The sequence below is a fragment of the Amycolatopsis azurea DSM 43854 genome (genome assembly GCF_001995215.1).
GTDB classification, from domain to species: domain Bacteria; phylum Actinomycetota; class Actinomycetes; order Mycobacteriales; family Pseudonocardiaceae; genus Amycolatopsis; species Amycolatopsis azurea.
In genome coordinates, this window is record NZ_MUXN01000019.1 from 1 (window position 1) to 55,189 (window position 55,189).

The window sequence follows — 55,189 nt, forward strand, 5'->3', positions numbered from 1 at the left end:
TCCCCGACACCCCCTCCCGATACGCTGGTGCGGGGCGCGCCCCCCCTGGGACGGGTGGGGGGTGGGGTTAGCGCGCGGCGAGGGGAAAGTGCTGGTCAGAGCGGCGGGGTGCACGAGGCCAGGCGCCTGGTGAGGAAGCGGCGTCGCGGTTCCGAGCACGGCAGGGTGAGCGCCCGCCGGTAGTGGCCCGCGGCCCGCGCAGGGTCGCCGGCACGCAGCCAGAGCGCGCCGAGAACGGCGGGCAGCAGCGTGTAGTCCGGCAGGTCGGCCTCGACGGCTTCGAGTTCGGCGATCCCCGCGAAAGCACCGTCCACCATCGAAAGCGCGATCGCGCGGTTCAGCCGCGCCACCGGTGACGGGCGCAGCGCCAGCAGGTCGTCGTACAGGCCGACGATCCGCCGCCAGTCCGGCGGCGGGGCCGCGCTGTGGCACAACGCGATCGCCGCCTCGACGTGGAACGCCGACATCTCCGGCCCGGTGCACGCCCGCTCGAACAGCCGCGTCCCCTCCGCGATCATCGCGTGGTCCCAGCGGTCCCGGTCCTGTTCGTCGAGCAGCAGCAGATCACCGTCCCGGTCGACCCGCGCGGGCAGCCTGCTCGCCTGGAGCAGCATCAGCGCGACCAGCGCCCGCACCCTCGGCAGATCCGTCTTCGGCTCGGCCAGCAGCAGCCGGCCCAGCCGGATCGCCTCGCCGCACAGTTCGCCGCGCACCGCGACCTCGCCGGCCGTCGCGTCGTAGCCCTCGTTGAACAACAGGTAGAGCACGGCCAGCACACTGTCCACTCTGGACTCCAGTGCGTCCGGGCCGGGCAGTGTGAGCGGTCTCCCGGACTCCCGCAACCACTTCTTCGCTCGCACGAGCCGCTGCGCCACGGTCGCCGGTTTCGTCAGCAAGGCCGCCGCGATCTCGTTCACCCCGAGCCCGCCGACGGTCTTCAGCGTCAGCGCCACCTGCGACACCGTCGGCAGCGCGGGATGACAGCACAGCAACATCAGCACGAGTTCGTCGTCCGTGCGCCGATCGACCTCGAAACCGTCGAGTTCCCCGAGCCGCGGCAGCAGCGCGCGCAGCGTCTGTTCGCGCCGGACGACGTCAATCGCCCGGTTCCGGGCGGCCCGGAACAGCCAGCCCCGCGGATTGTCCGGCACCCCGCACTGCGGCCAGGTGCGCAAGGCCTGTTCCAGCGCGTCCGCGACGGCCTCTTCGGCCAGATCCAGCCGTTCGGGGCCGAGCACCCTGGCCAGCGTGGCGACGATCCGCCCGGCGCTGTGCCGGAACAGATGCTCCACCACGCCGGCCGGGCGGCTCACGACAGTCCGAAGCGGCTCAGGTGTTCCTCGCGTGGTGTGTCGAGGTCGAGCGCGATCTCGCTGACCACGAACATCCCGACGCCGTCCACCGCGATCGGATGCGTCTCGAACAGCTTCGCCGCTTCGTCGAGACCAGCGGCTTCGACCACGAGATACCCGGCGACGATCTCGCTGGCCTCGGTGTACGGGCCGTCGGTGATCGCCCCGGCGCGCACCACCCGCGATTCCGGGTCCAGCCCGGCGGCCGCGACCAGCTTTCCGGACGCCCGCAGTTCCTCCTGCCAGGCGAAGTACCGTTCGATGCCGTCACCGGCGGGCTCCGCCGACGAAGTGTCCCGCGGAAAGGTCATCAGACCGACGAACTTCGGCATCAGTCCTCGCAACCGCGATCGCCGACCTTGCGCACCTCGATCGGCCCGAACTCCAGATGCGGGTGCGTCGCGAAGATCTTCTCCGCCTGGTCGAGGTCCGCGGCTTCGATCACCTGGTAGCCGCCGACGATCTCGGTGGCCTCGGTGTGCGGTCCGTCGGTCGCGCCGATCTCGCCGCCGCCCGAGGCACGCAGCACCCGGCCGCTCCTCGACAGGCCGCCGCCACCGACGAACCTGCCCTCCTTCGTGCGCTCGTCCGCCCAGGCCACGTAGTTCTCGAGCACGCGTTGTGCTTCGTCGGGGCCGAGGTGGTCGTGCGAGTCCTTCGTCGCGCGGATGAAACCGATGTAGTGCGGCATGGCGTCCTCCCTGGGAATCGATGGTCCCTAGACGAACGAGCCCGCCGCAAATCGACACTCGTCAATAGCGGAAAAGCCGGTCGTGCAGTTCACGCTGCCGCGCGAACCAGGCACCCAGCCTGGTCCGGCGGCGACGGCGGTTCAGCACCTGCCGGATTTCGCGCACGCACTCCGCCCTCTCGTGGGGTGTGAAGGACTTCCCGGTCAGGAGGACGGCGTAGTGGCCTTCCGGGCAGCGTCCGGACACGGAGATCATTCCCGGGGTCAGGTTGTCGACGGAGTCGATCGCACCGACTCCGATCACGGACCGCCGGTCGCAGGTCGGGCAGTAGACGACGAACATGTCACAACTCCAGCCGCCAGGTCTCCCCGGTCAGCTCGTGCCCGAAACCGGGGATCGTCTGTTCACCGACCAGCCGGAAGCCGGCCTTCCGGTAGATCGCCCTCGCCGCGTCCAGCAGCGAGACCGTCCAGAGCTCCATCGCCGGGTAGCCGGACGCCCTGGCGAACTCGACGCACTCGGCGACCAGGCGTTTCCCGACTCCGTGTCCCCGCGCGGCCGGTTCGAGGAGCAGCATCCGCAGCTTCGCGGTGACGCCGTCTTCGGCGGGCATGCAGAAGACGCTGCCGACGCGCTCCCCGTCGAGTTCGGCGATCCAACCCGCTTGGCGGGGCTCGCCGCGGTTGTCGACGTATTCCGCGACGACCCGGGCGACGAGGGCTTCGAAGCGTTCGTCCCAGCCGTACTCGCGGGAGTACAGGACGCCGTGGCGGTGGACCACCCAGCCGAAGTCGCCCGGCCGGGGCGGCCGCAGGACCAGCGTGGGATCAGAAGCGCGCTCGCCGACCAGCGAGGTGATCGTGTCCATCGCTCCGAGCAGCCGCTTCTGCTCGTCGTCGCCGAACCGGCCGAGTAGCGAGCCGATCCGGTCCACCGATCGCTCGTCGAGGACGGCGAAGGCCTTACGGCCGTTCTCGGTCAGCCGGACGATCTGACGTCGAGCGTCCTCTTCGCTGCGTTCGCGCGTGAGAAGACCTCGGTCTTCGAGCCTCGCGAGCAGCCTGCTCGCGTAACCGGCGTCGAGGTCGAGACGTTTACGCAGGTCGGTGACCTGGGTCGGGTCCTGCTGCGCGAGTTCGAAGATGACCCGGGCTTCGCTCAAGGAGTACTCGGCGTCGGCCGGTCCTTCGTCGAGGATGCCGATCACGCCGGTGTACAGGCGGTTGAAGGCCCGGACGGTCGCCACCCGGTCCGCGGGACGATTCATTTGACCACCTCAACAGATTCGTTGACTGAGTCAAACATTACTCCGCGAAGCGGTGAAGGCAAGAAATTTCCGAAAGGGTCCGGACATATGGAAACCCCGTGATGCTGCCAGGTCGGGGGTCCGCCAGCATCACGGGGTCGTAGTGGGTATCGACGCCGCGTTCCGCGGCGTTACACCTCACGCACTATGTGTCGTAGGTCACTCGAATGGGCGACACCTACAACGGTTGTTGTCGGGTCAGCGCATGTGTGTGTGATGCGCCTGGGAGATAGCGATGAGCTCCTGACGAACGGTCGCGGTGGCCGCGGTGTCGATCGCCCGGTTCAGGGCCCGGCGAGTGCGAGCCTCGGCGCGACGGGCACGGAGCTTGGCGGCGATGTTGTTCATCGGTTTAAGTCATCCCCTTGAGGGTCTTGTGTCTCGGTGGCTGTGCTTCTAGTATGCACCCTTTTTCACAAGGAAGCCAACGATTATCCGGTGATGTGGCACACCTGCCGATGAATCATCGGCAACGAGAGTGGAAATCCGGAGAGATTTGGTGTCGCCGGTCACTTCTTGGTAACGCTAAGCGTCTCTAGCGCCGCTCCGATACGGCCCCGTACACCCGTATGGAGCAGCTCAAGGCCGTCGGCCGAACGCGTAGAGCACCTCTGGCTCGAGCGCCGAAGTTTCATCGGCGCGCAGAAGGGCCGCCAAAGCGCCGATATGGGTGTTTCGGAAGGTTTGAGACCGCTGGGGTGTGAGGGCGGCCACGGCATCGTGATGGGTCCCGTGGGCATGGGCTTCCCAGGCATGGTCGAGGTCGCGGGCGTCGTAGTCGCTGGCCCGCGTAGCCCTCTATACGGCTTTCTAGTTTCCTTGCTAGAGAAGGCCAGAGAGGCTTAGTCCCGGCCGAGCAAGTAGTGGCCGAAATGCGGGACGGTGAAGGCGATGTGGCCGCGCTCGGCGGAGTAGACCAGGCCCTTCTTCATCAGGCTGTCCCGCGCCGGCGACAGCGACGAAGGCTTCCGCCCCAGGTAGACGGCCACATCGGCGGTACCGGCGGCCTCGTCCCTGCCCTGGGTCAGCTCGGCCATCGCGATCAGGTACTCACGTTCGGCGGGCGTCGCGCGCTCGTAACGGGAGCCGAAGAAGCCGACCGCGAGTTCCGATTCGGCCTCCGGGGCGGCGACCTGGACGTCCTTCACGGTGATCGGGTCCGCGGGCGCGGCGTCCCAAGCCGCCTTGCCGTACGCCTGGATGAAGTACGGGTAGCCGCCGGACGCGTCGAACAGGGCGTCCAGCGCCTCCGGTTCGATGCCCGCGTCCTCGCGTTCGATGGGCGCCATCACCGCGAGGTCGGCGTCTTCGCGCTCGAGCCTGTCGATGCGCGCGTAGCGGAAGAGGCGCTCCGAGTACGACTTCGACGCCGAGAGGACGGCGGGCACGTGTGGCAGCCCAGCGCCGACCACGACCAGCGGCGCCCCGGACTGCGAGAGTTCGTGGCAGGCGGCGCAGAGCGCGGAAACGTCTTCGGGCAGCAGATCCTGGATCTCGTCGATCAGCAGCGCGACCCCGGTGCCGACGTCGGCGGCCAGCTCCGCGACCTCGGTGAACAGCTCGACCAGGTCGATCTCGATGTCGCCCGAATCGGCGCGGCCCTGGGCGGCGGGCACGTCGATGCCCGGCTGCCAGCGGTCACGGAGCTTCGCGTCCGGCTTGTTGGCGCGCAGCGCGAACGCCTTGAGCACGCCGAGCACCTGCTCGACGCGGTCCGGCGCACGATGACGCACGGCGAGGTCGCGGATCGCGCGGTGCAACGCGGCCGAAAGCGGCCGCCTTAGTTCGGTGTCCGGGCGGGCTTCGATCTTGCCCGCGCCCCAGCCGTGCTTGATGGCCTTCGAGCGCAGTTCGCCCAGGAGCACGGTCTTCCCCACGCCGCGCAGGCCGGTCAGCATCAGGCTGCGTTCCGGTCTTCCGCGGGCGACCCGTTCGAGTACGACCTCGAAGGCCTGGAGTTCGCGCACGCGACCTGCCAGTTCGGGCGGCCGTTGACCGGCGCCCGGGGCGAAGGGGTTGCGGATGGGATCCACTCTCACACGCTATCGGCGTTTCTAGCGTGGACCCGATATTCGGCGATATAAGCCTAGGGCGTGTCGCGCTGACGGAAAGACGGGTCTGCAGCCCCGCCCTCCGTTTACTCGCTCAGGTTGCGCTCGGCGTAGACCGCCATCGCGTCACGGATGTACTCCGCGGTGCCGGCGCCGTGCTTCTCGTCGTACTGCCCGTAGCGCGGGTCGTCGACATAGAGCTGCCCGAGACCGGCGAAGTAGCCCTTCGAGACGGCCCGCACGGCAGGCCGAAGCCACTCGTACAGTCGTCGCGTGATCGCCTGAGCCTCGTCACCGTCGGCGGGCAGCCCCTGGGCGCGTGCCTCGCCGAACGCGGCCGCGATGTCCTTCTGTTCCTGCTGGTGCGCCTTCTTGTCCTCGGCGCTCAGCGACTTCCACCACCGGTCACCCTGCTTGTACGCGTCGGCGCCCCAGCGTTCGGTGACCTCCTTCTCGTACTTCGTGTGGTCGAAGCCGTCGAACACTTCCGTTGCCATCAGCCGTTCACCTCTCTCCGTTTTCTCCAAGGTCGTCCTGACCGATTCGATCTGCCGTCCGAGCCGCTGTCGCTCCTGCTCCAGCCACTTCAGGTGCGTGCGCAGCGCCGCCGTCGTGTCCTGCTCCCCTTCGAGCACCTCGCCGATCGCGGGCAGGCTCAGCCCGAGTTCGCGAAGCAGCAGGATCCGTTGCAGCCGCACCAGCGCGTCCTGGTCGTAGTAGCGGTATCCGTTGTTCCCCACCCGGCTCGGTTCGAGCAGCCCGATGTCGCCGTAGTGGCGTAGCGTGCGGCTCGTGGTCCCGGCCGAGCGGGCGATGTCCTGGATCGACCACTCCGTCTCGTTCGGCATGTCCACGAAGGTAGAGGTTGACGTTGCGTCAAAGTCAATCGAAGTTCACCCGACCGTGGCATGGTTCACGAATGAAGACATTCGCGCTGGTCATGGCCGCTGCGCTGACCCTCGGCACGGCCGGGGCCGCCGACGCTCATCCGCGTCGCGCCTTCGACATCCAGGCCCACCGCGGCGGGCTCGGCCTCACGGTCGAGAGCACGCTCGCGTCGTTCGGCAAGGCGCTGGAGCTGGGGGTGACCACGCTCGAACTGGACCTGCAGATCACCAAGGACGGTCGCGAGGTGATCACCCACGACCGCAAGACGACGGCCGCGAAGTGCCGCGACACCGCGCCCGCGACGCCCGGCGACCCGGCGTACCCGTATGTCGGCAAGTACGTGAAGGACCTGACGTTCGCGCAGGTCCGCACGCTGGACTGCGGTTCGATCCGGCAGCCCGCGCACCCCGGCCAGACGCTCTCCCCCGGCGCCAAGATGCCGACGCTGGCCGAGCTGTTCCAGCTCGCGCGCGACCACCGCGCCTGGAGCGTCAAGTTCAACATCGAGACCAAGGTCGAGGCCGCCGCTCCGCAGGAGACCGCGCCGCGCGAGCAGTTCGTCCAGCGGGCGGTGCGCGAGATCCTGCGTGGCGGCTTCGCGCACAACGTCACGGTCCAGAGCTTCGACTGGGGCGCCCTGATGCTCCTGCGCGAGGTCGCGCCGTGGATTCCGACGGTCGCGCTCACACAGCCGGAGTTCCTGCAGGCCGGGCAGCCCGGCAAGTCGCCGTGGCTCGGCGGGCTCGACATCGACGACTTCGGCGGCAGCCCCGTCCGCGCGGTGAAGTCGTTCGGTGCGAGTGCTCTTTCGCCGGTGCACGGCAACCCCCAAGGTGGGAAGGTCGGCGACCCCGACTACCGGCCGTTCACGACGAAGGCGCTGGTCACCGAGGCGCATCGCGCGGGCATCAAGGTCGTGCCGTGGACGATCGACGACCCGGCCACCATGCACAAGCTCATCGACGACGGCGTCGACGGCATCATCACCGACTATCCGGACCGCTTGCGGGACGTCGCGGCCGACCGCGGCTTCAAGCTGCCGAGGGCGTATCCGGCCCGCTAGCGAAATCTAGCGCCATCTAGTGTCAGAGAAATATTTTCGGATACTCCGTTAGCGCGGTTCGGCGGCGTGGCGGGCGGGAAGACTGGGGATAGGTTTGTTTCCCGGGCCCGGATCCAGAAAGGTTACGACCGTGATTCTCCGTCGCGTCGCACGTCCGCTCCTCGCCGCGATCTTCATTTCCGGCGGGATCGGCGCGCTGAGGGACACCCAGGGGCACGCCAAGGCCGTGGAGCCGTTCCTCGCCGGGTCCTTCGACAAGCTGGAGGGCGTGGTGCCGGAATCGGTGCCGCGCGATCCCGCCACCCTCGTCCGGATCGACGCCGCGGTGAAGGTCGGCGCCGGCGTCGCGCTCGCCGCGGGCAAGGCGCCGCGGCTGGCCTCGCTGCTGCTGCTCGGCAGCCTCGTCCCGACGACGCTCGCCGCGCACCGGTTCTGGGAGGTCAAGGAACCGGCCGAACGTCAGCAGCAGCAGATCCAGTTCATCAAGAACGCCGGTCTCGCCGGCGGCCTGCTGCTGGCCGCCGCCGACACCGCAGGCAAGCCTTCGCTCGGCTGGCGTGCCCGGCGCGCCGCGTCGAAGACGGAGAAGCGCGCCGAGAAGCTGGCGAAGAAGGCCGAGAAGGCCATCAAGTAACGCCCGCGTTTAGTCCTCTGGATGCGTATGAGGCGCATCCAGAGGACCAAACGCGTGGGGTCATGCGGTGAAGGCCTCGATGTCCTCCGCCTCCACGACCGTGCGGACCTCGACCTCGATCTCGTCGAACAGCGCCGCGTAGGTCTCCGCGAAGGCGACGGCCTCCGCCAGGTCCTTCGCGTTGATCAGCGCGAACCCGCCGATGACCTCCTTGGTCTCGGTGAACGGGCCGTCGGTCGCGGTGATCTTGCCGCCGCGGCCCTTGCGGACCTTCGCGCCCCGCTCGGACGGGTGCACGCCCTCCGCCGTGATGAGGATGCCCTTCTTGAACGAGTCCTCGATGAAGGCGCCCATCTGCTCGATGAACTCCTTGCTGGGGTTCCAGGCTTCCGGGGCGCTCTCGTCCAGCCGGTGCATCATCAGAAACCGCATCGCTGCTCCTCAGTGTCTTGGCGGGGCTGTTTCTACCCCGCCTTCACCAGCGCGTCGAGCGGCTCGACGGCGGTTCGACATTTCGTTCAGAAAAATGTTTCAGCGACACAAAAGTTTTTCTAGCGGCTCGCGACCTTCTTGTACTGGGCCGTCGCCAGCGGCGCGAAGATCGCGATGATGGCGATGCAGCACAGGATCGCGTACAGCGAGGCGTGCTCGGCGGGCCAGCCCGTCGGGGCCGCGCCGAAGCGGTTCCCGAACAGGTCACGCGCCGAGTTGATCACCGCGGTGAACGGGTTCCAGTCGGCGATCGCCTTCAGCACCCCCGGCAGCTTGTCGGCCGGGACGAACGCCGTCGAGATGAAGCTCAGCGGGAACATCCACATCAGCCCGGCGCTCTGCGCCACCTCGACACTGCGCGCGACGAGCCCGATCCACGCGCCGACCCAGGACAGCGCCCAGGCGAACATCAGCATCACCAGGTAGCCGAGCACGGCGTCGAGGAAACTGCCGCGGATCCGCCAGCCGACGAGCAGCCCGCACAACGACATGACGATCAGTGCCACGACGCTGATCACGAGGTCGGACGTCGTCCGGCCGAAGATCACCGCGAGGCGGGAGATCGGCAGCGAGCGGAACCTGTCGATGATGCCCTTCTGCAGGTCGTTCGCGAACCCGATCACGGTGAACGCCGAGTTGAACGCGACCGTCTGCGCGAAGATCCCGGCGATCAGGAACTCGCGATACGCGAGCCCGCCCGCTTCGCCGCCGATCGCGTCGCCGAAGACGTACGCGAACAGCAGCACGAACATGATCGGCTGCAGCGTCGCCGCCATCAGCCAGTCCGGGTTGCGCTGGACGTTCTTCAGGTTCCGCCAGGTGATCACGCCACCGTCGGAAAAGGCCTTCGCGACCGCGCTCACTTTTTCTCCCCCTCGTCCGTGGCGTGCCCTGTCAGCGAAAGGAAGACGTCGTCGAGCGTCGGCCGGTGCAGCGCGACGTCCTGGACGGCGACGCCCTGCGCGTCCAGCCGTCGCAGCGCCTCGATGAGCGCCTTCGGCCCGCCCTCGACCAGGACGTCGACCTTGCGGGTGTGGTCGTCGACCGACGGTGTCCCCGAACCGACCTCGGCGAGCACCTGAGTGGTCGCGGCGAGGTCGTCGGCGGAGGCCACGACCAGCTCCAGCCGCTCGCCGCCGATCTCCTGCTTGAGCTCGTCGGCCGTGCCGCGCGCGATGACCTTCCCCTTGTCGATCACGACGATCGAGTCGGCGAGCTGATCGGCTTCCTCCAGGTACTGCGTGGTCAGCAGGACCGTGGTGCCGTCGGCGACGAGTTCCTTGATGACCTCCCAGGTGTCGATCCGGCCGCGCGGGTCGAGCCCGGTGGTCGGTTCGTCGAGGATCACCACCGTCGGCTCGGCGACCAGCGCCCCCGCGAGGTCGAGCCGGCGCCGCATACCGCCGGAATACGTCTTGGCGGGCCGGTCCGCCGCGTCCTCCAGCCGGAACCGCGCGAGCAGTTCACGCGCCCTGGACTTCGCCGCGGCCTTCTTACTCCCGTACAGCCTGCCGACCATGTACAGGTTCTCGAACCCGGTGAGGTTCTCGTCCACGGCGGCGTACTGCCCGGACAGCCCGATCGACCGCCGGACGGCGTCGGGCTGGGCCAGCACGTCGTGCCCGGCCACCTCCGCCTCGCCCGAGTCCGGGCGGAGCAGCGTGGTCAGGATGCGGACGGTCGTCGTCTTGCCGGCGCCGTTCGGCCCCAGCAGGCCCAGCACCTTGCCCGTCGGGATCTCCAGATCGACCCCGTCGAGCGCCTTGGTGGACCCGTAGGTTTTGACCAGCGCTTTCGCCTGAACTGCGAACATGCGGACAAAGTAGACCCCGGCACCGACAAAGGCACCGGGTTTTCCCCGAATCCGCTCAGAGCGGACGGACTACTTCTCGAGGATCGCGGTGACGCCCTGGCCACCGGCCGCGCAGATCGAGATGAGCCCGCGGCCGGATCCCTTCTCGTTCAACAGCTTCGCGAGGGTGGCGACGATACGGCCGCCGGTCGCGGCGAACGGGTGCCCGGCCGCCAGCGACGAACCGTTGACGTTCAGTTTCGCCCGATCGATGGAGCCGAGCGGCTCGTCGAGGCCCAGCTTCTCCTTGGCGAACGCCGGGTCCTCCCACGCCTTGAGGGTGGCGAGCACCTGGGAGGCGAAGGCCTCGTGGATCTCGTAGAAGTCGAAGTCCTGCAGGGTGATCCCGGCCCGCGTGAGCATCTGCGGGACGGCGTACGCGGGCGCCATCAGCAAGCCCTCGTCGCCGTGGACGTAGTCGACGGCCGCGGTCTGCGAGAACGTCAGGTACGCCAGCACCGGCAGCTTCCGCGCCTTCGCCCACTGCTCGGTCGCGAGCAGGACCGTCGACGCGCCGTCGGAAAGCGGCGTCGAGTTGCCCGCGGTCATCGTGCCTTCGGGGCCACCGAAGGCGGGCTTCAGCTTCGCGAGCTTCTCGACGCTGGAGTCCGGGCGCAGGTTCTGGTCGCGGGCCAGCTTGAGGAACGGCGTCACCAGGTCGTCGAAGAAGCCCTTGTCGTACGCGGCGCCGAGACGCTGGTGGCTGGTCGCGGCGAGTTCGTCCTGCGCCTCACGCGTGATCTCCCAGACCTTCGCGGTCAGCGCGGCGTGCTCGCCCATGGACAGGCCGGTGCGCGGCTCGGAGTTGCGCGGGATCTCCGGGACGATGTGGCCGGGGCGCAGCTTCGCGGCGAGCTTCAGCCGTTCGGGGAGCGTCTTCGCGGCGTTGAGCTGCACGAGGATCTGGCGCAGGTCGTCGTTGACCGCCAGCGGCGCGTCGGACGTCGTGTCGACGCCGCCCGCGATGGCCGAGTCGATCTGGCCGAGGGCGATCTTGTTGGCGACGTTGACGATCGCCTGGAGGCCGGTGCCGCAGGCCATCTGCACGTCCGACGCCGGGGTGGCGGGGTTCAGCCTGCTGCCGAGGACGCTTTCGCGGGCGAGGTTGAAGTCGCGGGCGTGCTTGAGCACGGCTCCGGCGGCGACCTCGCCGATCACCTCGTCCTGCAGGGAGAAGCGGCTGACCAGGCCGTCGAGGGCGGCGGTGAACATGTCCTGGTTCGACGCCTTCGAGTACGGACCGTTCGAACGGGCGAAGGGGATCCGGTTGCCGCCGATGATCGCGACCTTGCGCACGGGTGCCGTCCTTTTCGTGGCCATTTTTTCCACTCCTCCGTAGGCTCTCTCACACTGTAACCTACTAGCGAGTAGGTTAGAATGCGACGTGATGCTCACTGCACGGGAGGCACGAGATGGCTGACAGGTACCAGCAGTTCACGAAATCCCCCGTGGGGAAATTCGTGGTGCCGAAGCTCGGCCTGCCGAACCCCGCGACGCTCCGCCGGTACAAGCCCGGCCAGCCCGCTCTGGAGGGTCCCGCACTTCTCGGTGCCGCGCCGGGCGGCCGCCTCGAAAAGGTGATCGAGGCGCAGTTGCATCGCGCGGGGATCGAGGTCGTCTCGACCGCGTCCGACAAGCACGCCGCGCTCGTCTTCGACGCGACAGGTGTGAAGGACCCGAAGCAACTTCGCGAGGTCTACGACTTCTTCCACCCGGTGATCCGGAGCGTCGGGCCGTCGGGCCGCGTCGTCGTCCTCGGGACGCCGCCTGAGCTGGCCGAAGGACACGAGCGGATCGCGCAGCGCGCGCTCGAAGGCTTCGTCCGCTCCGTCGGCAAGGAGCTGAAGCGCGGCGCGACCGCTCAGCTCGTGTACGTCGCCGAAGGCGCCGAAGAGGCCACTGAGTCCACGCTCCGTTTCCTGCTGTCGTCGAAGTCCGCCTTCGTCGACGCCCAGGTCATCCGCGTCGGCACCGAGACCAAGACCGCCTCCGCCCCGGCCGACTGGGCCAAGCCCCTGGACGGCAAGGTCGCCCTGGTCACCGGTGCCTCCCGCGGTATCGGCGCCGCCATCGCCGAGGTACTGGGCCGCGACGGCGCGCACGTCGTCGCCCTCGACATCCCCGCGCAGGGCGCGGACCTGTCGAAGGTGGCGAACAAGGTCGGCGGTTCGGCGCTGCAACTGGACATCACCGCCGCCGACGCGCCGGAGAAGCTCGCCGAGTACCTGACCACGCGTCACGGCGGCGTCGACATCGTCGTGCACAACGCGGGCATCACGCGGGACAAGACGCTGGGCAACATGACCGAAGGCGGCTGGGACTCGGTCATCTCCGTCAACCTCGCGTCGCAGCTCGCGGTGAACGAGAAGCTGCTGTCCGGCAAGGTGCTGCACGACAACGGCCGGATCATCGGCGTCTCCTCGATCGCCGGGATCGCGGGCAACGTCGGCCAGACCAACTACGCCACCAGCAAGGCGGGCGTCATCGGCATGGTGAACGTCGGCGCGCCGGTGCTCGCCGGATACGGCGGCACGATCAACGCCGTCGCGCCCGGGTTCATCGAGACCAAGATGACCGCCGCGGTGCCGCTGTTCATCCGCGAGGCCGGGCGGCGGCTGTCCAGCCTCGGCCAGGGCGGGCTCCCGGTCGACGTCGCCGAGACGATCGCCTGGTACGCGAACCCGGCTTCGGCCGCGGTCAACGGCAACGTGGTCCGCGTCTGCGGCCAGGCACTGCTGGGGGCGTGATCATGGCCGTCAAGGAACTCCACGAGTCGCCGAGCCTGTCTTCGCTGTACCCCAAGGCTTTGCTCGGTTCGCTGCGCAAGAGCGGCGGGAGCACGCTGCCGTCGACCGAGTTCGTCCGCGAGGGCGTCGTCGTCGACCCGGCGCATCTCGCCGCATACAACCAGGTGTGCGGATTCCGGCTGGACGACGTGCTCCCGGCGACGTATCCGCACATCCTCGCGTTCCCGCTGCAGATGGCGCTGATGACCGAGGCCGACTTCCCGTTCCCGTTGCTGGGCATGGTGCACGTCGCCAACCGGATCACCCAGCACCGTCAGCTGCGGCTCGACGAGTCGTTCACCCTGCGCGTGCGCGCCGAGGATCTGCGCCCGCACGAAAAGGGCAAGCAGTTCGACGTCGTCAGCGAGCTGCTCGTCAACGACAGTCCGGTGTGGACGGACGTCAGCACGTACCTGCGCCGCGGTGGCGGCAGCGGCGAGAAGACCTCGCGCGGTCAGCTCTCGCAGCCGTCGCCCAACGCGATCTGGCACGTGCCGGGCGACATCGGCCGTCGCTACGCCGAGGTGTCCGGCGACCGCAACCCGATCCACCTGCACCCGATCACCGCGAAGGCGTTCGGGTTCCCGGCCGCGATCGCGCACGGCATGTGGACGAAGGCGCACGCGCTCGCGGCGTTCGAAGGCAGGCTTCCGGAGGCCTTCACCGTCGACGTCAAGTTCAAGCAGCCGGTCCTGCTGCCCGCCAAGGCGGCTTTCACCTCATGGAGTGAAGGCGAGGGCTGGGCCTTCGAGCTGTGGAACGCGCGCAAGCCGAAGCCGCATCTGGAGGGCTCAGTCGTCGCTCTCTGACGGCTTCCAGATCTCGCCCTCGACGAGGTCGTTGAACCCGAGCCAGACCAGGTTCATCAGCCACGAGGCGAGTACGCCGTCGGAGACATCGGGGTGGTCGAGCGCCCAGTCGGCCAGCGACTCGGCCGCCCCGACCAGTGCGGCGGACAGCCCGGCGCCGGAGAACTCGGCCTGCTCGCCGAGGCCCTTGCGGGTGCCGGCGGAGACGACGAGCGCGGCGACCAGTTCGATCGCGCGGGTGCGCATGTCGGTGATCTCCGCGGCGAAGGCGCCGCCGACGGTCATGGCCTGGCGGTGCAGCACCGTCCAGGACTCGCGGTACTCGGCGACGAACCGGTAGAACGCGCGGAGCCCGTGCCAAAGCTGCATGTCGGGCGGCAGATCGGGCTTGATCCCGTCCTGTACCGCCTCCAGCAGGCGGGTGGCTTCGCGGCGGATGCACGCGCCGAAGAGGTCCTCCTTGGAGCCGAGGTAGGTGTAGATCATCGGCTTGGACACGCCGGCGACCTCGGAGATCTCGTCCATCGACGCGGAGTGATAGCCGTAGCGCGAGAACACCGAGACCGCTGCGTCCAGGATCTGGCGTTCCCGCACCGCTCTCGGCAGCCTTTTGGCGCGTTCGGCGGGACGCGGTACTTCCTCGGACACTCAGGACCTCCCATTAGTCGCGTAAGACGCTACCGGGCCCCTTCGGGCAAAGGTGCTTTCGGCACGCTTGCCCGCCTACCTACTGGCGGGTAGCCTTACGCTCTGGTAGCTGGAGCTGGAGGGAAGATGACCGAGATCGTGGGGCTGACCGGCCGCGCGCTGGTCGACGCGCTGGAACGGATCGAGCCGGATTCGGCCGAGGCGCACTCTCTCGACGTCAACGAGGTCGCGGGCGCCATCGACCCGAAGGACCTCGGCAAGGACGACGTCCGGCGGCTGCTGACGGCGCTGGGGCGGCTCGCGGAGTCCGCGCCCGCGTTCGACCTCCGCAAGGTCGACCCGGCCCGGTTCGCGAACCTCGTCGCGCGCGCCTCGCGCACGCAGCTCGAAAGCGTTGTCGCCGAACGGCCGCTCCGGGAACGGGTGCTGCGCGAGATCTTCGACCGCATGGGCGCCCACATCCGGCAGGACCGGGCGAAGACGCTGCACGCCGTCGTCCACTGGCGGCTCTCCGGCGGCAGCGGCGCCGGCGGCTACGACCGCTACGAGACGGTGATCTCGCACGGCGAGTGCACGGTCGACCTGGACATGAAGGAGAAGCCGAGGGTGACGATCACGATCGCGCCCGTCGATTTCTTCCGGCTCATCACCCATCAGGCGACACCGGCTGTGCTATTCGTCACCGGAAAGATCAAAGTAAAAGGTGACCTGGCATTCGCGGCGGGCCTGATCGGTTTCTTCGACCTTCCGAAGCCGTCCTGAACCCGGCCGAGCAGATACACTTCCGTGCCGTGCCCCGAAATTCTCCGAACCGGCGCTGGCGGGACAAGGTACGCCTTTCCCGTCCGCTGCGGCTGCACAAGACACGCACCGCGGGAGAGCACGTCATCAACGCTTTCGCGGAGAAGCTCGAGCTCGCCAAACTGACCCCGGAACAGTTCACGCAGGTGCTGGAAACCCTGCACATGCTGGGCGAAACCGGTGCGGGCATCGAGCTGAGCTCATTGGAGACCGAGGTGCTCGTCGACGTCGTGCAGCGCGCGTCGCGGGAGCAGCTCAAGGCGATCGCCGATCACCGGGAACTGCGTTCGGCGTTCCTCGACGAGATTTTCCGCAGAATGTCGGACCATTTCGTTCCCGAACGCGCACGGCATGTCGACTTCGTCGTCGCCTGGCGTTTCACCGATGGTGACGGAGAAGACGGTTTCGATCGTTTTCAAACGGTCATCGAAGACGGCGTCTGCGTTTCGAGCACCGATCTCGCGCGCACTCCGGACACCACCATCACGTTGTCCGTCGACGACTTCATCCGGATGGCCACCGGCAACGCGGCGGTGGCGGCGATGTTCGTGACCGGCAAGGTGAAGGTGAAGGGCGAGTACGCGCCGGCCGTGCGGTTCAGCGGGTATTTCGACATCCCGAAACCGAGCGGGGCCTAGCCCTCTGGCTCGTCGAGGGTTCGCTGGGATGTGCGGCGATAACGGACGTTGGGGCTCCGCAGGTTTCGCTCGGTCGCTTCGATCAGTCCTTGCCGGAGCAGGACGGTCAGCCATCGTGTCATCGTGCGGTCGTGCAGCCCGGTCGCCGCCACCAGATCGGCGCGTGTCGCCTCGTTGTCGCCAAGGGCGTCGAGGATTTCTTCGCGACGGTCAGCGCGCCGCTTCGGAGGTGCCGGACTGTCGGTGGAAGCGGGTGCCACGTCTTCGGCGAGGGTGTAGTGCGTGTATCTGCGTCCACCGGCAGGGATGAGAAGTCCCCGGGCGACAAGATCGCCGAGTTCCTCGGTAGCCACCCTCGAATCGAGGTCGTTGGCGTTTCGATAGGCCTGGTTGTTGAGAGTCTCGCCGTGGAACAGCATCGCGAGGCCGTGGCATTGGCTGTCGGTGAGGCCGTGCTCGTCCAGTGAAGCGATCCAACGGACCGCGTCATCACCCAACAACGTGTGGTTCGGGAAGGTCGCCGTGAAAGTGGAAATGTCATCCGCGAACCGAGGTGGACTGAGCTTGGCGTCGCGCATCGCGGCCAGCATCGCCGGGATCCCGGAGCCGCGGTTTTCGCAGATCGGACGATCCGACCCCGGCAACGGGGTGTCTTCGAGGATCTTGAGCAGTGTCGCGTTGCGAGCCGAGGAGGTCCCCTCGACGCCGAGGTTTTCTTCGCGGACCGCTCCGTAGAGGCCACCGGGGTTTCGGATGAGCAGGCGATCGGGGTACATCTCGACCTGCACTTGTGTCCCGTGGGAAGAGCCCGAGTAGTCGCGGTGCACCAGCGCGTTCACGACTGCTTCTCGTAGCGCGGTCTCGGGATACTCGTACGTCTCGGCCCGGCCTGCGCCGCGAACGGTGGATCGTCGTTTCATATTGCGCCGGAGGGCGATGAGCGCTTCGTCCACGATCGCCGGAATCGGCCCCTCGGCCGCGACGTTGTCGATGAACCGTGTTCCATTTCGTGGATCGGGTCCCGATTTCATCGGGTAGTGAACGAAGGTCAGCATGAGCTGCGGGAAGAACTCCTGCGGATACTCACCCAACGCCAGGAGTCCCGCGAGGGACAGCTCGGTGCCGATGAGTACCTTCGCGCGTTGCAGCGCCGCAGTGGCGTCCAAGTTCGCGAACGCCCTGCTTCGATGGCGGCGGAGCCGATTCAGGTAGGTCTCGACCAGGGCCTTGTCGAGGTTCGCGACGGTCGTCCCGGCGACGGGCTGCTCGTCGTCCCGAGGTTGACCTCGGTTCGCCATCATCAGTTGCACTTCGTACGGGCTCAGCTTGCGATCGCCGTCAGCGACCCTGACGAAGCTCCCCTGCGTCATCCCCGTGCCGCGGTTGAAGGCGGGCTTGCTGCCCGGCGGCAGTTCCGGGATCTCCGCGACCACCAGATCCGCGCCCTCGAAACGGTGAGTCCCGATGAGCGGGCGTAGCGGCGGCTCCAGATTCTCCGAGCACAGCGCCGCCAGATCGGCTTCCATCTTCGCCGGGGCGCGAACTCCGGTCGCCTCGAACCCTTGGGTTTCATCGAGGCCGAGGATCAGGACTCCGCCGCTGGTATTGGCGAAGGCCGACAGCGTTTCGCGGACGCTCTTCGGCAACTTGGTCTCAGCCCGTTTGGCCTCGACAAAGGCGTGATCGCCACCGAGGTCGCGAAGGTTCGCGATGATCTCGGCGAGTTCGTCGTAGAGCATGCCGCCGTCCTAGCTTAGACACTAGCTTAGACACTAGCTTAGACACTGGAGTTCAACGGCGAAGTTAGTGTCTAAGCTGAGCTGCGCACAGGACACGGCCTAGCCCTCGACGACGCGGCCTTCGATCACCGGCGGCTGCTTCCTGACGGCTTCGGCGGGCGGCGTGTCCATGACGACCTCGCTGTCCACCACCATCACCGGCCCGCGGGCGCGGTTGGCGAACTTGACCGCCCGGCGCTGCATCCGCTTCTGCCACACCTTGCGCGCGACGCTGCGGGTCGGCGGCAGGATGAACAGCAGGCCGATGACGTCGCTGACGAAACCGGGCAGCAGGATCAGCAGGCCGCCGAGCCCGATCAGCATCCCGTCGGTGAGTTCCCGCTCCGCGTCGGCGGGGCGGCCCAGCCGCGCGGACTCCGCGAACGCCCGGAAGGCGCGGCCGCCTTCACGGCGCGCGAGCCAGGACCCGATGAACGCACCGGCGAAGAGCAGCGCGATCGTGCCGAGCACACCGATGGCCGAGCCCACCGCCCACACGGCGGCGATCTCGGCGACGACATAGAGCAGGAACGCGACAGCCATACCCGGACAACGTACGGCTTGCCCGTTTTGCTCCCGGACCCCCGATACGGTGACCGGGGTCAACCGAATCGGCGCAGGAACTCCTCCGCCTCGGAGGGCCTGGCCAGCACGATCCGCCGTGCGTGCGCCCCTTGCTCCGCGAGTCGCCGCGCCGTCCGCGCCCGGTGGTGCTTCGGCCAGCGCCAGACGTAGGAGTAGAACTCCAGATCCAGTCTTTCGGGGCAGCCGGGTGCCTGTTTGTCCTGGCCGTATTCGCGCAGGCATCGCGTCAGCACCCGCCACAGGCAGACACGGCGCGGGTAGTCGAGGAAGACGATCGTGTCCGCTCGCGGGAGCCGGAGATGCATCGACGACCCGTAGTTCCCGTCGATCACCCAGGCGTCGGACGCGATGATCTCCTGTTGCGCGGCGTGGAACTCGGCGTCCGGCGCCGGTGTCCACCCCGGTCGCCAGTAGAGCCGGTCGAGGTGGGTGACCGGGAGGCCGAGCGCGGCGCCGAGCCGTCGCGAGAACGTCGACTTCCCGGCGCCGCTGCAGCCGACGACCATGATCCGCCGCATCGTCAGCCGACGGCCTCGTCGAGGTACGCGGCGGCCTGCAGCGTGAACAGTTCGGCGTAGCCCGCCTTCGCCGCCATCAGTTCGTCGTGCGTGCCGTACTCGGCGACTTTTCCGTGCTCCAGCAACAGGATCCGCTCCGCTTGCCGGACGGTGGAGAACCGGTGCGAGATGTACAGCGTCGTCCGCCCCTCCGAAAGCTCCCGCAGGCGCGAGAAGAGGTCGTGCTCGGCCTGGGCGTCCAGCGCGGACGTCGGTTCGTCGAGGATCAGGATCGGCGCCTCCCGCAGGAACGCCCTCGCCAGCGCGATCTTCTGCCACTCGCCGCCGGACAGGCTCACGCCCTGGTCGAACCAGCGGCCGAGCGGGCTGTCGTATCCGCTGGGCAGGCGCTCGATCCGCTCGTCGGCGCCGGCCCGCTTCGCCGACGTCTCGATCCGTTCGCGGTCGACGAGATGCTTCAGGTCGCCGAGTCCGATGTTCTCGGCCGCGGTGCCCTGGTAGGTGACGTAGTCCTGGAACATCGCGCTGATCTGCCGCCGCAGGGCCACCGGGTCGTACTCGCGGATGTCGACTTCGTCGAGCAGGATCCGCCCGCCCGTCGGGTCGTACAGCCGGCACAGCAGTTTGAACAGCGTCGACTTCCCGGCGCCGTTGCGGCCGACGACGGCGACCGTCTCGCCCGGCCGGATCTCGAAGCTCACGCCGTCGAGCGCGGCTTCGGACGCTCCGGGGTAGGTGAAGGACACCTCTTCGAACCGGATGTGTCCCTCCACAGTGGACGGAAGAGGTCGAGGCTCCGGTGGCGCGACGATCTCCGGTTTCGTGCCGAGGAAGCGATACAGCGTGTCGAGGTAGAGATTGTTCTCGTACATCCCGGAAAACGCGGCGAACAGGCCTTGGACGGACGTCTGCACCGACGCCGCGGCGGCCGTGTACAGCGCGAGATCGCCGAGGGTGAGCCTGCCGCCGACGGCCTCCAGCGCGATGTACAGCGCGATCGCGGATCCGGCGGCGGTGCTCAGCAGCCCCCACGACGTCGAGCTGACGCTGCGTTTGCGGGTCAGTACCCGTTGCCGGTCGTAGAAGACCTGGCCGAGCCGCTGGAACCGGTCGACGAAGTACGGGCCGAGCCCGAAGAGCTTGGTCTCCTTGGCGTAGGTGTCCGTGGTGACCAGGGAGGACAGGTAGTCCATCCGCCGTTTCAGCGGCGACATCATCAACGTCAGCCAGAACGCGCGGGCGCCGTACTTCGACTGCGAGATGAATGCGGGGATCGGCGCCACGAGGGCGACGAGCGCCAGCAGCGGGCTGATCGACACGAGCAGCGCGATCATGCTGGCGAAGGTGATCATCGTCCGGACCAGGCCCAGCGCCGAGTTCATCATCGACAGCGGCCGCGTCGGCGCCTCCTGCGCGGCCTGGCGCAGCATGTCGTAGGACGCGGAACCCTCGAAGTACGACAGGTGCAGCTTGCTCGAGTGCTCCATCACCTGGTGGCGGATGGTCAGCGTCATGCGTTCTTGCAGCAGGGCCTGCCCGTAGGTGGTCAGCGCCTGGGAAAGCGCGGTGAGCGCGAGGACGCCGAACTGGACCAGCGCGACCCCGACGATCGCGCTCTTGGTCCCGTGGCCCTGGATCGCCGCGACCACCGAGTCGATCAGCAGTTTCGCGACGTACGCGGTCGCCGTGGGCAGCAGACCGGAAAGCAGGGTCACCGCGGTGATCGTGATGGTCAGGAACGGGCTCGCCTGCCAGGTCAGCTTCGCGACCTTGGGCAGGCCGCGGACCGTGCCCGTGACGTTGACCCACATGCGGGTGAGCCGGGACTTCAGGTCCTTCGGGACCGCTTCGGGCTCCGGTTCGGGGATGTCGACCGGACCGGTCAGCCCGCTGTCGGGCACCGTCGACGGCGGACGGCGTCGCCTGCCGCCGCGGGCCAGCAGCAGCTCCATGCCGCCCCCACCGGGCGGGCCGATCACGCGGCCTCCACGGCGCCGTTGAGGAAGACGTCGACGAGTTCCATCGTGGTGGGCTCGTCGCCGTTCGCGTCGAACCGCATCCGGCCGCTGAACAGCAGCGAAAGGAAGAGCGCGGCCAGCTGGGCCGCGGGCAGCCGGAGCCGTTCCCGCTCCGGTTCGAACAGCTCGGCCATGGCCTCGCGCATCGCGGTCATCGACTCCTTGCGCCGGTCCCTGCCGTCGCCGGGATCGTGGCGGTGCTCGGGCCGCCTGCCGGAGCCGTGCATGACCGCCATCAGCGCGCCCATCCGCTGGAGATGCGCGCTGAGCGCGTCGGCCGCCTCGACGAGCCTGTCGTCGAGGGACTGTTCGAGGTCGATCACCGCGATGGCGTCGAGCACCTGGTCGGGCTTCAGCGCTTCGGCGAAGCAGGTGGCGAAGAGCTCGTCCTTGTCCTTGAAGACCCGGAAGACCGTGCCCTCGCCGATGCCGGCGGCGCGGGCGATCTGGCTGGTGGTGACGCCGGAGCCGTGCTCCACCAGCAAGGGCAGCACGGACTGGACGATCATCCTCCGTCGCTCTTCGGGACTCATCCCCGGCGCTCTCCGCCGGGTGGGGGTTTCCGTCATGCTCTCCAGTGTGCGGAGTGAGCGCTCACTCCGTCAACCGATTAAGGCTGAAGCGCGTGAAGGCCCCCTTCCCTCGGCTCAGTCGAGGGAAGGGGGCCTTCACGCGCGAAACGTCAGTAGGTGATCGCGACCGCGGGGTCGGCCAGCAAGGCGCCGACGTCGGCCAGGAACTCCGAACCCTGCTGCCCGTCGACCACGCGGTGGTCGAAGCTCAGCGAAAGCTGGAGCACCTTGCGCACCTTGATCTCGCCGTCGACCACCCACGGGGTGTCCTTGATCGCGCCGAGGCACAGGATCGCGGACTCGCCGGGGTTGATGATCGGCGTACCGGTGTCGACGCCGAAGACGCCGACGTTGGTGATGGTGATCGTGCCGCCGAGCATGGCCGCCGGGGTGGTCTTGCCCTCGCGGGCGACGTCGGTCAGCTCGGTGAGCGCGATCGCGAGTTCCTTGAGGGACATCGCGTCCGCGTCACGGACCTTGGGCACGACGAGCCCGCGCGGCGTGGCCGCGGCGATCCCGAGGTGCACGTAGTCCTTGTAGACGATCTCCTGCGCCGCCTCGTCCCACACCGCGTTGACGTCCGGAGTGCGCTTGGCCGCCAGGCAGACGGCCTTCGCCGCGAAGGTCAGCGGGGTGACCTTGACCCCGGCGAACTCGCGCGACTTCTTCAGCTTCTCCCGGAATTCCATCATCGGCGTGACGTCGATGGTGAGGAACTCCGTGACGTGCGGGGCGGTGTAGGCGCTCTGCACCATCGCGGCCGCGGTGGCCTTGCGGACACCCTTGATCGGCACGCGGCGTTCCCGCGTCGCCGGGTCGTAGCCACTGTCAACAGTGGACACGGCAGCGGCCGGGGCGGCGGAACCATTGGCGGCGGCGTGCACGTCGTCACGGGTGATGACGCCGCCGTCGGCGGTGCCGGTGAGCGCGTGCAGGTCGACGCCGAGGTCCTTGGCGAGCTTCCGCACCGGCGGCTTCGCCCGCGGGACGTACCCGCCCTTCGGCTTGGCAGGCGCGACAGGCGCGGGAGTGGCGACAGGCGCGGGCGCCACAGCCACCGGAGCGGGAGCAGCGGCCACGGGAGCGGCAGTGCCCTTCCGTGCCCGCCGCTGCGTGACGACGGCCTTGGAGCCGTAGCCGACCAGCGGCTTCATCTCCTCTTCCGCCGGCTCTTCGGCGGCGGGAGCGGCGGCCGGTGCCGGGGCCGCCTTGCCGCCCGGGTCGACGTCGATGGTGAGGATCGGCGCGCCGACCTCCACCGTCTGACCCGGCTCGACGAGCAGTTCGGTGACGACGCCCGCCCACGGGATGGGCAGTTCGACGGCCGCCTTCGCGGTCTCGACCTCGACGACGATCTGGTTCACCGTCACCGTGTCACCCGGCTTGACCTGCCAGGCGATGATGTCGGCCTCGGTCAGCCCCTCCGCCGTGTCGGCGAGGGGGAAGTGTTTGTACTCGGGCATTTCAGGAACTTCCCCCTTACCAGGCGAGCGAACGGTCGACGGTGTGCAGCACCCGGTCCAGGTCGGGGAGGTAGTGCTCCTCGAGCTTGGCAGGCGGGTACGGCGTGTCGAATCCGGTCACCCGCAGCACGGGGGCTTCCAGCGAGTAGAAGCATTCCTGCTGCACGCGCGCGGCGATCTCCGAGGTCAGCGACGACTCCGACGGCGCCTCGCTCAGCGCGATGAGCCGTCCGGTCTTGCGCACCGACTCGAACACCGGCGCCAGGTCGAGCGGGGACAGCGTCCGCAGGTCGATGACCTCCAGCGACTTGCCCTCGTCCTCGGCGGCGGTCGCCGCGTCGAGCGCGACCTTCACCGACGGGCCGTACGCGACGACGGTGGCCGTCGTGCCTTCGCGGACGACGCGGGACTTGAACAGTTCGTCCGGCGTGGCCTCGACGTCGACCTCGGATTTCATCGCGCCCGAGTGGTACAGCTTCTTGGGCTCGAAGAACAGGATCGGGTCGTCGGACTTGATCGCCTGCTGGATGCCCCAGTAGGCGTCGACCGCGTTCGAAACCGACACGACCTTGAGGCCGGGGATGTGCGCGAACAGCGATTCCGGCGACTCCGAGTGGTGCTCGACCGCGCCGATCCCGCCGCCGAACGGCACCCGGATCACGATGGGCATCTTGATCTTGCCCTGCGTCCGGTAGTGCAGCTTCGCGACCTGGCTGGAGATCTGGTCGAAGCCCGGGAAGATGAAGCCCTCGAACTGGATCTCGCACACCGGGCGGAAACCGCGGACGGCGAGGCCGACCGCGGTGCCGATGATGCCCGATTCCGCGAGCGGCGTGTCCAGGACGCGCTGCTCGCCGAAGTCCTTCTGGAGACCGTCGGTGATGCGGAAGACGCCGCCGAGCTTGCCGACGTCCTCACCCATGATCAGGACCTTCGGGTCCTCTTCCATGGCGCGCCGGAGGCCGAGGTTGAGTGCCTTGCCGATGGTGAGTTTCTGGAGGTCGGCCATTTCAGTGCTCACCCGCCCCGACGAAACCGTCCATGTAGGACAGGAACTCTTCGCGCTGCGCGTCCAGCAGCGGCGTGGACTCCGCGTACACGTTGGAGAAGATCCGGTCCGGTGGCGGTTCGGGCATGTTGAAGCAGTACTCGCGAAGCTCGGCCGCGAAGGCGTCCGAATCGGCCTGCACCTGGTCGAAGAACGCCTGGTCGGCGCCGCCACCGCGGGCGAGGTACGCCCGGACGCGCTCGATCGGGTCCTTCAGCTTCCACTCCTCCAGCTCGTCGGAGAGCCGGTAGCGGGTGGGGTCGTCGGTGGTGGTGTGCGCGTCCATCCGGTAGGTGAACGCCTCGATCAGCACCGGGCCGTTGCCGTGACGGCACTCCTCCAGCGCCCAGCGGGAGACCGCGAGGCAGGCGAGGACGTCGTTGCCGTCCACCCGGATGCCGGGGAAGCCGTAACCGCGGGCGCGCTGGTACAGCGGCAGGCGCGACTGGCGTTCGGTGGGCTCCGAGATCGCCCACTGGTTGTTCTGGCAGAAGAACACGAGCGGCGCGTCGTAGACGGCGGCCCAGACGAAGCCTTCGTGCACGTCGCCCTGCGAAGTCGCTCCGTCACCGAAGTAACAGATGGTCGCTTCGCTGTCGTCGTCGCCGACCTTGCCTTCGAACTTCTGGCCCATCGCGTACCCGGCGGCGTTGAGCACCTGGTTGCCGATCACGATGGTGTACGGGTGGAAGCCGTGGGCCTTGTAGTCCCAGCCGCTGTGGTCGGTGCAGCGGAAGATGCCGAGCACCTCTTTGAGGTCGACGCCGCGGGTGTACGCGACACCGTGCTCGCGGTAGCTGGGGAACGCCATGTCCCCCTTCCGCAGCGCGCGGCCGGAGCCGATCTGCGCGGCCTCCTGCCCGAGCAGCGGCACCCAGATGCCGAGCTGGCCCTGGCGCTGCATCGCGTTGGCCTCGCGGTCCGCGCGGCGGACCAGGACCATGTCGCGGTACAGGCCCTTGAGGGCTTCGGCGTCGATGTCGTCGACGTAGCGGTCGAATTGCGGCGACGAGACCCGTTCGCCTTCGGGGGTGAGCAGCTGAGTCAGCTCAGCGCCACCTTCGCTCGTTGCTCGCAAACCGGCGATCACCTGTTCGGGGGAAGGTTGCGCCGCTACGGCGGCGGGACCGTCTCCAGGTTCCGGGTGCGTCCAGTGTTCGGACGGCATGCGCTGCTCTCCTTGATGTCGGCGCCTCTGGCGGCCACTTGTGGCGGCCACAGTGACTGCGCCGGCGGGGACCAGCGCGTCGGATCTGAAGCGCTGGGTCACCATCGGCGTTGACGGTTCGTGCGCACATCCTGGCATGCCGGACGCCGTTTTGGTCAGGGCAGGATGCTGATTTGTTGCTGAGAAACGGTGTCTGATCAGGGAAAATGCTAGGAAGCCCGAGTGTGGGGCCGCCGAAAGTAGGGGTTTCACTCGCGGGCCGACCAGCGGACGGCGAACCCGGACGGGTGTCCTGCCCGGCTTGATCGATGACGATCCGTGCCCGCCGCTGTGATCCATCACACGCTCGTTCGGGCGTGGCAGGATGGCGGACGTGGAGCAGAAATCCGTACGCGAATCCGTGGTTTCGAACTGGACCGACGAAGTCGTTCCGAGCCTGTCCGGCCTGGTGGCGATCCCCGCCTTGTCGCCGGCGTTCGACGCCGAGTGGGCGAAGACCGGCCATCTGGCCGCCGCCGTCGAGCATGTCCGCTCCTGGATCGCCGCCCGGGAGATCCCCGGCGCGACGCTCGAGGTCGTGGAACTCGAAGGCCGTAGCCCGTTGCTGGTCGTCGACATCCCGGCGACGTCCGACGCGGCCGAAAAGGGCACCGTGCTGATGTACGGGCACCTCGACAAGCAGCCCCCGGTCGGTGGCTGGTCGGAGGGGCTCGACCCGTGGACGCCGGTGATCCGCGACGGCAGGCTGTACGGCCGCGGCGCCGTCGACGACGGCTACTCGGGCTACGCGGCGACGACGGCGATCGAGGCCGTACACGCCGCCGGTGGCGAGCACTCCCGCGCGGTCGTGCTGCTGGAGACCGGTGAGGAGTCCGGCAGTCCGGACTTGCCCGCCTACGTCGAGCATCTGAAGGAGAAGCTCGGCGAGGTCACGCTGGTCGTCTGTCTCGACGCCGGCGGCACCGACTACAAGCGACTGTGGCTGACCACCAGCCTCCGCGGCATGCTGCACGTCAACGTCACCGTGAAGGTGCTCGAGTCCGCTCAGCACTCCGGTATGGCCAGCGGCATCGTGGCGAGTTCGTTCCGCGTCCTGCGCGCACTGCTCGACCGGATCGAGAACGCCGAGACCGGCGAGATCAAGCTCGCCGAACTGAGCGTCGACATCCCGGAGAACCGCGTCGAGGACGCTCGCGGTGTCGTCGAGATCGCGCCCGGCGCGGCGAAGACGCTCTTCCCGGTGGTCGGCCGGACGGTGTCCGACGACGATCTGGAACTGCTGCTCAACAACTCGTGGCGGCCGACGCTTTCGGTGATCGGCGCGGAGGGCTTCCCGCTCCCGGCCGAGGCGGGCAACGTGCTGCGCGACAGCACCACGCTCACCCTGAGCTTCCGGCTCCCGCCGACCGCGAACGCGCAGGCCGCGATGGAGGCGGTCCGCCGCGTGCTCACCACCGACGTGCCTTACGACGCTTCGGTGGAGCTCGGCGATTTCCAGGCCGAGAACGGCTGGAACGCACCGGACACCGCGCCGTGGCTCGACAAGGTCCTGCACCACGTGAGCGGCGAGGTCTTCGGTGAGCCGCACAAGAGCTTCGGCATGGGCGGGTCGATCCCGTTCATGGGGCTGCTCGGCGAGAAGTACCCGGAGGCGCAGTTCGTGGTCACCGGCGCCTGCGGGCCGGACTCGAACATCCACGTGCCGGACGAGTGGCTGAACATCGACTTCGCGCAGCGGGTCACCGAGGCGGTCGCGCACATCCTGGACGCGCACGCCCGGAGCTGACGACTGGACCGGTCGCGTTTCGTCCTCTGGATGAGGTACTTGCGTGTGCAAGGACCGCATCCAGAGGACGAAGTGCGGCGGAGGGACTCAGGCGAACTTGTTCAGTGCCGCGGTCAGCTCCGTCAGCTGCGGCGTGAAGCGCTGGTACGAGAACGGCGTCTCGTTGTTCCAGGGGATCAGCTTCCCGGCCTTCACCGCCGGCAGCTGCGCCCAGGTCGGCACGCCGCCGAGCCCGTCCGGGCCGAGCGAGAGCGAACCGCCTCGGTTGTCGTACATGATCACGTCGGCGGGGTACTTGCCGATGTTCTCCCAGCTGATCTGCTGGTAGTAGCCGCCCTGGCTCTCGTCCGGAGCCTCCGGCGTGACGAAGTTCAGGCCCTTGCCCTGGTAGTGCTTCGAGGTCGCGAACTTCGGCGCGTTCGAGACGTAGACGGCGTCCTTCTGTGCGGACACCAGCAGGATCTTCAGCCCGGCCGCCTTCTTCGCCGCCTCGCCGAGCGCGGCGTCGGCCTTCTCGTACTCCTCTTTCGCGGCCCTGATCGCCGGAGTTTCGGTGTCGGCGCCGAGCGCCTTCGCGAGCGAGATGAACTTCTCGATCCCCTCGGGCATCGAGATGTCCTGCAGCCGGATCCCGACGCTCGGCGCGGCCTTGTCGATCTTCTCCGTCTGCGTGTCCGGGACGTACCACATCTGTTCCTTGAGGTACATCACGCTGATCAGCAGCTGCGGGTTCAGCGAGACGAACTTGTCGAAGTTGAACTCGTTCCACACGTTCCCGAGCGAGGTCACCGTGTTCAGGTCGACGCCGCCCGCCTGCGGGTCCGGCTTGCCGTCGGCGAACTTCGACGGGCCGAAGATCCCGACCGACTTCACGCCGAGGTCCCACAGCGCCGCCGCGGCGGTCACCTGCGCGACGATCCGGGTGGGCCGCTCGCCTTCGAGTTTGCGGCCGCGGTCGTCGGTGAAGGACCAGGTCGCGCCCGCTCCCTGCGTGGGCGCTTCGTCCTGATAGCCGCAGGCGGTCAGGAAGCCGGTGGCGCCGAGCGCCGCGGTGCCGGCCAGGAAGCCGCGCCGGGAGAGGTGCATGGAGATCTTCTTTCGCCGTCGAGCCGGGTTTCGTCGTTAGGCTAGCCTTCGCTTACTGTGAGGGCCATGGTCCAGGTCACGGAGCGCGTCAGATCACCCAGGACCAGCGTTTCCGTGAGAACGCTGGTCCTCGTGGGGTCGCTCATCGCGCTCGTCGCGGTCGTCCTGCTTTCGATCGGCTTCGGGTCGAACCGGCTTTCGCTCGGCGAAGTGCTGCACGCCCTCTTCGCCTACGACGGCGGCTACAACGACGTCGTCGTCCGCGACGACCGCCTGCCGCGCACGGTGCTCGGTGTCCTGGTCGGGATGGCGCTGGGCCTGGCGGGCGCGCTGATGCAGGCGATCACCCGCAACCCGGTCGCCGAACCCGGCCTGCTCGGCATCAACCACGGCGCCGCCGTCGCGATCGTGCTCGGCTCCGCGGTGTTCTCGGTGACTTCGCCCGGCCAGTACGTCTGGTTCGCTTTCGGCGGGGCTCTCGTGGGAACCGCGCTGGTCTCGGTGATCGGCGGGACACGCGGCGCGACGAGCCCGCTGCGGCTGGTGCTGGCCGGGGTCGCGATCCAGGCGGTGTTCATCGGGATCAACCAGGCGATGCAGATGATCAACACGCACAACCTGCAGGCCATGCGGTTCTGGCTGGTCGGTTCGCTGGTGAACCGGGACCTGGGCCAGCTGTCGGTGCTGCTGCCGTTCTTCGTGGCGGGCGTGGTGATCGCGGTCGTGCTGGCCCGCGCGCTGAACGCGCTGGCACTGGGTGAGGACACCGCCCGGGGGCTCGGCGCGAATCCGGCGCTAGTCCGCGTCGCCGGGATGGTCGCCGTCGGGCTGCTGTCGGCGGCGGCGACCGCGGCCTGCGGGCCGATCGCCTTCGTCGGCCTGATGATCCCGCACGTCGTCCGGTCGCTGGTCGGTCAGGACGAGCGCTGGGTGATGCTGCTTTCGGCGCTGCTCGGACCGGTGCTGCTGCTCGGCTGCGACGTCCTCGGCCGGGTGGCCGCTTCGCCTGCCGAGATCCAGGTGGGTGTGATGACCGAGGTCGTCGGCGGGATCGCGTTCGTGATCGTGGCCCGCCGTCTGAAGGCGGTGCGCCGATGACCGCGTACGTCCGCCGAGAGTCCGGTTTGGACAGGCGATCGCTGATCGTCGTCGCCGCGCTGGCCCTGGTGACGCTGGCCCTCGTCGTGCTTTCGGTCGGCACGGGCGACTACGAGATGAGTCCCGGCGAAGTGCTCACGACGCTGGCCGGTTCGGGTACGAAGGCGCAGTACCTGGTCGTCATGGGACGGCTGCCGCGGGTGCTGGTCGCGATCCTCGTCGGCGCCGCGCTGGCACTGGCGGGGACGATCTTCCAGACGATCACCCGCAATCCGCTGGGCAGCCCGGACGTCATCGGGTTCACCACGGGTTCGGCGACCGGCGGCATCGTGACGCTGCTGTTCTTCGGCTCCGGCCCAGGCCTGGTCTCGCTCGGCGCGCTGGCGGGCGGGCTGCTGACCGCGCTGCTCGTGATGGCGCTGTGCGCGCCACACGGTCTGCTGAGTTCGCGGCTGGTGCTGATCGGGATCGCGGTCAGCGCGGTGCTGGTCGGCGTGAACTCGTACCTGCTGGTCAAGGCGAACCTCGAAGCGGCCGCGCAGGCGGTCGGCTGGCTGGTCGGCGACTTTTCGGGTCGCGATTGGACCTATTTCGTGCCCCTGTCCGTCGCGATGGCGGTCTTCGTGCCGATCGTGTTCGCGAACGGCCGCGCGCTGCGCATGCTGGAGATGGGCGACGACACCGCGACCGGCATCGGCGTCGACGTCCCCCGCGTGCGGCTCACCCTGGTGCTGGTCGCCGTCGGGCTGGTCGCCGCCGCCACCGCGACGACCGGGCCGCTCCCGTTCATCGCCCTCGCCGCGCCGCAGCTGGCCCGCCGGATGACACGCCTGCCGGGACCCAACCTGGTGGCGTCGGCCTTCGTCGGGGCGACCCTGGTCGTCGCGGCCGACTACCTCGGCCAGCGCCTGCTGGAGTCTTCGCTGCTTCCGGCAGGTGTCGTCGCGGCGGCCCTCGGCGGCGTGTACCTGCTCTGGCTGTTGCTGCGGCGACGGGCTTAGGTCAGCCGGGTCAGCTGCACCGAGACGTCCAAAGTGGACTGACCGCCGCCGGTGAAGATCCCCTTGAGCGGCGGCACGTCGGCGTAGTCGCGGCCGTAGGCGACCCAGACGTGCCGCGGTCCGACCGGGATCGCGTTCGTCGGGTCGTAGGCCCACCAGCCGCCGGTCCAGACGTCGACCCAGGCGTGACTTTCGCCCTCGACCGTCTCGCCGAGCTTCGCCTCCGGTTTCGTGTGCAGGTAGCCGGAGACGTACCTCGCCGGGACGCCGATCGCGCGCAGCATCACCAGTGTCACATGCGCGAAGTCCTGGCAAACCCCTTCGCGTGCCTGCCAGGCGTCGGTCGCCGTGCTGTGCACACCGGTGGTTCCCGGCTGGTACTTGAGCTGCTGGTTGACCCATTCGCAGACGGCGAGCACGGCCTCCGCCGGGTCGAGTCCCTTCCGCAGTTCGCGTGCGACCTTCGACAGCTCGGGATCGCGCGGCGTGTACGCCGTCGGCGTCAGGTACTCGGTGCGGTGGTCGACCACGGTGTCGCCGCGAAGGTCCTTCCACGACGCCGAACGGATCGGCTCGCCTTCGTCGGCGGTCTCGACCACCGACGTCGCGAGCACGGTGAACTCGGTGTGCGGCGCGTGAAGGTCGAACGAGGTCACGACGGTGCCCCAGTAGTCCGTGTAGCGATAGGCACGGGTCGCGGGGGTCGTCTCGACGCGGTTCACGACCGTGGTCTGCCGCCGATCCGAACGCGGGGTCAGCCGCGCCTCGTTGTACGACTGCGTGGCCGGCGTCGCGTACCGGTATCCGGTCCGGTGGGCCACCCGAAGCTGCCAGGTCACAGCGAAACCTCCGCACCGCTCCAGGCCACCCACGGCGACGAATGGAAGTACTGCACCGAAACCGCGTCGCCGATGTCCTTGATCGACGTCTGCAGGGTGACGAGCCGTTTCGGCAGGTCCTCCAGCAGATCCGACTGCCGCAGGAACTCCAGTTCGCTGCGGGCGCGGCCGAGCTGCCGCAGCGCCTCGGACTTCTCGTTGGCCCGCGAGTTGACGCCGGGGTCCAGCCGCTCCAGGCATTCCTCGGCCTGCCGCAGCGCGTGGAACACCGAACGCGGGAAGAGCGTGTCCCGCATCAGGAACTGCACGACCCGGGCCGCGTCGAGTGCGCCACGATAAGTCCGCAGGTAGGTGTCCTGCGCGCCCGCCGAGCGGAGCACGGTGATCCAGCCGGGTGAGGACGCGCTGTCCTGGACCCGCGAAAGCAGCAGCCGCACCACCATGTCCGCGCGTTCGACCGAGCGGCCGAGCACCATGAACAGCCAGCCGTCGTCGCGGCTCATCGTCGAATCCGCGAGCCCGGCGAACATCGCCGCGCGCTCCTCGACGAAGGAAAGGAAGGCGTGCGGCCCGGCGCGGCGCGCGTACCGCTGCCTGTCCGGTACCGCGTTCCAGGTCGCGTTCAGGCATTCCCACAGCTCGGTCGAGACGACCTCGCGGGCGCCGCGCGTGTTCTCGCGGGCGGAGTTGATCGAGCCGACGATCGACGCCGGGTTGTCCTTGGCGTAGGCGACCAGTTCGGTCAGTTTCCACACGTCGAGGGAGTCCATGCCCTCCGGGCTGATGCCGAGGACGGCGAGCAGCTGGCGGCTCGCGTGGTCCGGGTCGACGCTCGCGTCTTCGAGCAGCTGGTGCACGGAGACGTTGAGGATCCGGGAGGTGTCGTCGGCGCGTTCGACGTATCGGCCGATCCAGTAGAGCGATTCCGCGTTGCGGGCGAGCACATCAACCTCCCTTAGGCCTGTTGCTGCTGCTGTTGCTGGGTGGTGGTCAGCTCGGGGCCCTGTTCGGCGATCAGACCGTCCACATGGGACAGTGCGCCGAGCGCGGGCCGCTCCAGTTCCCGTTCCGCCGTCGAGGATCGCGGCGCCAGCACCCACGTGTCCTTCGAACCGCCGCCCTGCGACGAGTTGACCACCAGGCTGCCTTCCGGCAGCGCGACCCTGGTCAGCCCGCCCGGTAGGACGAAGATCTCCTTGCCGTCGTTGACCGCGAACGGCCTCAGATCGACGTGGCGCGGCGCGAGCCTTTCGTCCACTTTGGACGGAACGGTGGACAGCTGGACGACGGGCTGGGCGATCCAGCCGCGTTTGTTCGCCCGGACCTTCCGCTTCAACGCGGTCAGCTCGGCCGGTGTCGCTTCGGGCCCGAACACGATGCCGTAGCCGCCGGAGCCCTCGACCGGCTTGATCACCAGCTCGTCCATGTGCTGCATGACGTGGTCGAACTCGTCCGGCAGCCAGCACCGGAAGGTGTCCACGTTGGGCAGCAGCGGCTTCTCGTTGAGGTAGTACTTCACCATCTCGGGCACGTAGGTGTAGACGAGCTTGTCGTCGCCGACCCCGTTGCCGACCGCGTTCGCGATCACCACGTTGCCCGCCCGGGCCGCGTTGAGGACCCCGGCGACACCGAGCACGGAGTCCGGCCGGTAGTGCACCGGATCGAGGAACTCGTCGTCGATGCGCCGGTAGATGACGTCGACCTGCTGTTCCCCCTCCGTGGTGCGCAGGTAGACGACGTTGTCCCGGCAGAACATGTCGCGGCCTTCGACCAGCTCGACGCCCATCAGCCGGGCCAGCAGCGAATGCTCGAAGTACGCGGAGTTGTGCACGCCGGGCGTGAGCACGACGACCATCGGGTCGGCGACGTTCGCCGCGGCCGCCGCCCGCAGCGCGCGCAGCAGATGCGAGGCGTAGTCGCCGACCGGGCGCACCCGGTGCTGAGCGAACAGGTCCGGGAACACGCGCGCCATCGTGCGCCGGTTCTCCATCACGTACGAGACACCCGACGGGTTGCGGAGGTTGTCCTCCAGTACCCGGAAAGTCCCCTCTTCGTCGCGCACCAGGTCCACACCGGACACGTGGATGCGGACGCCGTTGGGCGGGTTGATCCCGAACGCCTCGCGCTGGAAATGCTCACACGAGGTGATCAGCCGTCGCGGGAGAACGCCCTCTCGCAAGATCTGCCGGTCGCCGTACGCGTCGGCGAGGAAGGCTTCGAGCGCACGGACCCGTTGCGCCACACCGCGTTCGAGTTTGCTCCATTCGGACGAAGTGATCACCCGCGGCACGAGGTCGAGCGGAAAGGGACGTTCCTGGCCGGACAGTGAGAAGGTGATGCCCTGATCCACCATCGCCCGGTCGATTGCCGCTGAACGGGACGTGAGGTCCGTCGAGGTCAGCGCGGAGATCGACTCGTAGAGCGCCCGGTACGGCTGGCGGACCGTGCCGTCGGCGGTGAACATCTCGTCGTACGCCCCCGCGTGCGGCCTGGACGGCGAAAGATAGCCGTCGAACTGCGCTCCAGGTTTTGACGCCCGGGGTTTCGCCGCCCGCCTCGCCGAAGTGGTCGCGCGAGGGCGGCGGCCCGCAGGTGGGAGGCGCGGCGCCGAGTTGTTGTTCATGGAGGTCATCGTGACCCATGAACCCCGTCCGGCGCGAGGTGCCGGGGTCGGCTTGGTGGAATGATCAACCTGATGCTAGCCTCCCCGGGCGTATTCAAACCTGACTGGGGAAGGTTGGATTCTGTTTGGCGTTTCGCCATGTGTAAAACTCGTGCGTTATCTGCTTGATAAGCAGACTCTGAATTTTCATGCAATTTCAAGGGGAATTGTGAAGAATCTTGTGAAGGCGTTCGTCGTGGCCGGTGCCGCGGTGGCGGCGTTGGCTGTTCCGGGTGTCGCGATGGCTGCTCAGGATGGTGCGGCGGCGCCGTCGACCAGTGTCGGCGTAGCGGACGTCAACAGTCGTTGGTGCGGCCATAACTATAATAGCTGTGTCAGTGAGCGGAGCAACTTCGCCCGCTATTACAAAGTCGGGCCGCTCCAGTACTTTCCTGTTGACCCCAGCTGTGCGGGTATCTGCTACAACGGCTACAAGTTCGATTACTGGAACAAGTAATAAGGCGGCGGTGGGGCGCTTCGGCGCCCCACCGTGTTTCACGTGCCGGGCCAGTTGAACCCCTGCCGGGACCCCGCCGGACCGAGGTCGGCTCGATCCCGTCGTCGGGACGATCTTCGCTGGAAACAGCGCTGTAACGTCTCGGTGCTGTGCTTGCCGCCGGATGAGTGGCAATATGCGTGCTCTCGACACATGGGAACTACAAGGAGTGACGACGTGGCCCGATTCAAAGCGCTCGCCCTGATCCCGGCGCTCGCCCTAGCCGCGGGTGCGCTGTCCGCTTGCGGTGAGGAAGGTGGGCAGGGCACCGCGGCCGGTGGCGTCCAGCTCGTCGCTTCCGGCAAGCTCACCACCTGCACGCACCTGCCCTACCAGCCGTTCCAGGTCAAGCAGGGTGACAAGATCGTCGGCTTCGACGTCGACCTGGTCGACCTCGTGGCGAAGAAGCTGGGTGTCGAGCAGAGCATCGTCGACATCGCCTTCGAGAACATCGAGTCCGGCGAGGCGATGAACACCGGTCAGTGCGACCTCGCCGCCGCCGGGATGACGATCAATGACAAGCGCAAGGCGAAGTTCGCCTTCTCCGACCCGTACTTCGAGGCGTCGCAGGCGCTGCTGGTCAAGACCGGTTCGCCGATCAAGGACCTGAGCAACGTCGCCGGCAAGAAGATCGGTGTCCAGTCGGCCACCACCGGTGCCGACTACGCCAAGGAAAAGGCCGCCGGCGCCGAGATCGTCACCTTCGACGACCTCGCGCTGCTGGAGCAGGCGGTCAAGAGCGGCCAGATCGACGCGGGCGTCAACGACAACGGCGTGCTCTACGACTTCGTGAAGACGAACCCCGACACCACCGTCGTGACGGAGTTCAAGACGAACGAGTTCTACGGAATCGGCATGAAGACGGGCAACACCGCCCTCCTCACCCAGGTCAACGAGGTCCTCAAGGCCTCGGTCACCGACGGCTCGTACGCGCAGATCTACCAGAAGTGGTTCGGCAAGGCGCCGACCTGGCAGCCGGGCAGCCCGGCCGCCGGTTGATAATCCGTCCTCTGTGGCCGGTGCCCAGTGCACCGGCCACAGGCTTGTCACCACCTGTTTGAGGAGTGAAATGGCACTGAGCCGCCGCCAGCGACGCTCGGCGTTCCGGTGGGCGCAGTACGCGCTGCTGCTGGTGATCGTCGTGGTGTTCGCGTTCCTGGCCGACTGGGGACGGCTGGGCAAGGCGTTCTTCGATCTCGACGTCGCCGCGAAGCAGTTCCCGGACGTCATCACGGTCGCACTGAAGAACACCATCATCTTCACCGCGCTGGGCTTCGCGCTCGGCCTCGGCCTCGGCCTCCTGCTCGCGCTGATGAGACTGTCCTCGGTCGGCCCGTACCGCTGGTTCGCGCGCGGGTACATCGAATTCTTCCGCGGCCTGCCCGCGCTACTGATCTTCCTGGCGGTCGGTGTCGGGGTGCCGATCGCCTTCCCGAACGTGTTCCTGCCGCGGAACGTGTCGATCATGCTGGCGCTGGGCATCGTGTCGTCGGCCTACATGGCGGAGACCATTCGCGCCGGCATCCAGGCGGTGCCGCGCGGACAGGTCGAAGCCGCGCGTTCGCTCGGCATGTCGCCCGCGCGCACGATGATCACCGTCGTGATCCCGCAGGCGTTCCGGATCATCCTGCCGCCGCTGGCCAACGAGCTGATCATGCTGACAAAGGACTCGTCGCTGGCGTTCCTGCTCGGCACCACGCCCGCGCAACAGGAACTGGCGCAGTTCAGCCGTCAGGCGCTGCTGGAGGCCAAGGGGCTGACGCCGATCGTCGTCGCCGGGCTGTGTTATCTGGTCATCACCATCCCGCTGTCGATCCTGCAACAGCGGCTAGAGAAGAAATACGGAGCCGGAGTGCCCGGCGGAGGAACGGTATGAGCGGCCAGACGATCGTCGAGGTTTCGGGACTGCACAAGGCGTTCGGCGAACTCGAGGTACTCAAGGGCATCGACCTGCGAGTCGAACGCGGTCAGGTCGTCTGCATCATCGGCCCGTCGGGTTCGGGCAAGTCGACGCTGCTGCGCTGCGTCAACCTCCTCGAGGAACCGCAGCAGGGCAAGATCGTCGTCAACGGCAGCGAGATCACCGATCCGGACGTCGACATCGACGGCGCCCGCACGAAGATCGGCATGGTCTTCCAGTCGTTCAACCTCTTCTCGCACCTGAGCGTGCTCGACAACCTCACGGTCGCGCAGCGCAAGGTTTTGAAGCGCGGCAAGGACGAGGCGGAGCGCGTCGCGCGGGACAACCTCGCGAAGGTTGGGTTGGCAGAGAAGGAGTCTTCGCTGCCGACGCAGCTGTCCGGTGGACAGCAGCAGCGCGTCGCGATCGCCAGGGCGCTGTCGATGGACCCGGACGTCATGCTGTTCGACGAACCGACGTCGGCGCTCGACCCCGAGCTTGTCGGTGACGTGCTCGCTGTCATGCGCCAGCTCGCGCAGGAGGGCATGACGATGCTCGTCGTCACGCACGAGATGCAGTTCGCCCGCGAGGTGGCCGACATCGTGCTGTTCATGGACGGCGGCGTCGTCGTCGAACAGGGCGCGCCGGACCAGGTCATCGGCGACCCGCAAGAGGAACGCACGAAGACGTTCCTCTCACGGGTGCTCAACCCCAACCACCAGGGCTAGCGGCCCCGGAGCTGAGACTCCAGCTGGACGACCTTCGAGGCGATGTCGTGCGGCCCGGCGCCCATGAGGCTCACCCAGCCCTTGGCGTCCGGGCCGAACACGACGCGGCCCTGTTCGGTGTCCATCCAGCCCGGTGGCCGCTCGACGCGTTTCCGGTTACCGCCGCCGTCACGGATGGCGACGTACAGCCTGCCGAAGAAGGTGTGCGGCGATCGGATCCACTGGAGGACCTTCTTGGCGTCGCGGATGCTCGGGCCGGCGCCCGTCAGCATCTCGCCCTTCATGAGGATTTGCAGGTCGGCTTCCGAGCAGTTCAAGGACGGCGTGCGCGCGCCCGGCGCCTCGGGAAGCAGAGCGGTGAAATCCTGCGGGAGCGTGTCCGGCCGGGTCGGCTTCAGGTAGACGACCTTGTCGACGAGGACGACCGTGACCGCCTCGCGGCCACTGCCCGCGGCGCGAACGGTCCGTTCACGCCCCTCCGACTTCACCCACGAGTAGTACTCGACCGCCGGCCGCTGCAGGAACCGCAGCGTGTCAAGGAATTCGTCGTCGATCCGGCCGCGCCGGAGCAGTCCTTGTCCGTCCAATTCGGACTGCGCGGTCGCGGCCAGCTGGCGGCGCTCCTCGGGCAGGTACCACTGCGCGCCGCGCACGAGCGTCGGGTGGATGTCGCCGAGATTGTGGTGGTCCAGCAGGGTTTCGTAGGTCTGGAGCGTCAGTTCGACGGGTTTCTGGAGCACGTCACGCGCCGATCACCGGCGGAACCGGCTTGTCGCCGTCGTAGCCGCCGAAAAGTGAGTCGCCGTCCTCTTCCTGCAACGTGATCTTGCGCTGGTGCTCCTCGTCCTCGCCGCCCTTGCCACCTTTGCCGCCACCCATGCCGCCGCCACCCATGCCCGGCGCGCCAGGACGTCCCGCCCCCGCGCCGCCCGCCGGTGTCCCGCCGGGTCCGCGCATCGCGCCCTCGCCGGGCATGCCGCCGGCGCCGACGCCGCGACCAGGCCCCATGCTGCCCGGACCGCCCGTCGAACCACCCGGACCGAAACCGCCGCCAGGCCCGAATCCGCCGCTGAATCCGTCCGTCCCCGGGCCGAATCCACCGCCGCCACCTCCCGGGCCACCCCCGGGTCCGCCGCTTCCGGGCCCGAACACGGGCGGCCGGAACTCACCCGGCCGCATCCCAGGCGGGGTCTTCACCGAGGAAAGATCGGTCCCGTCGTTCGGCCGCCGGACCGGTTGCTGCGGAGGCTGCGGCATCCTCGGCGGCTGCGGAATCTGCGGCGGCCGCGGCGCCTGATACCCCTCGGCCCCCGGCGGCGCGCTGTACGAACTCGGGCCGCCGGTGTATCCACCGGGTCCACCATGTCGTCCGCCGGTGTCGCCATGGCCGCCGGTGAACCCGCTGACCTTCGTCCCGGGATCGATCGGATCCGCCGTGATCGGCCCCGACGAGACGTTCGGATCGTGCGCGGCCGGGTAAACCGGCGCGAGCGAGGACTGCCGCGGCTGGGTGCTCTGGTAGTACGGCTCGTAGATCTCGACGTTGTGCTTGGTGTCCGCGTCGAACTTCGCGGCCGCGATCTCGTCGTCACTCGCGCCGATGGACACGATGTCCTCAGGCCCGCTGTCCCCCGCGCGCTCCTTCTCGACCGGGCGAACGTTGCCGCGCGTGTAGTGGAAGGAGGCGTTCTGGTCGTACATCGACTGACGGGCGCGGTCCATGTTCTCGCCCGCGATCTTGGAGGTCGCGATGAGCGGGGCGAGGCCCGCTGCTCCGCTGTCGGCGGCTTTGCCCTTCCAGAAGGAACTCAACGCCGTCTGGCTGTTCTCCATCGCTGTACTGAACTTGTGGTGGAAATCCATCAACTTGTGCGAGGCGACCTGGGCCTTGTCAAGAGTTTCCGTCGTCGAGGGATTGGCGTTGAGTTTGGTGAAGATCTCCCATCCGCTGTAGGTCATGGCCTAAGCTCCTTTGAGCTTCTTGATCGCCGCGGAAGCGACCTTGGTGGCCAAACCGCAGGGATCCGACAACATGGGATTACCAGTGGCCAGGAGCGGCGTGACCGTGTAGGTGAGATCGTCGCGAACGCCCACGGCGAGCACGCACCGCCCCTTTCCTTCTCCGCCGTTGTCGTAGATGACACCCGGATATCCTTCGATCGAGTCGATCGGCTTGAAAGTGGACAGCCCACCCTGCGCATGTTTTGCGTAAAGGCTGCTCAGCCCATCTTTGTTTCCAGGTAGAAGGCCCGCGGTCACGCTGCTCGGGCCCGCTTCGAAGATCCAACCGCAGCTTTTGCCGAAGGTCCCGTCGTCGACCTCCGTCTTTTCGACCTTTCCACCGATTTCCTCGATCTGGGTGGTGGCCACCGTGCTGCAGGGATCTGATTCGGCCTGGGCGGTATTCAGAATCGGGTTCGTCACGCCAGGGGCGCCGTTGGCCGGGAGCCGGGCAGAGGGAGGTGCTGTCGGGGCGGCTGAGGTCGCATTGCCCGTCTTCGGATCGCTGCATCCGCTGAGAAGCAGCAGGGTTCCCACTGCGGTTACGGACACGATCTTCCAAGCGTGGTGCATCAATCGGCCTTCCCGATCCGGCGGAGCGCGTCGATGGCTGCTTGATCCTGATTTTGGTAAGCAGTCCGAATTTGCCTCAAAGTGTCCAGGTAGGAGTTCGTGTAGTCCCAAGCCCCTTGCATGAAGGCCTGGTAGGCAGTGCCTGAGTTGTTCGCCGCGACCGTATAGCCCTCACTGCCTACTTCATGACCCGGCGGCTGGATCTGATTCAGTACGTCGGCTTCGCGTCGTGCCTTCCGGAAGTCGTTTTCCAGGCAGTCTTCGAGAGACTTGATCACCTTGTCCATGGCCTCGGGATCGAACTCCCAACCACCGTTCGCCGAGGCCGACGCGAAATCAGCCTGCGCCTGCCCCTTGCCCAGCTCGCCGTAGTTCGGCGGCGGGCCCGGTGGTGGTGGCGCCGCGGTGGCGCCCTGGATCAGCCCCGACCCCGGCGGCGGTGCCTGCGGCGGCGTCGTGTTGAGCTGGTTGTAGACCCCCTGAGGGCCACTTCCCGGTCCTGTCATGTCGTGCCTCCCCGCACGGGCCGCGATGGGGTGCGGCCTACCCGTAGTTCACCACTGACTCCAACCGGTGACGATAGCAGCAGGTAGATCGCTGATCAGCTGTTCCGCGAAAGATCACCATCGAAAGATGGGACGATCAGAGCGGCCTGGCCTGAAAGAGGTAATTGTCCGGTCAGGTCCCCTCACCTTCGCCGCCGTTGGCGTAGATCGCCGCGGGATACCCGTTGATCGGGGCCACCGGCTTGAAGGTGGTGAGACCGCCTCGGGCGTTTTGCGCGTATAGCTAGCTCAACTCATCTTTATTGCCGGTGACAAGGCCGCCGCTCACGGTACTTGGCGATTCTTGGAAGACCCAGGCGCAGGCGTTGCCCATAGTCAACTGCTCCAGGTGTGAGCGCTTGACCTTGCCGCCGATCGCCTCGATCTCCCCCGTCGGGACGGCGCTGCACGGATCAGCCTCGACGGCCGCGGTACTGGTGATCGGGTCGGCCACCGCCGGCGCCCCATCGGACGGAAGCCGCGCCGAGGACGGTGCGCTCGTCACCGCAGTACCAGCTGTCTCAGTGCCGCAACCGCCGGCCAAGAGCGATGCCGCGGCCGCCAAGAGCAAGAAACGCTTCATGTCGTGCCTCCCCGCACGGGTCGCGAAGGGCGCGACCTACCCGTAGTCCACTGCTGACTCCGGTGCGTGACCGTAGCAGCGAAAAGCGACCCAGGCGGCGAGTCCGGCCAAGATCACCGAAGCGGACGCGAACGGCCTGGTCCGGAACCCGCGATGGCCGTTCCGCCGTCGCGGTCCGGTGACAGGTTCGGGTCTGATGTCCTGGCCCACTTGCGAATCCCGAGGGTGATCGGCTTCGCTTGTGACCGGGGAACGACGGGGGAGGGAAGCGAGACGATGCCGGGCTTTCGGCGCAACAACGGGCCGCGCGAACCGGGGGAAGGTGAGCCGAACGGGGACGCGTCGCTGCCGCCGCTCGACCCGTTCGACCCGAACCCGGACAAGCGGTACGAGGTTCCGGCGTCCGAGTTGATGAAGCCGGGGACGACCGGTCTGCTGCGGTGGCGCCGTCAGGCGACCAACGCGCCGATCGTGCAGGTCGAGGACGCCTACATCACCGGGACGCTCGATCTGCGCGCGGCCGACATCAAGTATCTGTTCCGGTTCGAGCGGTGCCGGTTCGAGCATCCGCCGGACGTCCGCGAGGCGCATCTGCTCGGGCTGGTGTTCCGCAAGTGCTGGCTGCCCGGACTCAAGGCGCGCAATCTCCGCACCCGCAACGACGTCCGCCTCATCCGCAGTGTCGTGCACGTCGACGCCGAGCACGAGGTCGAGGAGACGACGGTCCAGCGCGGCGACGATCGCGAGCGCGGGATGCCGAACGCGGCGGTCAACCTCACCGACGCGGTCATCGAGGGCTCGGTCGTGCTGACCCGCACGGTGATCACCCATCCACGCGGCAAGGCGATCCAGGCCGACCGGGTCAACATCGTCGGCGCGCTGCTGGCGTATCGCTTGGTGGCCAACGGAGAAGTCCGCATCCCGGGTATGCGGGCCGGCGGTAACGTCAACTTCTCGGGCGCGACGCTGAACAACCGGGATGGCTTCGCGCTCAACGGGAACGGGATCCACATCGGCGGCAGCCTGCTGTGCGAAGTGGACAACTACGGGCCCGCCGCGCAGCGGAAACGCTTCTCCGCCAGTGGGATCATGTTCCTGCCGAGCGCCACTGTGGACAGTGACGTCATTTTCCGCGAGGCCAAGCTGTCGGTGAACCAGGCCGGGCCGATCGTCGTCGACGCGTGGAAGTCGAACGACCCGTACATCGATCCGAGGCCGGCGCTGGTCGCGGATCGGTCGACGATCAACGGGAACCTCGAGTTGAGCGACGGTATGCAGGCGACCGGGACGCTGCGGATGGTCAACGCCCGGGTCGGGGGTTCGCTGCGCCTCGCCGGTGCCGAGGTCCAGGTCGTCCGCGGGCACAGCATTCCCTACTACGACCGCGCGATCCACCTCGACGGCACCACGATCGGCGGCGACCTCGAGGCGACGAGCCTGCGCGTGCCGTCCGGGCAGCTGCGCATGGCCGACATCACCATCGGTGGCAACGTTTTGGCGTGGAACTCGATGTTCCTGCACCCGCGCCGCGACGTCTTTTCCGCGCGGCGCGCGAAGATCGCGGGCAACTTCCAGCTCACCGACGCGACCGTCCAGGGCACCCTGCGGCTCCAAGGCGCCGAAGTGGGCGGCAGCGTGAACCTTTTCGGCACGAGCCTGACCGAGCCCGGGACGCGCACCCGCACCAGTTACTCGCTGGACGTCCGCACCGCGCGGATCGGCCGGGACCTGATCCTCACCGAGAACAAGGAACGCCCGTTCGTCGCGCAGGGCGGGGTCAACCTCGACGGCGCCCAGGTCGCGCGGCGCGTCGATTTTCGCGGCGCACGGCTCGGTTCCCTTTCACCGCACGGGATCGCGCTCGACGGCAGTGATGTGTCGGCCGACGAGTTCCTGCTCACGCCCGCCGTTCCGCCGGAGGGCCGGATCGTCCTGCGGCGCGCGCATTGCGGGACGCTGGGCGACAACGAGGCGTTCTGGGCGTCGACGGCCGGGATCGAGCTGGAGGATTTCCGGTACGACGCGTTGCAGGAGGACATCGCGCTCGACGACGACCGGGCGATCGACCATCGGATCGTGTTGCTGCGCAAGGCGATGGACGGTTACCGCCCGGGACCCTACGACCAGCTGGCGGCGACGCTGCGCGCGTCCGGTAATGAAGAGCACGCCTCCACGGTGCTGCTGAAGAAGCAGCAATTCCGGTACGTGGCGCTCGCGAAGGGCTTCAAGTTCTTCGGGCCCGGCGTGCGCGTGTGGAGCTGGTTGCAGCGGTCGATGGTCGGTTACGGCTTCCGTCCGGTGCGTGCGCTCGGCTGGCTGTTGACGTTGCTGGTGCTGGGAAGCCTGTGGTTCGGGCTCGGCGTCGACGACTGCGTCACCAAACCCAATCTCACGGTGAGCGGGCCGCGATGCCTGGTCAACCAGGACGACACCGGTTTGCAGTGGAACCCGGTGCTGTACACGATCGACCTCCTGGTCCCGATCGTCGACTTCGGCAACAAGTCGCGCTGGTACATGCACGGCATGGACAACTGGGTCGCGGCCGGGTTCACCGCGTCGGGCTGGGTGCTGGCGACGACGGTCGCCGCCGGTATCAGTCGTATGCTCCGTAGGGACAACTGAGGGTATTTCACATACCCTCAGTACGGAGGTATGTCATGACTGAGCCCAGCGCCACCGGAAAGATCGCGATCGCCGCCCCGCCCGAGAAGGTGTACGCCCTGGTCAGCGACCCGGGCGCGCTCGCGGGCATGGCCGAGGAGTACGAGGGACACCGCTGGGTCGGCGCGGCGGAGGGGCCCGCGGTCGGCGCCAAGTTCCGCGGCCGTAACCGGAACGGGATCCGTCGCTGGAGCACTCTCTCGACGATCACCGACGCCGAAGCGGGCAAGCGGTTCGCGTTCGAGGTGACCACGGTCGCGGGGCTTCCCGTCGCGCGCTGGCAGTACGACATCGAGGCCTCGGACGACGGCTGCGTGGCCGTGGAGAGCACGTGGGACCGGCGGCCGGGCTGGCTGCGCGGGCCGACGTCGCTGTTCACCGGGGTCTGGAAGCGGGACGACGCCAACCGGGCGAACATCGCCGCGACGCTGGCCCGGCTGAAGGCCGCCGCCGAATCCTGACCCTTACCACCACTTTTCCGAATCGCGAAGAAAGCAAGGGACCTTTGCTCTCGCCGGAGGCACATTTGGTGACCTCCTTTGCGCGAAATGACCACATGTAGTGGCCCCAAAGCGCGAACTCAAGGCATGAACGGTCCGTTCATTCCACGAACCGCGACCAGAACCCGACGTGCCGCGGCCCGCCCGCCGGTGGCGGGCCGAGCGGCTCGTCACCGAAGTCGTGCCGCAGGTATCCCCGCAGGTCGTAGCCGTAATAGGCGATGTCGGTCTGATACACCGAAAGCACCGGATATCCCGTGCTCCCGGCGATCCCGGGCAGATACCGATGCCCGCAGACCGGAACCAGCTGCGGGGCGTGCGCCAGGTGTGAGCGGGCCCGCGAAAGCGCGTCGGCGAGGTCGATCGGGCGCATGCCCCAGTCCGGCAGCCAGAAGCCGTTGTGTTCGACGTCGTACAGCACCCCGTCGACCGGCCAATCCAGCCGTTTCCGCAGCTGGTCGGGGTTGCCGCAGCGCCAGTCTGGCCAGCGGTCGCCGATCGGCACCCCGGCGGACAGGAACGTCCGGTGATCGGCGGCGAACCGGAAGCCGAAGCGTGCTTCGACGTCGTCGAGCTCGGCCTCGCTCAACCCGGGACGCACGGGTTCGGCCAAGCTCGCCTGGAGGTCGTGTGCCTCCTCGATGGTGAAGGCGTGCTCAACAGTGGACATGTGTTCGAGCGTAAATTGCGCACCGCGCAGGCGCCTTCTCTTTTAACGCCGACCGAGCGCGACGGCGAAAACGGGATGAAGAGCGCACCGTCCCGGCGGTAGCGTCCGCGAGCGTGAGCTCCGAAGACGACCCGGCCGACGGCTGGTTCCCCGAGAGTGTGGCCACGGACTACGACGACCCGGGCGGCGCGAACGCGCCCGAAGTCGTGACGTCCGCCGTGGACGTCCTCGAGGACCTCTCCGACGGCCCGGTGCTCGAGTTCGCCGTCGGGACCGGGCGGATCGCCGCGCCGCTGGCCGCGCGCGGGGTGCCCGTGAGCGGCATCGAGCTGAGCCGCGCGATGGCCGCGCGGATCGCGGACAAGCCGGGCGGTGACGCGGTCGAGGTCACGATCGGCGACATGACGAGCACCCGGGTGGCGGGCGAGTTCTCGCTGGTCTTCCTGGTGTTCAACACGATCGGCAACGTGACCACCCAGGACGGCCAGGTCGACGTCTTCCGCAACGCGGCGGCGCATCTGCGGCCGGGCGGGCTGTTCGTCGTCGAGGTGGGCGTGCCGGACCTGCGCCGCATGCCGCCCGGGCAGGACGTCGTCCCGTTCGCGATGGACCACGACGCCGGCTACGCCGGGTTCGACCAGTACGACGTGGTCACGCAGCGGTTCACGTCGAACCACGTGACCGTGGCACCGGACGGGACAGGGCGGTTCCGCCGCATCCCGTTCCGCTACGTCTGGCCCGCCGAGCTGGACCTCATGGCCCGGATCGCCGGAATGCGCCCGAAACACCGCTGGGCGGATTGGGCCCGTTCGGAATTCACCGCCGAGAGCACCGGGCACGTGTCGGTCTGGGAGAAGGCCCCTCATCACCCACATGAGGCTCCTCCCCTGGGGTGAGCTCGCCCTCTCAACGCCTGGACCTCGGAACAGAGCGGCGACCCGTGTAGTTCACTCATGGCGTGACTTCTCCACGAACGCAGTCCCGCGTGCGGGCGCCCGAGCTCGCCGGTGACGTGTGGCTCAACACCGGCGGCGAGCGGCTCACGCTCGCCGGGTTGCGCGGCCGCGTCGTCCTGCTGGACTTCTGGACCAGTGGCTGCGTGAACTGCCTGCACGTGCTGGACGAGCTGCGCCCGCTGGAGGCCGAGTTCGCCGACGTCCTGGTGACCGTCGGCGTGCATTCGCCCAAGTTCCTGCACGAGGGCGAGGCGGCCGCGATCGAGGCGGCCGTCCGCCGGTACGAGGTGCACCACCCGGTCCTCAACGACCCGAAGATGGCCACCTGGTCGCAGTACGCGGTCAAGGCGTGGCCGACGCTGGTCGTCGTCGACCCCGAGGGGTACGTCGTCCACGTCGCCGCAGGTGAGGGGCACGCCGAGGCGCTGCGCCGGGTGATCGCCGACCTCGTCGCGACCCACGAGGCCAAGGGCACGCTCCGCCGCGGCGGCAGTCCGTACGTCCCCGCCGAGGAGCAGCGCGCCGAACTGCGTTTCCCGAGCAAGGCCGTCACCACGGCCGAGGGCCGGATCCTGGTCGCCGACACCGGCAACCATTCGATCGTCGAGTTCGCGTCCGACGGCGAGACGATCATCCGCCGCTTCGGCAGCGGCAGCCGCGGCGCGCAGGACGGGCCGTTCGACCTGGCGAGCTTCACCGAGCCGTCCGGGATCACCCTGCTGCCGTACGAGGTCGCGGAGCGCGCGGGATACCACGCCGTCGTCGCCGACACCGCCGGTCACCGGCTGCGCGGGATCGACCTGATCACCGGCGAGGTCTCCACGGTCGCCGGAACCGGCCGTCAGTGGCGCGACGGCGTCGACACCGGCAAAGCGCTCGACATCGACCTCACGAGCCCCTGGGACGTCGCCTGGTGGGGCCCCGCGGGCGGGGTCGTGGTCGCCATGGCGGGCAACCACACGCTGAGCGTGTTCGAGCCGGTCTCGGGCACCATCCGCCGCTTCGCCGGCACCACTGTCGAGGGACTGCGAGACGGCGACGTCCACGAAGCGTTCTTCGCGCAGACCTCCGGTCTCACGCCGGACGGACGACGCCTGTGGCTCGCGGACGCCGAGACGTCCGCGCTGCGCTGGATCCAGCCCGAGGGCGAGTCGTTCACCGTGCACACCGCGGTCGGCGTCGACCTGTTCTCCTTCGGCCACGTCGACGGACCGGCCGACCAGGCGCTCCTCCAGCATCCGCTCGGTCTCGCCGCGCTGCCCGGCGAGACCATCGCGATCGCCGACACCTACAACGGCGCCGTCCGCCGCTACGACCCGCTCACCCGCCGGGTGACCACGCTCGCGACCGGTCTCGCGGAGCCCCAGGGTCTGCTGGTGCACGACGGCGAACTGCTGGTCGTCGAGTCGGCGGGCAACCGGATCGGACCGGTGCCGCTCGGCGAGCAGGCCGTGACCGGGGACGCGCACGCCGTCCGCCGCCCGCCGACCGTGCTGGCGCCGGGTGAGCTGGAGTTCTCCGTCGTCTTCACCCCGCCGCCCGGAGAGAAGCTCGACGACCGTTTCGGCCCGTCGACGCGGCTGGAGATCAGCGCGTCGCCGCCGGAACTGCTCGCCGAGGGCGCGGGGATCGGCACGGATCTGTTCCGCAAGCTCCGCTTCGCCGAGGGAGTCACCGGAGGCGTCCTGCAGGTCGTCGCGCAGGCCGCGAGTTGTGACGACGGAGGCGAGCACCCCGCGTGCCGCATCACCCGGCAGGACTGGGGCGTGCCGTTGCGGTTCGAAAACGGTGGAGAAAGCGTGCTGAGCCTGGTCATGGCGGGGGACCCGGGTAAGTAGAGTCGTCCTTGTGTCGGAACGGCCGAAACTCGAGATTCAGATGCTGCAGGACAGGGTGCTCGTGAAGCTGTCCCCCGAGGACGGCGAGCGCCGGAGTTCCGGCGGCATCGTCATCCCCGCGACAGCGCAAGTGGCGCGACGGCTGTCGTGGGGTGATGTACTGGGCGTGGGCAACAGTGTGCGGAACGTCAAGACCGGCGACCGGGTGCTGTTCAACCCGGACGACCAGCACGAGGTCGAGATCCAGGGCGAGGGACACCTGGTGATGCGTGAGCGGGACATCCACGCCGTGGCGACCGAACGGACCGAACACGGTACGGGGCTGTACCTGTAGCTCCGGCCCGCGGGAGGGGTGGTGAGAGTTGGTACGCGATGACCACGACGAGCCGGGCACCGATCTGTTCACCGACGAACTCCTCCCGGACCCGGACGACGCCCGGGAGAACGACGAAGGCCTGGTGGACGAGCTCTTCCAGGCCGACAGGGTGGTACATCCGCCCCCGACACCCGCGTCGAGGTTCCGCAAGGGACTCGGCAAGGCCCTCATGGCCGCCGGTGTCCTCATGGGCCTGTTCGTGCTCGCGTACGCGGTCGATCTGATCGTCAGCGCCGGGGACGTCCCGCGCGGCGTCACCGTCGCGGGGATCGACGTCGGCGGTCTCACGCACAAGGCGGCCGAGTCGAAGCTTCGCCGTGAGCTGGAGCCGAAGCTGATCGAGCCGGTGCGGGTCAAGGCGGGAGACGTCCACACGGTCCTGTACCCGACGTCGTCCGGCCTCGGCCTGGACTGGCCGCAGACGCTGGGCCGCGCCGGGCACCAGCCGCTGAGCCCGTACACGCGGCTGATGTCGTTCTTCACCAGCCGCGAGGTCGGCGTCGTCACCTGGACGGACGCGCCGAAGCTCGAAAAGGCCGTGTCCGACCTCGCCGCCGCGCAGCTGAACCGTCCGCCGATCGAAGGGAACATCACCTTCCGGCCTGTCGCGGGCGGCGACGGCGCGGTCGCCGCGGCCGCGGTCGAACCGCGGTCCGGCCAGACCCTCGCCGACGTCAAGGCCGCCGTCACCACGGTCACCGACGGCTGGCTGAGCGACGGCGGTGTCGAGCTGAAGATGAACGTCGCGCCGGTCAAGGCGAACTCGCCGGGCGTGCACGCGGCGCTCGACAAGATCGTCACCCCGGCGGTCGCGAAGCCGCTCCTGATCCGCGGCGAAGGCAAGGACGCGACGCTGAAACCGGACGTGATCGCGGGTTCCTTCCAGTTCGCCGCACGCGACGACGGCAACCTCGAAGTCCGCATCGACCAGGGCAAACTCCGGGCGGCGGCGCAGCCGCAGCTCAAGGAGACCGAGACCGACGGCGCGGACGCGCAGATCGTCTTCGTCGGCGACAGGCCGGCGGTGCAGCCGTCGAAGGACGCGAGGAAGGTCAACTGGGACCTCACGTTCTCCGCGCTCACGACGACGCTCGCCAAGAGCGAGGACCGTGAGCTGAAGGCGGTCTACGACGCCAGCAGTCCGGCCGTCAGCACCGAAGCGGCGAACGTCCTCGGCATCAACGAGGTCATCGGCGAGTTCACCACCTCCGGCCTGAGTGGGCCGTCGATGACGAACACGCAGGCGCTGGCCACCCGCGTCTCCGGCGCCATCGTGAAGCCGAACGAGACGTTCAGCCTCGGCGCGCGGTCCGGGCCGAGGACGGTGGACGCGGGCTACGTCCCCGCGCCGTCGAACGAGGACGGCACCGGGCCGGTCGTGGTCGGCGGCGGTGTCTCGCAGCTCGCGACGACGCTCTACAACGCCGCGTACCTGGCCGGGTTGGCCGACGGCGGGCATCTGGAGCACGACCACTACCTGGACCGCTACCCGGTCGCGCGCGACGTGAAGGCGATCAACGACGACGGTTCGCCGGTCGAGATGCAGATCGTCAACGACGCCCCGACCGGCATCGCGATCCAGGTGATCCCCGCCAACGGCTCGGTGACCGTGCGGATCTGGGGCACGAAACGCTTTTCGGTCCAGAGCGTCGGCGGGGATCGGCATTCCTACGTCGCGCAGCCGGTGCGGGTCGGTTCGGGTCCCGGTTGCGTGCCGGACGCCGGTGCCGCCGGGTTCAGCACCTCGGACACCCGCGTGCTCGTCGACGTCGTCACCGGCACGGAGGTCCGCCGGGAGACGCGGAACGCGACCTATTCGCCGCGCCCGGCGGTCATCTGCGCCTGAGCCTCACCGCAGCACCATGCAGCCGCGGGCCTCGAACTCCGCGAGCCACGGCGGCTCCCGGAAGTCCTTGTTCCACCGCAGATCCAGTTTGTCCAATTTGGACAGCCCGGCGAGGGTCGACGGCAGCGAGACGAGCCGGTTCTCGCGCAGGTCCAGCTGGCGCAGTTCGCTCAGGTCCCCGATCGAGGACGGCAACGACGTCAGCCGGTTCTTCCGCAGATGCAGCTCGCGGAGTGCGGAAAGCGTCCCCAGCGATTCCGGGATTTCGATCAACCCGTTGCCGTACAGGCGAAGTTCGCGCAGTGAGGCCAGTCCGGAAAGGTCTTCCGGCAGCGTGGAGATGCGATTGTCCGTGCACCCCAGGTATTTCAGCCGTCCGAGCGAGCACAACGCGACCGGGAACTCGGTCAGCTCGTTGTCGCTCACGTAGAGGTATTCCGTCAGCCCGGACAGCTCGCCGATTTCGTCCGGCAGCGCCGAAAGCCGGTTGTGTCCCAGGTCGAGCGTGTGCAACCGCCGCAGGGCGCCGATCGAAGGCGAGACGGTGGTCAGCCGGTTGGTGGCCAGGTTCAGCACCCGGAGCCCGGTGAGCGACCACAGGTCGTCGGGAACGGACGTCAGGCGGTTGTCGTAGAGGTCCAGGTATTCGAGCGAAGCCGGAAGGGGGACGCCGGACAGGGTGGTCAGCCCCTGGCCACTGAGTTCGAGTCGAGTGGTCACAGGGGCCGACCGTAGCCACCGCGCCCGGGTCAGGTCGCGGCGCGGTGCCCGCCCTTGACCTTCGCGTAGATCGCGGACGCCGCGATCACGCCGATGACCGCCGCGCCGACCTGGAAGGCGTGCCGGATCCAGTCGATGCCCGCGGTGTCGCGGACCCCGAACACGCCGGCCAGCCAGTTGCCGATGAAGGCGGCGACGATGCCGACGACGATCGTCAGCCACATCGGGATCTTCTGATCACCGGACGCGAGCATCCGGCCGATGACGCCGAGGATCAACCCGACCACGATCGTGGTGATGATGCCCCAAAGGCCACCCAACATGGTTCCTCCTTCGCTGGAGAATCGGTTGGAACCAACGGTGACACCGAAACCGGCTCGTCGCGCCTCGATACCCCTTTACGGGTGAACCCGCCGTCTATGCCTCTCGCAACGCGAGAAGCCCCCTCCACGCGGGAGGGGGCTTCTCGTCACGAAGTCGCTTAGAACGCGGCTTCGGGGATGTCCATCAGGCTGTTGTCCGCGGCCTCGACGATCGCGCGGCGCGACGTCAGCTCCGGCAGCACGCTCTTCGCGAAGAACGACGCCACGGCGAGCTTGCCCTCGTAGAACGGGGTGTCCTTCGCCGACGCGCCCGCGTCGAGCTTGCCGATGGCGACCTCGGCGTGCTTGATGAGCTGCCAGCCGATGAGCAGGTCGCCGACCGACATCAGCAGGCGGACCGTGTGCTGGCCGACCTTGTTGATGTTCTGCGGGTCTTCCTGCGACGAGGTCAGGTAGCCGATCAGCGAGCCCAGCATGCCCTGGGTGTCCTCGAGCGCCTGCTTGAGCAGCCCGCGCTCGTTCTTGAGCCGCCCGTTGCCGATCTCCGACTCGATGGTCTTCGTGATCTCCCCGGCGATGTAGGCCAGCGAAGCGCCCTTGTCGCGGACGATCTTGCGGAAGAAGAAGTCCAGCGACTGGATCGCCGTGGTGCCTTCGTACAGCGAGTCGATCTTCGCGTCACGGATGTACTGCTCGATCGGGTAGTCCTGCAGGAAGCCCGACCCGCCGAGGGTCTGGAGCGACTGCACGAGCTGCTCGGTGGCGCGCTCGGAGCCGACGCCCTTGACGATCGGCAGCAGCAGGTCGTTGACGCCGTGCGCGACCTTCTGCGAGGCCTCGTCGCCCTCGCCGGTCCACACCTGGTCCTGGAAGGTCGCGGTGTAGAGGTACACCGCGCGCAGGCCTTCGGCGTACGCCTTCTGCAGCATGAGCGAGCGGCGGACGTCCGGGTGGTGGGTGATGGTGACGCGCGGCGCCGCCTTGTTCAGCATGTTCGGCAGGTCGGAACCCTGGACGCGCTCCTTGGCGTACTCGAGCGCGTTGAGGTAACCGGTAGACAGCGTCGCGATGGCCTTCGTGCCGACCATCATGCGGGCGTACTCGATGACCTGGAACATCTGCGCGATGCCGTCGTGCACCTCGCCGAGCAGCCAGCCCTTGGCGGGGGTGCCGTGCTGGCCGAAGGTCAGCTCGCAGGTGGTGGAGGCCTTGATGCCCATCTTGTGCTCGACGTTGGTGACAAAGGCGCCGTTGCGCTCGCCCAGCTCACCGGTCTCGCCGTCGAAGTGGAACTTCGGCACGAGGAAGAGCGAAAGGCCTTTGGTGCCGGCCTTGGTCTCGATGCCGGGGCCCTCGGGGCGGGCCAGCACCAGGTGCATGATGTTCTCGACCATGTCGTTCTCGGCCGAGGTGATGAACCGCTTCACGCCGTCGATGTGCCAGGAGCCGTCCTCCTGCTTGACGGCCTTGGCGCGGCCGGCGCCGACGTCGGAACCGGCGTCGGGCTCGGTGAGCACCATCGTGGCGCCCCAGCCGCGGTCGATCATGACCTGCGCCCAGCGCTTCTGCTCGTCGGTGCCGTTCTTGTCGACGATGCCGGCGAAGTTCGGGCCCGCCATGTACATGAACAGCGGCGCGTTGGCACCGAGGATCAGCTCGGCCGCGGCCCACTGCACGGTCGGGGGCAGGCCGAAGCCGCCCAGCTCGTTCGGCAGGCCCAGCCGCCACCATTCGCCGTCCATCAGCGCCTGGTAGCTCTTCTTGAACGACTCGGGGATCTTCACCGAGAAGGTCTTCGGGTCGTACACCGGCGGGTTGCGGTCCGCGTCGGCGTACGAGTCGGCGAGGGGACCGGAAGCGAGCTTGTTCAGCTCCGTCAGCACGCCGCGGGCGGTCTCCTCGTCGGATTCCGCCAGGACGCCCTTGCCGAGGCGGTCCTGCACGCCGAGTACCTCGAAGAGGTTGAACTCCAGGTCTCGGACGTTGCTCTTGTAGTGGCCCATTTCGTCACTCCAATGTGTTCGGCTCCCCGGCCGGGCACACGTCCCCTACTCGCCGGTAACTTCAGGATATTACCTGTGGGTAACCGGCGGCAAGTGAATGGCCACTGTTGTGATGTGTAAATCAGCAATACGGGGGGTCTCAGCGTCGTTGAGGAACCCGCGACCGCGATCGATGTCGGCAGGGCGCGGCCGGGTCTTCCAGGTCACGGTAGTGGGCAAGGCGCCCTGCCACCGCGATAGCGGGGCCTTCGGCCGGGGCGGGTTCAGCGAGGTGACGGCGCGATCGACGAGGCCGAAGGCGTCTCGGCCGGGCTGTGCGCGTCGTCGGGATTCGTGACCAGGATGCCGGAGCGGAACGCGATGGTCACCGCGTGTGTGCGATCGCGCGCCGAAAGCTTGCGCAAGATGCTCTTGACGTGGGTCCGCACGGTTTCCACCGACAGGAACAGGATCTTGGCGATCCCGGAGTTCTCCAGCCCTTCGGCGACCAGCTGCAGGACCTGGTACTCGCGCCGGGACAGCGGCATCAGGCCGCGCGCGATCGCGGGCTTGGGGGCGTCGCCCGGCTTCGGGAGCACGGGCTGGCGCTTCGGTCGCGCCGTCAGCGCCGCCAGCGTCGGGTCGATGTAGCGGCGGTCACTGTGCGCGCGCCGGATCGCCTCGGCCAGATGCCGCCCGTCGGTCGCCCGCGGCACGATCGCGTGCACGCCGGCCGCGATCGCCGCGGCCAGGTACTGCTGGGTGCGGTTGGTGTCCCGGATCATCGTGATGATGACCAGCGCCGGGTCGCCGCCGCTGAGCAGCCGCGACAGGTGGCAGTTCGGGTCGAGCGCCGAATCCAGCACGATGACGTCCGGTTTGAGCTGTTCGCACAGCTGGAGCGCGGCGTGATGGCTCGCCGCGTGCCCGAGCCATTGCAGCCCGGGGGTGCGATGGACCAGTGAGCTCAGGCCCTCGCAGAAGATCGGGATCGGATCGACCGCGGCCACTCCGAGGCCGCGGCCGCCTGGTGACAGTCCGCCTGGCCTGCCGGCCTGGGTTCGGTTCGGCTCGATGCCTCGCATCACGGACCCCTCCGTTTTCCTGCCCGTCATCTCCGGACGAGAGGACTTGAAGTCCATTCGGTGACCACGGCCCCCCGGCGTGGTCACCCTCGTCAACCGGTCCCCCCTGCGGGACCGGACAGAGATGACACCTCGTAACTATTACGAGTCAGTAGGTCGGCGGGCGTGACGCGATATCCCCCTCATAGATGTATCGCATCGTCGCAGCAAACTCTGCGTATCGACTGGTTGTGGATCACTGGCTCTATTGAGCGCGCCAACGGACGTTCTTGGCGCGTTCGCTACTCAGAGTGGGCTTCGGCTCTGAATCGGCCGAACTCGTCCCCGAGCGCCGCGGGCGTCCAATGCGCGTTCAGCCCGCTCGGATTCGGCAGGACCCAGACGCGCGCACCGCCGATCTCGCCGTCCTGCGGGCCGATCTTCGCCTTCGCCCTGCCGAACGCGGTCCGGAAGGCCGTGATCCCGACGACGGCGAGCCAGCGCGGCCGGTACTCGGCGACCCTCGCCGTGAGGAGCCGTCCGCCTTCGCGGAACTCGTCCGGCGACAGCTCGTCGGCCCGCGCCGTCGTCCGCGCGACGACGTTGGTGATGCCGAGGCCGAGTCCGGGCAGCTCGTCCTGCTCGCTCGGGTCGAACAGGCGCGGGGTGAAGCCGCCGCGATACAGCGCGGGCCAGAACCGGTTCCCCGGCCTGGCGAAGTGCAGGCCGAGGGCGCCGGAGTAGAGACCGGGGTTGATCCCGCAGAACAGCACGTCCAGATCCGGCGCGATGACGTCGGGGATGGTCTTGCCGTACGCGGCGGCCAGCTCGTCCTTGGTCGGTTTGGTCCTCACCGGACCAGTCTCCGGCACGCTGGCGGGCGTTCCCCGCATTTAGTCCTCTGGATGCGGTAGTTCGCACTGCCGACTGCCGCATCCAGAGGACTGAATGCGCCGCCCCCGCGTGACCTGCGACACCCACTTTCGTCGCAAGGGGTGGCCAAGTCACCACGACCTGCGTACTGTTTGTGATCTCGCACACAAGGTCGTATCGAGGAGGCGTTTTGCAGCTCTCGCTCATCCTCGGCCTGGTCGCGCTGATCTTCGTCGTGGCCACCGTGCTGGTGATCGCGGAAGACCGGCGGGCCGCGCGGCGCGCGGCCCAGCGGCGGCAGGCGAGGCTAGCGGACCTGGGCGAGGTCGACCCGCTCGCGGCCGAAAGGCTGAAGCTCGACCGTTGAAGGAACGGGCTTCCGGACGAGGCTGAGCAGCAGGGCGCCGGCGATCCAGCCGAGCATCGCGCCGCCGGTGTTGTTGAGCAGGTCGTCGACGTCGAAGATCCGGTAGACGTAGGGCGCGGTGCCGAAGTTCGCGGTCAGCTGCGTGATCTCGATCAGCAGCGAAGCGGCGAGGCCGATCAGCGTCGTGCCGATGAGGCCGCGCTTCCACAGCGTCCTGGCGAAGAAGCCGAGCGGGACGAAAAGCAGCACGTTCATGGTGGCCTGCTGGAAGGTCTGGGTGGTGAACCAGTCGGCCATCGGCAGCCCGTGCTTGAGCAGTTCGGTGTGGATGTCGGTGATCCACTGGAACGGATGCAGCTGCACGGTCTGGCTCAGCCGCTTGGTGCCGGGGCCGGGCAGCGGCAGGAAGGTCACCGCCAGGGTCATGGTGGCGTAGAGCAGCACGGCGGCCGTGGTCAGGACGGGACGGAGACGCACCCGGCCGTGCCGCGCGTGCAGGACGATCAGCTGCGGGATCAGCACCGTCGCCCAAAGCGCGAAGAAGCCGACCAAG

General features: G+C 68.1%; 57 protein-coding genes (1 of these 57 cut by a window edge). 20 read left to right on the top strand and 37 right to left on the bottom strand.

What is annotated here, in order from left to right:
• Positions 1-95: 95 nt before the first annotated feature.
• From B0293_RS24805 to B0293_RS24835, 8 genes are all read right to left on the bottom strand, one after another.
• Positions 96-1,313: an RNA polymerase sigma factor gene (locus tag B0293_RS24805; RefSeq protein ID WP_039917445.1), complete on the bottom strand. Its 1,218-nt coding sequence runs from the start codon at positions 1,311-1,313 to the stop codon at positions 96-98.
• The gene (locus B0293_RS24810; protein ID WP_005155869.1) at positions 1,310-1,684 is read right to left on the bottom strand and encodes a YciI family protein; all 375 of its coding nucleotides are present in this window, start codon (positions 1,682-1,684) and stop codon (positions 1,310-1,312) included. The genes B0293_RS24805 and B0293_RS24810 overlap by 4 nt, the downstream gene beginning before the upstream one ends.
• Positions 1,684-2,043, bottom strand: coding sequence for a YciI family protein (locus tag B0293_RS24815; RefSeq protein ID WP_005155870.1), 360 nt, complete (start codon positions 2,041-2,043; stop codon positions 1,684-1,686). The genes B0293_RS24810 and B0293_RS24815 overlap by 1 nt, the downstream gene beginning before the upstream one ends.
• A 61-nt stretch (positions 2,044-2,104) precedes the next feature.
• Complete coding sequence (locus tag B0293_RS24820) at positions 2,105-2,386, bottom strand: hypothetical protein (RefSeq protein WP_005155871.1); 282 nt, start codon at positions 2,384-2,386, stop codon at positions 2,105-2,107.
• Position 2,387: 1 nt separating this feature from the next.
• On the bottom strand, positions 2,388-3,311 hold the full coding sequence (locus B0293_RS24825; protein WP_005155872.1) for a bifunctional helix-turn-helix transcriptional regulator/GNAT family N-acetyltransferase: 924 nt from the start codon (positions 3,309-3,311) through the stop codon (positions 2,388-2,390).
• A 237-nt stretch (positions 3,312-3,548) separates the two neighbouring features.
• Positions 3,549-3,698, bottom strand: a complete 150-nt coding sequence (locus tag B0293_RS43760; RefSeq protein WP_005155873.1) for a hypothetical protein — start codon at positions 3,696-3,698, stop codon at positions 3,549-3,551.
• Positions 3,699-4,192: 494 nt separating this feature from the next.
• A complete protein-coding gene (locus B0293_RS24830; RefSeq protein WP_005155874.1) occupies positions 4,193-5,383 on the bottom strand; it encodes an ATP-binding protein in 1,191 nt (396 codons plus the stop codon).
• A gap of 104 nt (positions 5,384-5,487) precedes the next feature.
• Positions 5,488-6,249, bottom strand: coding sequence for a MerR family transcriptional regulator (locus tag B0293_RS24835; protein ID WP_039917457.1), 762 nt, complete (start codon positions 6,247-6,249; stop codon positions 5,488-5,490).
• A 71-nt stretch (positions 6,250-6,320) separates the two neighbouring features.
• On the opposite strand from B0293_RS24835, the gene B0293_RS24840 reads away from it, so the two are divergent.
• Together B0293_RS24840 and B0293_RS24845 are read left to right on the top strand one after the other, a co-directional pair.
• A complete protein-coding gene (locus tag B0293_RS24840; RefSeq protein WP_005155876.1) occupies positions 6,321-7,352 on the top strand; it encodes a glycerophosphodiester phosphodiesterase family protein in 1,032 nt (343 codons plus the stop codon).
• A gap of 130 nt (positions 7,353-7,482) precedes the next feature.
• A complete protein-coding gene (locus B0293_RS24845; protein WP_005155877.1) occupies positions 7,483-7,986 on the top strand; it encodes a DoxX family membrane protein in 504 nt (167 codons plus the stop codon).
• A 60-nt stretch (positions 7,987-8,046) separates the two neighbouring features.
• Here the strand turns inward: B0293_RS24845 and B0293_RS24850 are convergent, their stop codons facing one another.
• The 4 genes from B0293_RS24850 to B0293_RS24865 form a co-directional block, all read right to left on the bottom strand.
• Positions 8,047-8,418, bottom strand: a complete 372-nt coding sequence (locus B0293_RS24850; protein ID WP_005155878.1) for a YciI family protein — start codon at positions 8,416-8,418, stop codon at positions 8,047-8,049.
• Positions 8,419-8,537: 119 nt separating this feature from the next.
• Positions 8,538-9,341, bottom strand: a complete 804-nt coding sequence (locus tag B0293_RS24855) for an ABC transporter permease (protein WP_005155879.1) — start codon at positions 9,339-9,341, stop codon at positions 8,538-8,540.
• Positions 9,338-10,291, bottom strand: coding sequence for a daunorubicin resistance protein DrrA family ABC transporter ATP-binding protein (locus B0293_RS24860; RefSeq protein ID WP_005155880.1), 954 nt, complete (start codon positions 10,289-10,291; stop codon positions 9,338-9,340). Before B0293_RS24860 ends, B0293_RS24855 begins: the two co-directional genes overlap by 4 nt.
• Positions 10,292-10,360: 69 nt before the next feature.
• Positions 10,361-11,650, bottom strand: coding sequence for an acetyl-CoA C-acetyltransferase (locus B0293_RS24865; protein WP_005155881.1), 1,290 nt, complete (start codon positions 11,648-11,650; stop codon positions 10,361-10,363).
• Positions 11,651-11,742: 92 nt separating this feature from the next.
• Between B0293_RS24865 and B0293_RS24870 the strand changes: the two genes are divergently transcribed.
• Together B0293_RS24870 and B0293_RS24875 are read left to right on the top strand one after the other, a co-directional pair.
• Complete coding sequence (locus B0293_RS24870) at positions 11,743-13,077, top strand: 3-oxoacyl-ACP reductase (protein WP_039917449.1); 1,335 nt, start codon at positions 11,743-11,745, stop codon at positions 13,075-13,077.
• 2 nt (positions 13,078-13,079) lie between these two features.
• Positions 13,080-13,925 carry a MaoC family dehydratase gene (locus B0293_RS24875; protein ID WP_039917463.1) on the top strand — a complete coding sequence of 282 codons (846 nt, stop codon included), beginning with the start codon at positions 13,080-13,082 and terminating at the stop codon, positions 13,923-13,925.
• Here the strand turns inward: B0293_RS24875 and B0293_RS24880 are convergent.
• Positions 13,908-14,573, bottom strand: a complete 666-nt coding sequence (locus B0293_RS24880) for a TetR/AcrR family transcriptional regulator (RefSeq protein WP_005155885.1) — start codon at positions 14,571-14,573, stop codon at positions 13,908-13,910. The genes B0293_RS24875 and B0293_RS24880 overlap by 18 nt on opposite strands.
• A 126-nt stretch (positions 14,574-14,699) precedes the next feature.
• Between B0293_RS24880 and B0293_RS24885 the strand changes: the two genes are divergently transcribed.
• A complete protein-coding gene (locus B0293_RS24885) occupies positions 14,700-15,335 on the top strand; it encodes an SCP2 sterol-binding domain-containing protein (RefSeq protein WP_005155886.1) in 636 nt (211 codons plus the stop codon).
• A gap of 86 nt (positions 15,336-15,421) precedes the next feature.
• On the top strand, positions 15,422-16,012 hold the full coding sequence (locus tag B0293_RS24890) for an SCP2 sterol-binding domain-containing protein (RefSeq protein ID WP_209437275.1): 591 nt from the start codon (positions 15,422-15,424) through the stop codon (positions 16,010-16,012).
• Here the strand turns inward: B0293_RS24890 and B0293_RS24895 are convergent.
• The 8 genes from B0293_RS24895 to pdhA form a co-directional block, all read right to left on the bottom strand.
• Positions 16,009-17,751: an ATP-binding protein gene (locus B0293_RS24895; RefSeq protein ID WP_005155892.1), complete on the bottom strand. Its 1,743-nt coding sequence runs from the start codon at positions 17,749-17,751 to the stop codon at positions 16,009-16,011. The genes B0293_RS24890 and B0293_RS24895 overlap by 4 nt on opposite strands.
• Before the next feature lie 99 nt (positions 17,752-17,850).
• Positions 17,851-18,333, bottom strand: a complete 483-nt coding sequence (locus tag B0293_RS24900) for an FxsA family protein (protein ID WP_005155893.1) — start codon at positions 18,331-18,333, stop codon at positions 17,851-17,853.
• A 59-nt stretch (positions 18,334-18,392) separates the two neighbouring features.
• A complete protein-coding gene (locus B0293_RS24905) occupies positions 18,393-18,893 on the bottom strand; it encodes a P-loop NTPase family protein (protein ID WP_005155895.1) in 501 nt (166 codons plus the stop codon).
• A 2-nt stretch (positions 18,894-18,895) separates the two neighbouring features.
• On the bottom strand, positions 18,896-20,845 hold the full coding sequence (locus B0293_RS24910; protein WP_052014419.1) for an ABC transporter ATP-binding protein: 1,950 nt from the start codon (positions 20,843-20,845) through the stop codon (positions 18,896-18,898).
• 23 nt (positions 20,846-20,868) lie between these two features.
• A complete protein-coding gene (locus B0293_RS24915; RefSeq protein ID WP_005155898.1) occupies positions 20,869-21,444 on the bottom strand; it encodes a TetR/AcrR family transcriptional regulator in 576 nt (191 codons plus the stop codon).
• 149 nt (positions 21,445-21,593) lie between these two features.
• Positions 21,594-22,946 carry a dihydrolipoamide acetyltransferase family protein gene (locus B0293_RS24920; RefSeq protein WP_005160235.1) on the bottom strand — a complete coding sequence of 451 codons (1,353 nt, stop codon included), beginning with the start codon at positions 22,944-22,946 and terminating at the stop codon, positions 21,594-21,596.
• 16 nt (positions 22,947-22,962) lie between these two features.
• Positions 22,963-23,955: an alpha-ketoacid dehydrogenase subunit beta gene (locus tag B0293_RS24925; protein ID WP_005160236.1), complete on the bottom strand. Its 993-nt coding sequence runs from the start codon at positions 23,953-23,955 to the stop codon at positions 22,963-22,965.
• Between the two features lies 1 nt (position 23,956).
• Positions 23,957-25,162: a pyruvate dehydrogenase (acetyl-transferring) E1 component subunit alpha gene (gene pdhA, locus B0293_RS24930; protein WP_039918851.1), complete on the bottom strand. Its 1,206-nt coding sequence runs from the start codon at positions 25,160-25,162 to the stop codon at positions 23,957-23,959.
• Positions 25,163-25,535: 373 nt separating this feature from the next.
• Between pdhA and B0293_RS24935 the strand changes: the two genes are divergently transcribed.
• Complete coding sequence (locus B0293_RS24935) at positions 25,536-26,948, top strand: M20/M25/M40 family metallo-hydrolase (protein WP_005160241.1); 1,413 nt, start codon at positions 25,536-25,538, stop codon at positions 26,946-26,948.
• A gap of 87 nt (positions 26,949-27,035) precedes the next feature.
• On the opposite strand, the gene B0293_RS24940 is transcribed toward B0293_RS24935, so the two are convergent.
• Positions 27,036-28,034, bottom strand: a complete 999-nt coding sequence (locus B0293_RS24940; protein WP_005160242.1) for an ABC transporter substrate-binding protein — start codon at positions 28,032-28,034, stop codon at positions 27,036-27,038.
• Between the two features lie 114 nt (positions 28,035-28,148).
• Between B0293_RS24940 and B0293_RS24945 the strand changes: the two genes are divergently transcribed.
• Both B0293_RS24945 and B0293_RS24950 read left to right on the top strand, forming a co-directional pair.
• A complete protein-coding gene (locus B0293_RS24945) occupies positions 28,149-29,132 on the top strand; it encodes a FecCD family ABC transporter permease (protein WP_005160245.1) in 984 nt (327 codons plus the stop codon).
• A complete protein-coding gene (locus tag B0293_RS24950; RefSeq protein WP_005160248.1) occupies positions 29,129-30,133 on the top strand; it encodes a FecCD family ABC transporter permease in 1,005 nt (334 codons plus the stop codon). Before B0293_RS24945 ends, B0293_RS24950 begins: the two co-directional genes overlap by 4 nt.
• On the opposite strand, the gene B0293_RS24955 is transcribed toward B0293_RS24950, so the two are convergent.
• Genes B0293_RS24955 through B0293_RS24965 form a run of 3 tightly spaced genes read right to left on the bottom strand, consistent with a single transcriptional unit; the run spans position 30,130 to position 33,604 of the window.
• The gene (locus B0293_RS24955) at positions 30,130-30,972 is read right to left on the bottom strand and encodes a transglutaminase family protein (protein ID WP_005160252.1); all 843 of its coding nucleotides are present in this window, start codon (positions 30,970-30,972) and stop codon (positions 30,130-30,132) included. The genes B0293_RS24950 and B0293_RS24955 overlap by 4 nt on opposite strands.
• Positions 30,969-31,916, bottom strand: coding sequence for an alpha-E domain-containing protein (locus B0293_RS24960; protein WP_005160255.1), 948 nt, complete (start codon positions 31,914-31,916; stop codon positions 30,969-30,971). The genes B0293_RS24955 and B0293_RS24960 overlap by 4 nt, the downstream gene beginning before the upstream one ends.
• Positions 31,917-31,927: 11 nt before the next feature.
• Positions 31,928-33,604 carry a circularly permuted type 2 ATP-grasp protein gene (locus tag B0293_RS24965; protein WP_052014506.1) on the bottom strand — a complete coding sequence of 559 codons (1,677 nt, stop codon included), beginning with the start codon at positions 33,602-33,604 and terminating at the stop codon, positions 31,928-31,930.
• A gap of 142 nt (positions 33,605-33,746) precedes the next feature.
• On the opposite strand from B0293_RS24965, the gene B0293_RS24970 reads away from it, so the two are divergent.
• The 4 genes from B0293_RS24970 to B0293_RS24985 all read left to right on the top strand — a co-directional run bounded on the left by B0293_RS24970 (position 33,747) and on the right by B0293_RS24985 (position 36,758).
• Positions 33,747-34,091 carry a hypothetical protein gene (locus B0293_RS24970; RefSeq protein ID WP_143254637.1) on the top strand — a complete coding sequence of 115 codons (345 nt, stop codon included), beginning with the start codon at positions 33,747-33,749 and terminating at the stop codon, positions 34,089-34,091.
• Between the two features lie 216 nt (positions 34,092-34,307).
• Entirely contained in the window at positions 34,308-35,129 is an 822-nt protein-coding gene (locus B0293_RS24975) for a transporter substrate-binding domain-containing protein (RefSeq protein WP_005160259.1), read from the top strand.
• Between the two features lie 70 nt (positions 35,130-35,199).
• Positions 35,200-36,006 (top strand): amino acid ABC transporter permease, encoded by an 807-nt coding sequence (locus tag B0293_RS24980; RefSeq protein ID WP_005160261.1) that lies wholly within the window; start codon positions 35,200-35,202, stop codon positions 36,004-36,006.
• The gene (locus tag B0293_RS24985; RefSeq protein WP_005160263.1) at positions 36,003-36,758 is read left to right on the top strand and encodes an amino acid ABC transporter ATP-binding protein; all 756 of its coding nucleotides are present in this window, start codon (positions 36,003-36,005) and stop codon (positions 36,756-36,758) included. Before B0293_RS24980 ends, B0293_RS24985 begins: the two co-directional genes overlap by 4 nt.
• On the opposite strand, the gene B0293_RS24990 is transcribed toward B0293_RS24985, so the two are convergent.
• The 5 genes from B0293_RS24990 to B0293_RS25010 form a co-directional block, all read right to left on the bottom strand.
• On the bottom strand, positions 36,755-37,498 hold the full coding sequence (locus B0293_RS24990) for an ESX secretion-associated protein EspG (RefSeq protein ID WP_005160264.1): 744 nt from the start codon (positions 37,496-37,498) through the stop codon (positions 36,755-36,757). The two genes, B0293_RS24985 and B0293_RS24990, sit on opposite strands and share 4 nt — an antisense overlap.
• Position 37,499: 1 nt before the next feature.
• Entirely contained in the window at positions 37,500-38,717 is a 1,218-nt protein-coding gene (locus B0293_RS24995) for a hypothetical protein (RefSeq protein ID WP_077241379.1), read from the bottom strand.
• A gap of 3 nt (positions 38,718-38,720) precedes the next feature.
• Positions 38,721-39,332, bottom strand: a complete 612-nt coding sequence (locus tag B0293_RS25000; RefSeq protein ID WP_063936681.1) for a DUF3558 domain-containing protein — start codon at positions 39,330-39,332, stop codon at positions 38,721-38,723.
• The gene (locus B0293_RS25005; RefSeq protein WP_005168599.1) at positions 39,332-39,838 is read right to left on the bottom strand and encodes a hypothetical protein; all 507 of its coding nucleotides are present in this window, start codon (positions 39,836-39,838) and stop codon (positions 39,332-39,334) included. Before B0293_RS25005 ends, B0293_RS25000 begins: the two co-directional genes overlap by 1 nt.
• 283 nt (positions 39,839-40,121) lie before the next feature.
• Positions 40,122-40,460 (bottom strand): DUF3558 family protein, encoded by a 339-nt coding sequence (locus tag B0293_RS25010; RefSeq protein WP_052014648.1) that lies wholly within the window; start codon positions 40,458-40,460, stop codon positions 40,122-40,124.
• Positions 40,461-40,736: 276 nt separating this feature from the next.
• Between B0293_RS25010 and B0293_RS25015 the strand changes: the two genes are divergently transcribed.
• On the top strand, positions 40,737-43,082 hold the full coding sequence (locus tag B0293_RS25015; RefSeq protein WP_005168592.1) for a hypothetical protein: 2,346 nt from the start codon (positions 40,737-40,739) through the stop codon (positions 43,080-43,082).
• Between the two features lie 35 nt (positions 43,083-43,117).
• Positions 43,118-43,582, top strand: coding sequence for an SRPBCC family protein (locus B0293_RS25020; RefSeq protein ID WP_005168589.1), 465 nt, complete (start codon positions 43,118-43,120; stop codon positions 43,580-43,582).
• A 139-nt stretch (positions 43,583-43,721) separates the two neighbouring features.
• Here B0293_RS25020 and B0293_RS25025 read toward each other — a convergent pair whose 3' ends face one another.
• On the bottom strand, positions 43,722-44,291 hold the full coding sequence (locus B0293_RS25025; protein WP_005168587.1) for a hypothetical protein: 570 nt from the start codon (positions 44,289-44,291) through the stop codon (positions 43,722-43,724).
• A gap of 113 nt (positions 44,292-44,404) precedes the next feature.
• Between B0293_RS25025 and B0293_RS25030 the strand changes: the two genes are divergently transcribed.
• From B0293_RS25030 to B0293_RS25045, 4 genes are all read left to right on the top strand, one after another.
• On the top strand, positions 44,405-45,187 hold the full coding sequence (locus B0293_RS25030) for a class I SAM-dependent DNA methyltransferase (protein WP_005168585.1): 783 nt from the start codon (positions 44,405-44,407) through the stop codon (positions 45,185-45,187).
• A gap of 89 nt (positions 45,188-45,276) precedes the next feature.
• A complete protein-coding gene (locus B0293_RS25035) occupies positions 45,277-47,085 on the top strand; it encodes an NHL domain-containing thioredoxin family protein (protein ID WP_005168582.1) in 1,809 nt (602 codons plus the stop codon).
• 40 nt (positions 47,086-47,125) lie between these two features.
• The gene (locus B0293_RS25040; protein WP_052014650.1) at positions 47,126-47,419 is read left to right on the top strand and encodes a GroES family chaperonin; all 294 of its coding nucleotides are present in this window, start codon (positions 47,126-47,128) and stop codon (positions 47,417-47,419) included.
• A 28-nt stretch (positions 47,420-47,447) separates the two neighbouring features.
• Positions 47,448-49,307, top strand: coding sequence for a VanW family protein (locus B0293_RS25045; protein WP_077241380.1), 1,860 nt, complete (start codon positions 47,448-47,450; stop codon positions 49,305-49,307).
• A gap of 3 nt (positions 49,308-49,310) precedes the next feature.
• Here the strand turns inward: B0293_RS25045 and B0293_RS25050 are convergent, their stop codons facing one another.
• From B0293_RS25050 to mug, 5 genes are all read right to left on the bottom strand, one after another.
• Positions 49,311-50,027: a leucine-rich repeat domain-containing protein gene (locus B0293_RS25050; RefSeq protein ID WP_005165027.1), complete on the bottom strand. Its 717-nt coding sequence runs from the start codon at positions 50,025-50,027 to the stop codon at positions 49,311-49,313.
• 29 nt (positions 50,028-50,056) lie between these two features.
• Positions 50,057-50,350, bottom strand: coding sequence for a GlsB/YeaQ/YmgE family stress response membrane protein (locus B0293_RS25055; protein ID WP_005165029.1), 294 nt, complete (start codon positions 50,348-50,350; stop codon positions 50,057-50,059).
• A gap of 158 nt (positions 50,351-50,508) precedes the next feature.
• Positions 50,509-52,353 carry an acyl-CoA dehydrogenase gene (locus B0293_RS25060; protein ID WP_005165030.1) on the bottom strand — a complete coding sequence of 615 codons (1,845 nt, stop codon included), beginning with the start codon at positions 52,351-52,353 and terminating at the stop codon, positions 50,509-50,511.
• Between the two features lie 263 nt (positions 52,354-52,616).
• A complete protein-coding gene (locus tag B0293_RS25065) occupies positions 52,617-53,417 on the bottom strand; it encodes a response regulator transcription factor (protein WP_005165033.1) in 801 nt (266 codons plus the stop codon).
• Positions 53,418-53,698: 281 nt separating this feature from the next.
• Positions 53,699-54,250, bottom strand: a complete 552-nt coding sequence (gene mug / locus B0293_RS25070) for a G/U mismatch-specific DNA glycosylase (RefSeq protein ID WP_005165036.1) — start codon at positions 54,248-54,250, stop codon at positions 53,699-53,701.
• Positions 54,251-54,459: 209 nt separating this feature from the next.
• Between mug and B0293_RS43765 the strand changes: the two genes are divergently transcribed.
• Positions 54,460-54,636 carry a hypothetical protein gene (locus B0293_RS43765; RefSeq protein ID WP_167334568.1) on the top strand — a complete coding sequence of 59 codons (177 nt, stop codon included), beginning with the start codon at positions 54,460-54,462 and terminating at the stop codon, positions 54,634-54,636.
• Here B0293_RS43765 and B0293_RS25075 read toward each other — a convergent pair.
• Positions 54,577-55,189, bottom strand: the 3' portion of a protein-coding gene (locus B0293_RS25075) for a VanZ family protein (protein WP_005165038.1). Its footprint extends 35 nt past the window's final position; only the last 613 of its 648 coding nucleotides appear in the window; the start codon falls outside the window, past its right edge; it ends in the stop codon at positions 54,577-54,579. The two genes, B0293_RS43765 and B0293_RS25075, sit on opposite strands and share 60 nt — an antisense overlap.

What these genes read in the sequence shown, in the direction of transcription:
- pdhA (WP_039918851.1), bottom strand. Translation starts at nt 25,162, where the DNA reads ATGCCGTCCGAACACTGGACGCACCCGGAACCTGGAGACGGTCCCGCC.
- B0293_RS24860 (WP_005155880.1), bottom strand. Translation starts at nt 10,291, where the DNA reads ATGTTCGCAGTTCAGGCGAAAGCGCTGGTCAAAACCTACGGGTCCACC.
- B0293_RS24980 (WP_005160261.1), top strand. Translation starts at nt 35,200, where the DNA reads ATGGCACTGAGCCGCCGCCAGCGACGCTCGGCGTTCCGGTGGGCGCAG.
- B0293_RS24840 (WP_005155876.1), top strand. Translation starts at nt 6,321, where the DNA reads ATGAAGACATTCGCGCTGGTCATGGCCGCTGCGCTGACCCTCGGCACG.
- B0293_RS25005 (WP_005168599.1), bottom strand. Translation starts at nt 39,838, where the DNA reads ATGACAGGACCGGGAAGTGGCCCTCAGGGGGTCTACAACCAGCTCAAC.
- B0293_RS24985 (WP_005160263.1), top strand. Translation starts at nt 36,003, where the DNA reads ATGAGCGGCCAGACGATCGTCGAGGTTTCGGGACTGCACAAGGCGTTC.
- B0293_RS24905 (WP_005155895.1), bottom strand. Translation starts at nt 18,893, where the DNA reads ATGCGGCGGATCATGGTCGTCGGCTGCAGCGGCGCCGGGAAGTCGACG.
- B0293_RS24865 (WP_005155881.1), bottom strand. Translation starts at nt 11,650, where the DNA reads ATGGCCACGAAAAGGACGGCACCCGTGCGCAAGGTCGCGATCATCGGC.
- B0293_RS25040 (WP_052014650.1), top strand. Translation starts at nt 47,126, where the DNA reads ATGCTGCAGGACAGGGTGCTCGTGAAGCTGTCCCCCGAGGACGGCGAG.
- B0293_RS24875 (WP_039917463.1), top strand. Translation starts at nt 13,080, where the DNA reads ATGGCCGTCAAGGAACTCCACGAGTCGCCGAGCCTGTCTTCGCTGTAC.
- B0293_RS24815 (WP_005155870.1), bottom strand. Translation starts at nt 2,043, where the DNA reads ATGCCGCACTACATCGGTTTCATCCGCGCGACGAAGGACTCGCACGAC.
- B0293_RS25055 (WP_005165029.1), bottom strand. Translation starts at nt 50,350, where the DNA reads ATGTTGGGTGGCCTTTGGGGCATCATCACCACGATCGTGGTCGGGTTG.
- B0293_RS24950 (WP_005160248.1), top strand. Translation starts at nt 29,129, where the DNA reads ATGACCGCGTACGTCCGCCGAGAGTCCGGTTTGGACAGGCGATCGCTG.
- B0293_RS24995 (WP_077241379.1), bottom strand. Translation starts at nt 38,717, where the DNA reads ATGACCTACAGCGGATGGGAGATCTTCACCAAACTCAACGCCAATCCC.
- B0293_RS24895 (WP_005155892.1), bottom strand. Translation starts at nt 17,751, where the DNA reads ATGCTCTACGACGAACTCGCCGAGATCATCGCGAACCTTCGCGACCTC.
- B0293_RS25025 (WP_005168587.1), bottom strand. Translation starts at nt 44,291, where the DNA reads ATGTCCACTGTTGAGCACGCCTTCACCATCGAGGAGGCACACGACCTC.
- B0293_RS24820 (WP_005155871.1), bottom strand. Translation starts at nt 2,386, where the DNA reads ATGTTCGTCGTCTACTGCCCGACCTGCGACCGGCGGTCCGTGATCGGA.
- B0293_RS24910 (WP_052014419.1), bottom strand. Translation starts at nt 20,845, where the DNA reads ATGGAGCTGCTGCTGGCCCGCGGCGGCAGGCGACGCCGTCCGCCGTCG.
- B0293_RS25000 (WP_063936681.1), bottom strand. Translation starts at nt 39,332, where the DNA reads ATGCACCACGCTTGGAAGATCGTGTCCGTAACCGCAGTGGGAACCCTG.
- B0293_RS25060 (WP_005165030.1), bottom strand. Translation starts at nt 52,353, where the DNA reads ATGGGCCACTACAAGAGCAACGTCCGAGACCTGGAGTTCAACCTCTTC.
- B0293_RS24835 (WP_039917457.1), bottom strand. Translation starts at nt 6,249, where the DNA reads ATGCCGAACGAGACGGAGTGGTCGATCCAGGACATCGCCCGCTCGGCC.
- B0293_RS24965 (WP_052014506.1), bottom strand. Translation starts at nt 33,604, where the DNA reads ATGACCTCCATGAACAACAACTCGGCGCCGCGCCTCCCACCTGCGGGC.
- B0293_RS24920 (WP_005160235.1), bottom strand. Translation starts at nt 22,946, where the DNA reads ATGCCCGAGTACAAACACTTCCCCCTCGCCGACACGGCGGAGGGGCTG.
- B0293_RS24850 (WP_005155878.1), bottom strand. Translation starts at nt 8,418, where the DNA reads ATGCGGTTTCTGATGATGCACCGGCTGGACGAGAGCGCCCCGGAAGCC.
- B0293_RS25010 (WP_052014648.1), bottom strand. Translation starts at nt 40,460, where the DNA reads ATGAAGCGTTTCTTGCTCTTGGCGGCCGCGGCATCGCTCTTGGCCGGC.
- B0293_RS25065 (WP_005165033.1), bottom strand. Translation starts at nt 53,417, where the DNA reads ATGCGAGGCATCGAGCCGAACCGAACCCAGGCCGGCAGGCCAGGCGGA.
- B0293_RS24825 (WP_005155872.1), bottom strand. Translation starts at nt 3,311, where the DNA reads ATGAATCGTCCCGCGGACCGGGTGGCGACCGTCCGGGCCTTCAACCGC.
- B0293_RS24900 (WP_005155893.1), bottom strand. Translation starts at nt 18,333, where the DNA reads ATGGCTGTCGCGTTCCTGCTCTATGTCGTCGCCGAGATCGCCGCCGTG.
- B0293_RS24925 (WP_005160236.1), bottom strand. Translation starts at nt 23,955, where the DNA reads ATGGCCGACCTCCAGAAACTCACCATCGGCAAGGCACTCAACCTCGGC.
- B0293_RS24940 (WP_005160242.1), bottom strand. Translation starts at nt 28,034, where the DNA reads ATGCACCTCTCCCGGCGCGGCTTCCTGGCCGGCACCGCGGCGCTCGGC.
- B0293_RS25015 (WP_005168592.1), top strand. Translation starts at nt 40,737, where the DNA reads ATGCCGGGCTTTCGGCGCAACAACGGGCCGCGCGAACCGGGGGAAGGT.
- B0293_RS24810 (WP_005155869.1), bottom strand. Translation starts at nt 1,684, where the DNA reads ATGCCGAAGTTCGTCGGTCTGATGACCTTTCCGCGGGACACTTCGTCG.
- B0293_RS24915 (WP_005155898.1), bottom strand. Translation starts at nt 21,444, where the DNA reads ATGAGTCCCGAAGAGCGACGGAGGATGATCGTCCAGTCCGTGCTGCCC.
- B0293_RS43760 (WP_005155873.1), bottom strand. Translation starts at nt 3,698, where the DNA reads ATGAACAACATCGCCGCCAAGCTCCGTGCCCGTCGCGCCGAGGCTCGC.
- B0293_RS24885 (WP_005155886.1), top strand. Translation starts at nt 14,700, where the DNA reads ATGACCGAGATCGTGGGGCTGACCGGCCGCGCGCTGGTCGACGCGCTG.
- B0293_RS25020 (WP_005168589.1), top strand. Translation starts at nt 43,118, where the DNA reads ATGACTGAGCCCAGCGCCACCGGAAAGATCGCGATCGCCGCCCCGCCC.
- B0293_RS24870 (WP_039917449.1), top strand. Translation starts at nt 11,743, where the DNA reads ATGGCTGACAGGTACCAGCAGTTCACGAAATCCCCCGTGGGGAAATTC.